Here is a 57,671-nt window from a genome sequence, read left to right as displayed (position 1 = left end):
CCGGCGTGCGGATCACCGGCGGACCCGATGCGCCGACGATGACCGACGGCCCGTTCGCGGAAAGCGCAGAGGTGGCCTGCGGCTACTACGTCTTCGAGGCCGAGAACCTCGACGACGCACTGGCATTGGCCCGCGACGTTCCTGCGGCCAAGCACGGGTCGGTTGAGGTTCGGCCGACCTTTCACGCTTTCGATCCCGACTGGTCGGGCGCGGGCGGCGCCCAATGGTTGGCGCTGCTGCTCGAGCCACCCACTTCCGCCCACACCCCAGGCACGCCGGAGTGGGAGGCCGAAGCGGCCCGGCACGGCGAGTTCGCCGCTGCGGCAGGTGACCATATCGTGAGCGGCGCGGCGCTGCATGAGCCGGCGTCGGCCACGACGGTGCGCGTTCGCGACAACAAGGTGCTGATGACCGACGGGCCGTACCCGGAGAGCGCGGAGGTCGCTACCGGCTTCTACCTGCTGGCGGCGGCTGACCGTGACGAGGCCACCAAACTGGCGTCGATGATTCCCGCCACGACTGTCGAGCTGCGGCAGCTGATGGGCGTCTCCGGGCTGTAACCGCGTCAATGACCAACCTGGACGGCGTCTTTCGGCGTGAATGGGGGCCCGCTGTCGCGGCGCTCGCGCGCTGGTCAGGCGACCTCACCGTCGCCGAGGACGCCGTCCAGGAGGCCTTCGCCGAAGCATTGCGTAGCTGGCCCCGCGACGGTGTGCCCGACAACGCGGGCGGATGGGTCGTTCGGGTCGCCCGCAACCGGGCACTGGACCGGTTGCGACGCGAATCCGTGCGCCCCGGAAAGGAACTCGCAGCCGTGGTGGACGACATCCGGGCCCGCACCGACCGCGTCGACGTGCATCCCGTTCGCGACGACGAGCTGAGGATGATGTTCACCTGTGCGCATCCCGCGCTCGACCCGACCTCGCAGTTGGCGCTCACGCTACGGCTGATCTCGGGGCTCAGCGTGCCCGAGATATCGCGTGCGCTGCTGCAGTCGCAGTCGGCCGTCGGACAGCGGATCACCCGCGCCAAGAACAAGATCCGGCACGCCAACATCCCGTTGCGTGTGCCGCCGGCCGAGTTGCTACCGGAACGCACTCCGCACGTGCTGGCATGCATCTACTCGGTGTTCACCGAGGGCTATTGGTCCACTGCAGGACCATCGGCAGTTCGCGACGAGCTGTGTGACGAAGGCGTGCGGCTGGCCGGTGAACTGTGCTCGTTGATGCCCGACGATCGCGATGCGCAAGCGTTGGCGGCCCTTGTCCTGCTACATGATTCGCGACGACAGACCCGCGTCGACGCCGATGGCGCGTTGCTGCCGCTCGAGGAGCAGGATCGGAGCCGTTGGGATCGCGGCCGGATCGCCAGGGGCCTCGACCGGCTCACGCGCGCGGCGGGCGCGACCGGCCCCTACTTGCCACAGGCGGTGATCGCGGCGCTGCATGCGACCGCACCGAGTTGGCAGGAGACGGACTGGACCACGATCTGCGCGGCCTATGACCGGTTGATCGACATCACCGGGTCACCGGTCGCCCGCGCGAATCGGGCAATGGCCATCGGCTTTCGCGACGGGTTCGCCGCCGGCCTTGCCGCGCTCGATGCCGTTGCCGACGATCCGCGGCTGGCAGCGTCGAACACCGTCATCACAATTCGCGCGGATCTGCTGCGGCGTGCGGGTCGGCGTGCCGAGGCCCACAGGTGGTATCGCGCCGCGCTCGACGGCAACGGTTCTGGTCCCGCTCAGGAGTTCCTGCGTCGCCGGCTCGCGGAGTGCGCCGGCTAGTGGTCGCTACGCTCGTGCCGTGACCGCAGTGATCGGAGTCGTCCTATTGGCCGTCGCGGCGGTCGCATTGGCCGTGCGCTACGTTCCGATCACCCACCTCGTCGTGCTCGCGGTGGCCGCGCTGGCGCCGTACCTGATGTTCGGCGCGCCGGCGTCGCTGATTGTGTTTGCGCTGCAACGTAACTGGATCTTGGCGTCGGTGGCAGCCGGAGTGACGGCTGCGGTGGTCGTCGTCCAGCTGCCGTGGCATGTGCGCCGCGGCGGGACTCGGGGAGTCAGGGTGCGCGTGATCTCGGCGAATCTGCGCTATGGCCGGGCCGACGCCGACGGGGTCGTGAAGATGGTTCGCGACGACGCCGATATCGTTGCGGTGCAAGAGCTTACGCCCGAGAAGGCCGAGCTTTTGTCGGCCGCCGGCCTCGATGAGGCCCTTCCTCACCGGACGCTACGTGCGCGTGAGGGCCCCGCGGGTGTCGGCATCTGGAGTCGCTACCCCATCGCAACCACCGAGATCGACGACGACTTCTGGCTCGGCCTGATCACCGCGAAGGTACGCATCCCCGACGTGTCCGCCGAAGCGACCGTTGTGGTGCTGCACCTGTCCGCACCTTGGCCCGATCCGATCGCGGGCTGGCGCGCCGACCTCGCTCGGCTGGCGGAGAAACTGCCGCGGCTAGCGGCGGCCAGCGAGGGGGCAGTCATCGTCGCAGGCGACTTCAACGCGACGCGTGACCTTCGCGAGTTCCGCCACCTGCTGCGCGATGGCTTTGGCGATGCGGCCGAGCAGGCGGGCGCGGGACTGACCCGCACCCACCCGGCCGACGTTCGAGCACTTCCCCCGCTGTTCGCCGTGGATCACGTGCTGACGCTGCGCTGCACGGCGACGGCTGTTCGCACACTCGCCATCGCAGGTTCCGACCACCGGGCCCTGGCCGGCGTGATCGAGATTCCTGTATGAGCAGAATTAAGCGGAAGCACCCATGTCGTCGACAGGCTGCCCGGCCGCGTCACGCCTGGGTTCAACGGCCGGCTTGCTGACAAGCCGCCGGAAGAAACTGCGGATGGGGGTCGCGGACCGGTACCGAGTGCACTTGCCGGGTGCGCACAAAGCGCACTCGGAGCCTGCCCGGTAATGCTGATGGGCGGCTCGCTGGTGGTCACAGCGGCAAAGGTCGTTCACAATACAAGTACGGTACCCGGTGGACAGCGTCCGAACCTGAGAGCACGTTTAGAAGTACCTGATCGTTACCTCGGCTTGACCCCGACCACAAGGGTGGATACGCCAAACCGTCGCAGCCCCGGCGTGCGGTCCCAGGTGCGGAAATGGCGCTGGTAATACGCAAGGGCCCGAGATGGCAGCCACGGATATGTCTCGAGCACCGGCCAGATGAAGCCGGTCTCGTCGATGGCGAAGCCGGCGTTGTTGACGTCTCGCACCAATTGCCTGGGCCAGTAGTTGCGCGCCGCGGTCCAATCGTGGGTGAGACGTTCTGGCAACCACGGGATCAGCGGGGCCGGGCACACCGTGACCGGGCCGATCGACACGTTGTGGCCTTCTATCGGAAACCACCGATTCGGGCTGATGAGCACGAGTACTCCGCCGGGCTTGAGCACCCGACGGGTCTCCGCCAACGCACGCGCCTCGTCGGCCACATGCTCGTACACCTCGTTCATGAAGACGCCGTCGAACGTCTCGTCGTCGAACGGAATCGTATGGCCGTCGAAAACCAGGAAATCGGCACGCGCGAGGTTTCGCCGTTTCGCCTCGGCGATCCGGTCCTCCTCGACATCGACTCCGCTGACCGCGTCGGCGCCGCGAGCCAGCATCGCTTCCACGTAACCGCCATCCGCACAACCGAAGTCGAGCCAGCGACCGGCCAGCCGTTTGGCGATGCGATCGATTCGGTATTCGACGTTCAGCGGCGTCGCGGTCGGGTCACCCCTGTCGGGTTCGCGGTTCACCACGGCGCACTCCGCTCTGCGCTGCTCGCCTCGCCGCCTGCCGCAGCTGTGCGCCGACGGCGACGGACGACCACTCGGGCGCCGTGGGCCGGGCCGAAGGCAACGCCCTTGCTCTGCCACCGCTCGCCGGGCGCGGATGTCGGCACCAACTCGAACTCCCGCAGAATTGTGCGCAGCACGACCTCCATCTCCATGTGCGCGAAAGCGGCGCCGGGGCATCGTCGGTTGCCGCCGCCGAATGGAATCCACGAGTACAAATCGACGGCCGCATCCAGGAACCGATCGGGATCGAATGCCTCGGCCTGCTGGTACAGCTGCTCGTTGAGGTGGGTGAGGTAGATGTTCACCGACACGGTGTAACCGCGCGGTATCACCCACGGCCCCAACGAAATCGAAGGCGCGATCACCTGGCGCGCAGTCGATGCGATCACCGGGCGTGTGCGCAGCACTTCGTAGATGGTCGCCTGCAACAGCCGCGATTCGCCTGCCTCGATCTCGTCGACAAGTCGTGCGACGACATCGGGATGGCGGCGCAACCGTTCCAGCGACCATGCCAGTGATGTCGCTGTGGTTTCGTGTCCGGCGACCACCAAGGTGAACAACTCGTCGGTGATGTCACTGCGCGACATCGGCGTTCCGTCGTCATAGCGGGCCAGCAACAACGCCGAAAGCACATCGGTGCGTTGCTCAATGGCCGGATCCGCCAGCGCTTTCGCGATCTGGGTCTCGATGATGCCGTCGAGTTCCTTGCGCATGGACTTGAAGCGCATCCATGGACTCCACGGACCGAAGTCATGCCGCAACCACGGGACGAAAGGCATCCGCTGGCCGACTTTCACCAACGGGGGCATCAGCTTGCGCAGCGCCTCGAGTTCGTCGCCCGCCGCGCCGAAAAGCGCACGGAGGATGGTGTTCAGCGTGATCGTCAGTGTCGAATCCAGCACCGAGAACTCTTGATCTTCAGGCCAATTGGCGATCTCTGCCAGCGTCTCCTGTTCGATGAGGCCTTCATAGGCGCGCATCCGCTTGCCGTGAAACTGCGGCAGCAGCAGCTTGCGATGTTGCCGGTGTTTGTCGCCCTCGAGCCCGAAGCTCGATCCCGGTCCCAGCATCACCCCGAGGTTCGCGTCCACACCGCGGACCGCGTCCGGCGGCTGCGCGAACAGCGCCTTGGCAAGTTCACGGTCGGTCACGGTCACGGTGGGCCCCACAACCGGCAGATGCATGGTGAAGGCAGAACCGTAGCGCTTGGTCATCGCCTTCATCACCGGGCCTGCGACGGTCAGGTATGCGATCGCCTGGATGAACTTCGGCCAGCGCGGCCCAGGCGGCACGCGCGCTGCCACCCCCATTTACCCTCCCCCACCGCGACGACCTTTGCGGTGCCAACACCTTACTCCGCGACAAACCCGCCTGTCGGGCGATCGGCGCGCCTGTCAGCAAACGGGGCGGCGGTTCATCCGAGCGCGTATTCGCGTGCCCAGTCGATGCGTTGGCGGCCCCCCGCGGCAATGTCGCCGCCGAAGTTGTCGAGCTGCATGCACAGATGCATGGGCCCCGGCGGGAAGTGCGCGGTGTCCCGGGTTTCCCACCATTGGGCTCCGTCGACGAAAAAGGCGATGCGCTCAGGCGTCCACTCGACGGCCCAGCTGTGCCACTGGGTGGCGTCGATCGGAATCGTGGTGCCCTGCCGTTGATCGTCGAACCCGAAGTGCAACCAGCCCTCCGCGGTCTGCCGCGTCGGGTCCGGGATCTCCATGAAGTCGATCTCCCCGCCCACGGGCCAGTTCTCCGCGTCGGGCCAGAGCAGCAGCACCGAGTGATATCCGGGCGCGGCGGGAAGCGACTTCATGCAGACCTCCCAGCGGCCGAACATCTGGCCAGGCCCCTTGAGCGCCACTCCGCCCGAGTTGCCTTCCGCATCGCCGAAGATGGTGAGGTAGCCGTCTGCAGCGCTGATCGCCCGTGGCGTGCGGCGTCCGTTGCCGGCATGCCCGGGCCCGTCGTACAGCCACCAGTTGTTCACGTCGGCGGGACTGTCGAATTCAGAACCATGCACCGGGGCGCCCCAACCCAACGAGGCCGCGGCAGTGGTCGGACACTTCGACTCCGCGGCGGGCTCCGCCTTCCCCTCGATCGAGCAGCCCACAGCCCCCGAAAACATGGCGGCCCCGGCGAACACCGCAAACGCGGCGCGCCACCCACCCATGCTGTTGCTGACCATGTCGACTACCCCGTTGTAGCTCGTAAGAGCAAACCCCGTTTCACGTTACATGGTGGACCGGGCTCAGCCGAGGCCCGCAATCCAGTCGAGTACTTCGGTGCCCTGGTAGCACTTCGTCGCCACATGGCCGCCCTTGCAGTCGACGAGCGTGATAGCCGCTACCGACCGGAACCGGTCGGCGAACGCCCCCGCCGACGCGGAGCCGGGAATGGTGTCATCGGTACTCGAGGCGTACAGCCGAAAACTACGTCCTGCGAACACGTTTGGCGGCCAGGACAGCGGGTCGGCGCTCTCCGGCACGACGCCACCCCATGGGCCTTCGACGTAGCTGACCTTGCGAATCTCGAGGGGCATCCCCATCAGCGGACTGACGCCGACCATGCCCTTGACCTGATGGGCGGTGTCGTCGCGGATCAAGGCGAGCGCCGCAAGCGCACCCATCGACTCGGCGACGAAGAACACCGGTCCGGCGATGTACTTCTTCTGCGCGGCCGCGATCAGCCCACGGTATGCCTCTTGCGACGCCGGGTTTCCGAACGCATTTCCGCCGGCGTCCGCGGCGACCACGGCATAACCGGCACGCAACAACGGGTCGAACAAGTCGGTGTGCTTGCGCTCGGTCTGGATCACGTGGGCATCCTGATCGCTGCCGTGGAAGTACACGACGAGGCCCTTGATCGGCACGCCGGTGGCTGTCAAACCCCACGTTCCCTCGCCGTTGACGAGCACCCCGTCGACGGGCATGCCGTAGCCGACGGCTTCCTTTTCCTTCGCGCAGCCCGTCAACCCCACGACGATCGCTGCGATCAATGCGACAACGGTTAGAGGTTTGATCATCCGGCCATCGCTCTTGAGACACCACACATTTCGGTCAGCACCTCGACGTTTCGCGCGGCCTGGGTTTGGAGTCGATGATGTGCCAGCACATGTGCGCGGGCGTTGCGCCCCATCTCGATGCGCACCGCTGAATCCGTGGTGACCCGGCGGAGCGCGCCACCGAGGGCTGCGACGTCGCCGGGCGGCGCCAGCAGGCCGGTGACCCCGTCGCGCACGGCCTCGGGAACACCGGCCACGGCGTATGCGACGACAGGTGTGCCACACGCTTGCGCTTCGAGCAGTCCCAACGGCATCCCTTCCACCACCCCGGCATGCAACACCACATCACTAGCACGAAACAGGTCCGGCATATCGTCGCGTTCGCCGCAGAAGATGACGCGTGACCCAAGCAGCTCTTCTCCGATGGCGCGCACCTCGCGTTCGTACCCGGCAAACGCGCTTGTCACGCCCGCCACCACCAGCATCAACCGCGGGTCGTCGACCGATCGGACGGCATTGATCAGGTCCTCGATCCGCTTGACGGGGTCGAGTCGGGTCGCGGCAAGCACCATCAGGTCTTCTGCACCGATGCCGAGAGTTGCGCGAAATGCATTGCGGTCTGCGCCTGAGTCCGGCGAAAACACCTCGGTGTCGACACCGTTCTGGATGACCGTCACCCGGTTGCGCGCGACCGCGGGAAGCGACCGGGCGACACCGCGACTCACCGCCACCGTGCGCGTCGCGAGCAGCATCGCCCCGGCGCGCAGCCACTGCCCCATCCCCGGCACGGCTTCCTCGTGCAGATGCAGGACGACAGGCTTTCGGCATATCCGGCCCGCGACACTTGCCTCGGCGTGTGTCCAATGGGCGTTGGCCCATATCGCGTCGTAATCTCCCGCGCGCGCCACGTCGGCGATCAGCCTCGCCATCCTGACGCCGTCCCGGCCCTCGTTGGCAAGCCCGGACGGAGTCGGACGTCCTTCGGTGCGGATATTGCGGTCCACCGTCAGGTCGAGGTCGACGGCGACGAATCCGGCCGCGCGCCACACGCCGTGCAGTTCCACCGAACGCGGACCGCCCAGCACCAGCTCGACACCGGCCTGCCGGAGCAGCGGCGCCAGTCGCAGGATGTAGCGCTGCGCGCCCCACACCCCCCGCGCCTGGTCGAGGACCAGCACCCTGAGTGTTCGCGGCGGCATGAACACGACCTCCTCGCGTTCGCGGGACCTCACCACCCTATCGGTGCTGGACGGAATATCGGTACAAGACACCTTTGCTACCGGTACAGTCCCGGTATCGCAACGCATGAAGAAACCAAGGAGAAGCGCAGCTCCCGACCCATTCGGATGCGTCGCACGCTGACCGTCCTGGGGGTGACGGCGTTAGCCGTCGGTGCCGTCGGGCTGCTCGCACGCTATCTACCCATCAGCAACCATGCGCTGCTGGGCGCCGCGGTGATCTCGCCCTATCTCGGGCTGGCTTCCTTCGCCGCAGTCGTGTTCCTGCTATTGGCACGTCGCAAGGTCATCTCGGCCATTGCGGTCGCGACTGCGATCGCGACCGTCGCCGTCCAACTGCCGCTGTACATGAGCGACCAATACGACCCCAGAAGCATCCGGATCCGGGTGATGACGGTGAATCTGTTTCTGGGACAGGCGGATCCGCAGGCGGTCGTGGACAGGGCCAAGGCAGGCGCCGACATCGTCGCGGTCCAAGAGCTCACCCGCAGAGCGGCGAGACTGCTCTCGGCGGCGGGGTTGGACCGCGCTTTTCCATTTCAGACCCTCGACGCACGACCGGAAGCCTCCGGCACCGGGCTGTGGAGCCGGTACCCGATCAGCGATGTCCAGTCGTACAAGGACTACACGCACGCGACGTTGAGCGCCCGGATCCATGTCGACGGCCTGGCAAGGGACCCGACGGTGTTCGTCGCGCACATTCAAGGTCCGTGGCCAGAATCCGTCGATGCGTGGAAACGCGAAATCGATGATGTACAACCGTTATTGCAACGCCTCGCCAATGATGCGGGAACGGCTTGCGTCATTGCCGCAGGCGATTTCAACGACACGCTCGACACTCGGAATTTCCGCCGGTTGCTCAGCGGCGGTTACCGGGATGCCGCCGAACAGTCAGGAGCCGGGATCACGGCCACTTACCCGGCCAACGTCCGGCTGCCTCCCCTGGTCGCCATCGACCACGTGTTGACCAACCGATGCTCTGCATCGTCGGCCAAGACGGCCAAGATCACCGGCTCCGACCACCGGGCGCTGCTGGTCAGAGTCGAGGCACCAGAGTCCTGACGGCGTGATCATCTCCTTCGACCGCAAGTTCGTGTTCGTGCACATCGCGAAGACGGCGGGGGACTCAGTGACGAAAGTCCTTGTCCCCCACCTCGGCACGGACTCAGTGGTGGTCTCCAACGATTTTCAAGCATGGCGGGACCGCATGCTCCGACCGCGTTATCGGTCGCTCTACCGGCTGGCCAAGCACAGCACGGCCGACGAGATTCGCGCGGCGTTGACTACCGATACCTGGCACGGTTTCTACAAGTTCGCTTTCGTACGCGACCCCATCGCCAGGGCGGTCTCGCTCTACACGTTCATCGAGCGCAAGGCCGAGGAGCGGGCGAGGCTGCTACCGCGCAACCTGTGGTACGCGGTCATGTCCAAAGAGGCTGACGATCCGTTGAACTGGCCGGCAATGATCGCTTACCGCGAGACAAGCGGCTTCTCGGAGTTCATCCGCCATCCCTGCGCGCTTGACGACCAGGCCATGCATCCACAATCCAGCTTCTTGTGCGATACGTCCGGTGCTTCGTTGGTCGACTTCGTCGGGCGCGTCGAGCGTATCGACGAGGACTTCGGCGAAATCTGCAGGCGCATCGGCATTGGCGACATCCGACTGGGCCGGGCGAACAAGTCCACGCGAACGCTCCCCGGCGACGAGATCACCAGGGATGATCGCGATTACCTACACCGGCTCTTTTCCGTCGACTACGAACGCTTCGGGTACGCGTGAGCATGGTCATGGCGGCACTCAGACATGGCCCACCTTCAGTGCTTCCCGCATCACCGGCGCCAAGGACTCGGCGAACGTCGACGTCAGATGAAATTGGTTCTGGTATGCCAGGTAATTGCCGATGATCGCAGGGCACACATCGGCGGTGCATAGCCACGGCGCGATGTTCACGTAACTGGCTCCGGCCTTACTCGACGCATCGAAGTCCGCGTGCTGCACGTGCGTCGCTTTGATCGCCTCGGTGGAGCACTTCAGCGCGCTCGAGCTGTTACCGGCCAGGCAGCGGGGTGGGTCTTGATCCATCAGCGGCACCGAGCCGACGACGGCGACCCGGCGGTCAGGTGCCTGCAGCCGTCTGATCGCTGCGGCGTAAGCGTCGGCATATTCCTCGTCGGTGACGTTTTTGATTCGGTGCCCACCGCTGGCAGCGATTACCACTGCGGGATGGTGCTGGGCTACCCAATTGATGGCGCCGTTCCTCCACGCGTCACATTGTTCGTCCGTGACGTTCTTCTCGGAGCGCCCCCACTTCAGCAGCGGGAGGTGACACCCTGCCTGGTAGACAAGGCCGAAGCTGTAACCCAAGCTCTGCGCGATCTCGGCGACGGACCGCGACCACATCCAGGCTTGCGAATCACCGATCAGCACAAGCATTTTCGGGCCCGTCCCGTACGTGCAAGTCATCGACGATTCGAGGCCACCGTCAGCAAGCTCACCGCAGTCACCGCCGTCGGGCAGTCGCAGATCCTTTACGGCCTCGGCGATAGAAGGAGTCAGGTTGCCCGGTACATCATCGGTCTTCGCTCCGGCGGCCACTTCGGCCAAGATGTCGGTACACGGCTGCGATGGGCAACCGGCCGCGCCATTCGGCTCGATCAGGTTCACGGTCGGTGCCGATTCCTTTGATCCGCTGGCGCCGGGCGATTCAGTAACGGGGTTCGGTTGCCCTCCACACGCGGTGAGCATCAATGTGATTGCCACGACAGCTACGACTGGTCGTCGAAACTTCCGTTCCGCCGCAAGCAAGCAATGTTTCAGTACCCTCATGAGTCCTCCGTGATTGTGGTGGCCTGCAACGGGTTCCACGTGCCGTGATGCGTAGCAATGAAGGTCTGCGCGATAGCTATCTGGCCGACGATCAGCGCAGCTCCGATCCCAAGGGTCAGACCCGTGCGCGACGCGAGGTAGCGCGATCGCCGCACCGGGTTCTCCAGAAGGCGGTACGTCAGCGCGGACGCCAACACGGCGCCCGCGAGCAACGCCGTTACCTGAAGCGAGGTCAGCTCATCACCGAGATACTGCGCGGCGATGATCAGCGGCGGCCAATGCCACAGGTACAGCGAATACGATCGCGCGCCCACCCATTGCATTGGCCGCAGAGACAACATCCGGCCAACGAGCGTGCATTCGTTGGCGCATCCGGCGGCGATCATCAACCCGGTGCCGACGACGGGCAGTGCAACCGCAGAACCGGGGAACGGTGTGGTGTCGTCGAACAGCAGGGCGCTCCCGCCGATGAAGACCATCCCCAAGGCGGCGACAGTCTCGGCCACCCATCGCGAGGTGAGACCGCCCAGTCCTGTTGCCCCGACGGCGATGAGCGCACCGAGGCCGAGTTCCCACGCGCGGGTCAGCGGCGAGAAATACGCCCATGTCGCGTTGGTTTCGGTTTGCAGAATCGACCATGACAGCGAGGACGCTATGACGGCGAGCAGCACCGCGCCCATCGCCCACCGGTGGCGAGCGCCGCGCACGAGCAACACCAGCAAGAGAAACAGGCCGGGCCACGCTACGTAGAACTGCTCCTCCACGCCGAGCGACCACATGTGCTGTAGCGGTGATGGCGGCAATTGCGAGCCGAGGTAGTTCGTTCCGAGAAGGCCGAAGTGAATATTCGCCGCGAACGCCGCGGTCCACTTCGCATCGTCGGCAACGTCATTGCCCGCGATGAATCCCAGCAGGTAATAAGTCGCGACAACTGTGCAAACAACGACAAGCGCCGACGCAGGCAGGATTCGGCGCACCCGCCGCGCATAGAAACCGAGTATCGAGATGCGGCCTTTCTTCAGCCGCTCACGCAACAACAGGCTGGTGATCAGGAAGCCGGAGATCACAAAGAAGACGTCCACGCCGATGAACCCGCCGGTGAAGGGTTCGGAGTAGCCGTGGAAGGCCAGCACGAGACCGACAGCGACCGCACGCAGGCCTTCTATGTCGGGGCGAAATTGCGGACGAACGCGCGGCGACGAACCGGCTTCGGCTACGGAATCGACCGCGTCAGTGGTCATATTCCCCCGTTGATTCAAAAGGGGCGCCCCACCGCCCCCTGTTGATGTTCACGATGATAAGTCCCGATCCAGGCGGTGTCCCGCAAACGGTCCAGGGCAGCCTGCCGTGTTTGCTGACGGTGTTCAGGCCGGTTTGCGGCGTTCCCAGCACATCTGCAGCCTGCCCACCGCATTGCCGATGCCCGCGAGGGCGATGCCGATGAGCGCGGCACCCAATTGCAGCACCTCCTCTGGCTTGCCGGTGAACACGCCTCGAGCTGCCGCGGCGGCGTGGCCCCGGATGGCGCGAAGGACGAAGCTGAACTCGGCGGCCAGGCTGGCGGCCTCGCCCATCTGCGCGAAGGCCGGCACCTTGTCCCGATTGACGAGGAAGTTTCGCGTCCAGAAGTACCGCCACGTAACACGTTTCGCCGGCACGAAGTGGTGGGCCACGGCCCTCGGCTCGTAGAGGAGCGCCGAATCGCGAAACTGGTACGCCAGCCGTGTGCACATGTCCAAGTCGTCGAAGTCCACGGCGCGGAACCCGCCGAGTTCGCGAAACGCACTCGCCCTGACCGACATGTTGGCGCCGATGAGGCGCGGGGTCGGTGCGAGAACCGTCGGCAGCCCCTCGTATGCGCAACCGAAGATCCAGTCGAACGTGCGGGGAAACCAACGGGGTCTTGCCGTTTCGAAATCGGGCACGGTCTTTCCGCCGACGGCGACCACCGCCGGATCGTCGTAGGGCGCAAGGAGGTAGGAGAGGCAATCCGGCTCGGGCCACGCATCGTCGTCAAAGGTGACGATGACGTCGCCCGTCGCGGCTGCGGCGCCTGCGTTGCGTGCACTGCCGCCGCCGTATCCCCGCGCGACCCCGTCGGAGCTGGCCTCGGTGGCCACCCGCGGCACCCACTCGTTGGCATTGGCCATCACCTTGACCGGTACGGGCAACGCCGCCGATCCCCAGCGCCGCTGGCAAGCGGCGAGCAGCTCAGGGTTGCGGTCGATGCACAGGATCAGCTCGACCGGCAACCGGGTCTGCGCGGCAACGGCGTCGACCGCCTTGGCGATGTTGTCCCAGCGATCGAACGTGAACGCCGGGATCACCACCGACGCCGTCACGCGGTTGTTCTGCCTCACGAGCCGTGTCCCCCACCATCGTGATCGCGGAGTCGCCCACGGGGCTCCGCGCTACGAGCCTAATCGTCGCCTTCGTGTTGTCACGCTGAACTCCGATAGCCGATATGCATTTCGCTGACGTGCACTCCTGACGAAACTCAGCGAGCTTGGCATTACCCGGATAACGGGCAGAATTGCCTCGTCACCGGTGAAAACACGTTTGAAGACAAAAACAGCAGGCTATCGTCAGGCCTATGGGCTCCTGTGTAGCTGCGCGAGTTCCGCGCTAGGGCGCCGCATAAGCAACGACCTGGCTCTGTCGCGGGGAACAGACTCTGGTCGTGAAGTCGATTTTGGGGGGTTGGTGACCAGAAACAGGGCGGGGATCACTGCGCGTCGCGTCCGTTTCACCTCGAGGCGGGGCGGGCATATGGTGGCTGGCTGGCCGGCCTCCGGAGTGCTCCGTGCGTGACATCGGACGCGACGAGTTGCGGCCACCGGCCGCCGTGTTCGACGTCGACCTGTCGACGACGTATGGCGTCGAGAGGATGGATGTGACGCACTACCAGACAGCATGGTGTCTCATCCGGCGGAACACCGTCGGCGTCGCGGTTCGGTTTCTGGACATCGCGGACCGGTCAGCGCTCACCCTTGCGGAATTGAGGGACCATTTCGCAGGCAAGGACCTGCCCGCGCCCGTCGCGGCGACCGACTCCGTCAACAGCAGCTTGACCGTGGTGATCTGCACGCGAGATCGCGCCGAGGGGCTGCACAGGACGCTCACCAGTCTTCGGAAACAGGCAGACAAGAGCTTCGATGTGGTCGTCATCGACAATTCGCGGGAGCGGGACATCGCCGACTCGCTTACCGATTTTCCCGGCTTGAGCCTTCGCTGTTATCACGAACCGCTTCCGGGGCTGTCGCGTGCCAGGAACCGAGCACTTGGTGAGGAGCTCGGTGATCTTGTCGCATGGATCGACGATGACGAGGTGGCTGACCCAGAATGGATCACCTGGCTGAAACGAGGATTCGCCTCGCCGCACCGCCCGGACGCTGTCGTCGGCGTGATGCTGCCTGCCGAGTTGGAAACGAGCGCGCAAGTGGATTGGGAACGCTACGGCGGTTTCAACAAGGGGCGCGGCATGGAGCCGACCATCCTGCGGGCGGGCGCGCCGCCTGTCGTCGACCCGTTGTATCCACGACCCATCTTCGGATCGGGCGGCAACATGGCAATGCGAACGGCAGCGTTGCGCGCCATCGGAGGTTTCGAGAACCGTTTGGGCGCAGGGACATTGACGAAGGGCGGCGAGGACACCCAGGCGTTCTCCCGGCTCCTGCAGGCAGGCTCGGCAATCCTGCATTGGCCGCCCGCGATCACATGGCACTATCACCGCCGCACCGACGCGGCTCTGGAGAGTCAGCTGTTCGGCAACTCGGCCGGACTCACCGCTTTCTACATGAGCTCGCTTCTCGCCTCGCCCCGAAATGCGTGGCGAATCCTCGGGTTCGTGCCTCGCGAGGTGCGCGCGATGCTGAAAAACGGGCGGCGACGCGGGCAGAACCCCCTTCCAGAACGATTGTTCCGCGCCAGCCACAAGGGGTTGTGGCGGGGTCCGTGGTTGTACGTCCGCGAAGCCTTCAGACAGCGCAACTCCTAGGTCACGACGCCACGCAGCAATGATCATCTCCGGCAACGACATTGAGCAGGGAGCGCACCTGCACGCGCAACTCGTCGTCATCGGCGCCGGCCCGGCGGGCATCGTGTCTGCCCTGGAGGCCAGCCGCAAAGGCATCGAGGTCATCGTCGTCGAAACCGGCAACCGCCGCAGGCGGCGCGTTTACCAACGACTCTCGAAGGCACGCAGGCCACAGCCAGATCTGCACGCGCCGGTCGAGTTCACCGTGAGCCGCGGAATCGGCGGAACAACGTCGATCTGGGGCGGTCGCTGCGTACCCTACGACGCGGTCGACTTCGTCCAGCGCGACCTCACGCGCGATGCCCGGTGGCCGGTTTCGTACCGGGACGCCGTGGCGTTTCTGGACCGCGCCTGCGAATGGATGCAATGCGGGCGCCCGGTCTTCGACGTCAGAGATATCGAGCATCTGCCCCGCCACCTGGTTCCCGGTCTCGAAGACGGCGATGTTCTGACGTCAACGCTCGAACGATGGTCGCTGCCAACGAATTTCGGGAAAGTGTACTTCAGCGACCTGCGTGATACCCCCGGCCTGAGGGTTGTCACGGATACCACCTGTGTGCGTATCAATCTCAACGACGATCAGAGCAGAGCGACTGGTGTCGAGTGCAGGACCTTGTCGGGCGGCTCGTTCACCATCGGCGGCGACGACATCATCGTGGCAACGGGCGGGTTGGAGAGCACCCGATTGCTCATGTGCTCACCGGGACCGGCGGGAAAGAGCATCGGCGATCACTCCGGCCATCTCGGCCATTGGTACATGGCGCATCTCGAGGGCGTGGTTGCCGACCTCGTCCTCACCACACCGGCGGATCAGACGATTTACTACTACGAGCACGACGTCGACGGGTCATATGTCAGGCGCCGCTTCACATTCGACCACGACTATCTGATCCAACACGAGCTGCCCAACATCTCCGGCTGGATCGCCAACCCCGAGCTAGCCGACGCGTCGCATCGAAATGCCTGGCTCTCTTTGACGTATCTCGTATTGCACTCACCGCTCGGCTCGCTCGTTGCCCCGCCGGCGCAGCGCCTCCCCCTCACTGGTCGCAGGGTCCCTGGCACTCCCTACGGGATGGCGAGCAGATCGTCGGTGTGGGCGCATATCCGCAACCTCGCGCGCGAACCCGTCGCCACGATCTGGTTCGGACTCGGCTTCGGCCTCAAACGGTTGTTCTCATCTGGGCGCAGGCCGCCTGGTTTCTTCGTCCTCAACCGGAACAATCGATACCCGTTCCAATACCACGCTGAGCACCTGCCGCAGTACGACAGCTGTGTCAGGCTTTCCGACAATGTGGACGAACTCGGAATGCCTCGCCTCGAGATCGATATCCGATGGACCGACAAGGACATCGACGGCGTCATAGCGGCTCACCGGCACTGGGACAAGTACCTGCGTGCCAACGGTGTTGGGCGGCTGGAGTACCTGGCCGACGACCTGCACGCCGCGGTGCGCGAGCGCACCGGCGGAGGGTTCCATCAGGTCGGCACCACCCGGATGTCGAAGGACCCCGACGACGGTGTGGTCGATGAAAACCTTGCGGTGCACGGTATTCCCAACCTGCATGTGGTCGCCAGCTCGGTGTTTCCGACATCGGGACAAGCCAATTCGACGCTGATGGTCGTCGTGTTCGCGATTCGACTCATCGAGCACCTTTATGGCGCGACCAGCGGTCTGAATTCGATGCCGCGCTCGGCGAGCAACTCCTGCCCGGGCAGGACCTTCGCAGATTCGACGAGCCCGAGTAGTGAGTCGGATCGAAACGGCAATTGAACGCCCATACTTTCGAGCCCGCGCAGCACGGCCATCACCAGCCGGGCCGGAACAGGAAGGGCCGGGCGACGGCGGCCGTGATCTGAAAGTCCGACCAGAATCGACGACAGGTCGAGAGGCGTCGGGTTGGCGAAACCGAGGACGTGGCCCGATAACTCGTCGGCGAACTCGACCGTCCGTGCCATCGCCGCTGCGACGTCGGCCTCGTGAGCCAAAAACAGCTGTGCCGACGGGAATCTGGGCCACAGCGGTAACCGCGAAATCCGCTTCAAGGTGCCCGCCATTCCGCCGGGCGACAGCCCATATACCAGCCCGGGACGGACCACAATGCCGCCGAGATCCAGGGCTGTGCGTTCGACGGCGAGCTTCATGAGCCCGTAGGCCTGCCTGGTCCCGAAGTAGGCGGACATCGATGAGACGAACACGACCGTGCCCACGCCCGAGGCCACCGCTGTCTCTATCAGCCGCCGTGAGCCGACGACGTTCTGGCGCCATAACGCAGAGGTGTCTTTGCCGCTCAACACCCAGGCGGCGTGAATCAACGCATCAACCCCGTCGAATGCGTTGGCGTCCAAGGGTTTACCAAGATCGAAGCGCCGCCACTCTGCGACATCGACCTCAGGGCGGCAGCGCGTCAGCGCGATCACCTCGTGGCCCTTGGCTGTCAGCTCGCTGGACAACACGGAGCCCAAGTATCCGGTGGCCCCGGTGAGCGCCAACGTTGGCATCAGGTGGCACCGACGGCGTCGGCAGCGATGCGGTGCGCATTGGCCATCACCGTCAACGTGAAGGTGGTGGCAGGCACTGTCGGGAAGACGGACCCGTCGATGAGATGGACGTTGCGCCACGGGCCTACCCGGCCGAGGAGGTCACTGCGGAACTCGCCTTCGCCGCCGCTGGTCATCGGGAACGACCCGCCGAAGTGATAGCTCTTCGCAGGCGCCGAGATACGCGTCTGGCCCGGTATCGGAAACAGATCGAGTGCCGGTCCGCAGCGCCGGAGCTGACGAATCACACGCTTCAGCATTGGAGTCGTCATTTCGTTCTCACCTGACGTCACACGGACCGGCGGCAATGTACCGTCCTCTTCCGCAACCCCGATTCGTAGGTCAACCGACGGCGATGCCCACGATGGCAGGTAACCGAGGCCGACCGTGAGATGACGCAAACCTCTTCTGCCAAGGGCACTTAGCGGGCCAGTCGCGACCACGGCGGGTAGCGCGTCCACCATGATGTCGTTGTACGGGTAGCAATGCACGAGCGCGGCGTCCTTGCCGTCGCTGTCGAAGCTGACGAACAGGTTGAACTGGTTCAGCGTGAACTCGCCCTGCTGCGACAGCCGCGTCTCGGGCTTGCGCGACAGAAACGGCACCATGTACTGCACCGACTCGGCCATCCTCACCGTGCGGTCGGTGAGCCCGAGAGAGTTGGCGACTATCCTGGTCGTCCCGATGGCGCCGGCACCGATGAAGACTTTGTCTGCCCGCAAGGTCACCGGCTGTCGCGTCGCAATTTCGATCGCGTGAACCGAGACACCGTCGTCGCGCTCCTCGATGCGATGAACCCGCACCCCCGACCGGTAAGCGACGCGCCGCCTCATTCTGAGCTCGTCAAACGTTTGAGAGGCGGAATAGATCAGCTCATAGGGGCAGCCCGTCATGCACAGCCCGCAGAGTCGGCACGCCGAAGCCCGCAGCGCCAGACGTGCGTGTCCGACGATCACCCCCTGAGCCCTGACCTTGATGCGGTGCTTCTCGTAGCGGCGCAGGACCCCGGCGGTACGGGCCGTCACCTTCGGCAGCCGGTCGGGGGCGCCCATCAGGGGAAACGTCTCCTCGAGATCGTCCGACTCTGCGGCGTACGGGATGCGCTCGAGGACGTCGCGGTAGTGCGGTTCGAGATCGCTGCGCGCGATAGGCCAGGTCCGGAAGGTGCCCGTCGAGTACGGCATCACCTGCGCGCCCCAGGTGTTGGAGAAGCCACCGTAGGCACCGGACACCACCAACCGGTTCGCATCGGCGTCGGCATCGATCCGGTCGAGTTGGCCGAAGTCCTGAAACGGAAAGTTCGATCCGTAGATCTGTTTCGTCGGTAATTCGCCAGGACTGCCGGACTCCGGCCGCGCCGACACGAGTTGCAGATCGTTGGGCCGCCATGAGTCCGGTGCCGTTCGCGCCATCGCCGAGCGCGCGGTCACTCGCTCACTTTCGAGTTCGCCGCCGAGGTCAAGAACGGTGACCGCGACATCCGGTGTCTCGTCGAGCGCCAGCGCCGCGGCGGCCGCGGATGGACCCGACCCGACGATCACAACTTCCATCGCTCCCCGCCCGCACGACGAATGTCCGGTCATCCTAACTGCGCTTACGCCGCAAATCTGGCTAACCCTGCAGACCATTCGCAAATGCCATTGTGCTGCGCGCAGCAACCAGACCCCCGTACCATGCGAAATTAACGGCGGCTGACGGGGCAGCGGGCCGGGAGTGGGGCGCTCGAAGTGTTTCTGTGGGGGATCTGTGACCGACTCGTTTGACGAACCAGCCGGCAAGAAGGGGTGCGGAGCGCCCGTCAAGTCTCGATCAGACCCGCCGCCGCCGCGGCAAGAAGCGCCCTCGCAGACCCTGTTTCGACGCGTCGGCGGCAAATTAGTCGGTCACCGCGACATCGTGGTTGGCTCGGTTTCGTTGATGGGCTCGACGCTCGTCACGTCCGTCGGCGGATTCTTCTTCTGGCTCGTCGTCGCGCGCACGTTCTCACCGACCGAGATGGGCCACGCGACAGCCATCGTCTCCTCGGTGACAGTGCTGAGCGTGCTTGGCGTGTTCGGACTCGGCACCATGCTGGTCGGGCAGTTGGCGCAGGACCGCACGCGGATCGATCCGCTACTACCGGCCGCGCTTGGCGTTTCGGCGGTGCTGTCGGCGGCCCTTGCCACGTGCTTTGCGCTCGTCGTCGCCTCGCTACCGAACATGGGCCTGCATCACGTTTTCGGAACTCACTGGCCGACGTATGTGTTGTTCATCGTCGGCGTTGCCGTTTCGAGCTGGGCGCTGGTCTTGGATCAGGCTTCGCTCGGCGTCACCGGCGGATATGTCCAGATGACCCGGATGGTGCGAAACACCGTGCTGGTCGCGCTACGCATCCCCGGCGTATTTCTGCTGGCCTTACTGGTCGGCAGGACGTCCGACACCGTCCTGATCGTGTGGGCCAGCACCGTCGTGCTCTCGGTCGCGATAACCGCTCGGCCGTTACGACGACGGGGCGTGCCAAGCATGCGACTGCGCTCTCCCCGTCACCTTCGTGGATTGGTAACGCAGATAGCGCATTACAACACGCTCAACATGGCCATCAGCATCCCTCGGCTCGCGATGCCGGTTGTTGTGGCGGCATTCGCCCCAGGCAAGTCCACCGCGGTCTTTTATGTCTCGTGGATGCTCGTCGGCTTCCTCTACCTGGTGCCGACGCACCTCTCCACGACCCTGTTCGCGGTCTCGACGCGCGATCCAGAAACCCTTCGCAGGAAGGTCCGCTTCACGCTCTCGGTCTCTGTCGTCGCGGGATGCGTCGGCATGCCGCTGCTGGCATTGCTTGCGCATCCGGTGCTGTCGATCTTCCGTCCGGAATACGCGGATTTCGGGGCAACCACCCTTGCGATCCTGACCCTCGCCTATGTCCCCATCGTGATCAAACAGCACTACGCGGCGATATCGCGGGTGCGTGACCGCGTTCGGACGGCAGGCATGGTCTGCATGATCGGCGCCATTGTCGAACTTGTCGCCGTGGCGACGGCCATGAAGCTCGGCGGCGGGATCGACAGGGCGGCCACCCTGCTGTGCGGAGTGCTGTTCATCGAAGGGCTGATCATGCTGCCCCCGGTCATCGGGATACTGCGCTCGAACCGTGTCAGCTTCGCTTGACGAAAATTCTTGGCACCGAACGCAATCGACGGGTGACGCCGCGACGAGTCGAGTCGAGCAAGGCGCCGACAGCAAGTCTGCGCGAATATCGCAGTGGCGGCGCTCCATCATCCGGGTACGCCCACGTTTGAAGGTAGCGACGCTGCGCCTGCTCGTCGCTTTTCGATCCCGAACCCGAATACGGCTCCGGGGACGGCACGTCACACGCGACCCCCAGCTTCGCGCCGATATCCGCGATCGTCTTGGACTGATCGGCCACGAAGTCCTCGTACGCCAGGTCGACTACGTCGATGTCGTTGGACTCAAAGAAGAACCGCCACATGCCGTTCCACGCGATGAGGCGGTATGCCAGGTGGTCAGTCTCCCGGTTCTCGGTCAGCCCTGGCAGCGCCCGCGGGGCAGCGCTGATCTCGTCTGCGACGTCCCAGATGCCGGTGTGCAGGGACGCCCTGAAAGACACGGCCTGAGAAAGCAGGCGGCGGCGGTGCAAGAACAGGCATACGGTGCCGGGTTGGCGTAGCCACGCGTTGATCACTTCTGGATGCTTCTCCATCTGTGGCCAGTGCAACTTGGCGGCGAACACGCCGTTCGGCGTCGTTCGGTTGTGCTCGACCCAGTCAAGATAGGAGCCCGAACTGCGGGCCGCGATGACCGAGATGTTGACGGGATTCAGATACTCGTGAGGAATCCCGATACCAGCGCGAATCAACTGTCGCGCAAGGAGATACGAGCCAGACCGAGGGGTGGTACAGATTATCAGCCGCCGGGTCGGCGCCGAAGGTGGCTGGTCGAACTCGATGCCGTTGACGGCTCTTTCGGTGATTACCACTTCTTCGTACACGAGCTCCCCCGGATCGACGTCTCGATTGTATGCTGCGAGTTGCCGGGCTAACTCGGTAACCGCCGCAGGGGGTGTGGTGAGGGATTCACTGAAGGCAGCGCTGAAAGCCATCCCGCTCAGCGACGATCGCAAATACGGTTTGGCGCGGCGGCTTCGAATCGATCGCACGATCGCGGTGTCTGTCGGCCGCTACACCGAGCCGGCATTCCTCATCTTGGGCGCCCAAAAAAGCGGAACGACATCGCTTTACCGATATTTGACAGCGCACCCTTCGGTGAAACCCGCCCTACGGAAGGAGATTCACTACTTCGATCTCAACTTCGAGAGAGGCCGGAATTGGTACCTGACTCATTTCCCATCCCGCGTGCCGCCCGGGTCGATCACCGGCGAGGCGACGCCCTACTATCTGTTTCACCCTGCTGTACCCCGGCGAGTCGCCGACATGCTGCCAGACGCCAGGCTCGTCGCGGTCCTGCGCAATCCAGTTGACCGCGCCTATTCGCACTATGCGCACTCCGTCAAACACGGACTTGAAACGTCATCCTTCGAAGATGCGCTGGCACGTGAATTGAAGCTGATCGGTGACGGCGCCAGGCTTGCCGAGGACGTCGGCGACGACTACTCACACCAGCATCACACGTACATGAGTCGCGGTTTGTACGCCCAACAGCTTGACCGGTGGTATTCGCTCTACCGACCCGAGCAGATTCTCGTATTGAAGAGCGAAGATCTGTCGAACCACCCTGCCGCGGTCGTACAGCGAACGGTGGAGTTCCTCCGGCTTTCCTCCAGCGAAGTCGCCGACCTCAATTACCCACGCCTGCATCAAGGCACCTACGGCAGCGCAATGAGTCCAAAGACCCGCGAGATGCTGCAGGAATTCTTCCGTCCGCACAATCAAGATCTCGCAGCCACCCTCGATTTCGACATATCCGACTGGGCGCAGAGTCGCTAAACCGGACCGGTACTGCTGATTGTCAGCAAACGCGCTTCGGCAGCGGCGGCGTGGCTAGAATCGGATGGGTGGCTACGCAGTCCGCCGAGTGGATCGCCGCCGCACGGTTGATGCGGCGCATCGGGTTCGGCGCCGCCGGTGCCGCGGTGGACGCCATCGCGGGCGAGGAACCGTCCGCGTATCTCGATCGCATTCTTGCCTCCGATCCGGATGCCGATCCCGGGGCGATCGCGACGCCACTGCCCGAGCTGACGCCGCCTGCGAAACCGGCCGGCGACCAAACCGATGACGCCATGGCGGCCTACGAGGAACAACGCGACGCACAGCTGCGGACGCTGACTTCATGGTGGCTCACCCGGATGGCGTCCGTCGAGGAGCCCGTCCACGAGAAGTTGACATTGTTGTGGCACAACCACTTTGCCACCTCGGCAAAGAAGGTTCGGTACGCGGCGTGGATGGCGGCCCAGAACCAGGCGCTGCGCACCTTGAAGCTCGGCGACTTTCGGACCTTGGCGTACGCGATGCTCACCGACGCGGCGATGTTGCGGTGGCTCGACGGCATACGCAACACCGCGGCTTCACCGAACGAGAACCTCTCGCGTGAGTTCATGGAGTTGTTCGCCCTTGGACACGGCAACGGATACAGCGAGGTCGACGTCCGCGAGGGTGCGCGGGCGCTGACCGGATGGACGGTCGGCCGCGGCGGCCAGCCCCATGTTGTCGCCAAGGACCGCGACCCCCAGTCGAAGACAGTGCTCGGCGTCTCCGGCGACCTCGACGCCGCGGCGTTCTGCGATATCGTCCTCGCGGCGCCCGAATCCGCTCATTTCGTAGCCGGTCGGCTGTGGCGCCAACTCGCCATCGATTCGGCTCCGCCGCCGAGCACGCTTGACCGGCTCGTCACCGCATACGGCCCCAACCGCGATCTGATGGCGCTGACCAAGGCGATCCTGACCGACCGGGAGTTCACCGAGCACCCGGGCGGGATGATCAACACCCCAACCGAATGGGCGGTCGGGCTGGTGCGGTCGCTGCGCGTTCCGTTCGACGCCCGGCTATTCGATCTCCCGCTCGCCAAGGGGCTCGCAGACACCCTCACAAACCTCGGGCACAAACCCTTTTATCCCCCCGACGTCGGCGGCTGGCCGAGCGGTCGTGCGTGGTTGTCGAACGCCAGCACCGACATCCGATTCGCCGCGGCGGTGTCGCTGGCCGGTTCGGCTGACCTGTCGACCGTCGAGCAGGCCGCTGCCGCTGACCGTTTGGATGCCGCCGGCTATCTCCTCGGCATCGGCGCCTGGACCGACCACAGCGCGCACGCATTGCGCAAGTTCGTCGACAACCCGCCTGCGCTCGTCGCGGCGGCGGCGAACACACCGGAGAATCTGACTTCGTAAGGGGCATAAGGCACAGACATGGTCGAACTCACCCGCCGACGATTCCTGTTGGCCAGCGCCGGTGCCGGTGCGGCAGGGCTGCTGGTCGGTACCGCCGCGGTGACGTGGCCCGACCTGCTGGACGCGGCGCGTACTCGACCCCTTGCCCACGGCAGCGGAATCCTGGTGCTCGTCACGCTGTACGGCGGTAACGACGGCGTCAACACCGTGGTGCCATACAGCGACAGCGCGTACTACAGCGCCAGGCCCGAATTGGCCTACGACGCAACCGAAGTGCTGCACCTCGATGACCAGCTCGGGCTGAACCCGGGCCTCAAGGGCATGTACGAGCTATGGCAGAGCCGCCACCTTGCGGTCGTCCGCGGCGTCGGGTATCCGAAACCCGACCGCAGCCACTTCCGGTCGATGGACATCTGGCAGACCGCCTCCCCGTCGGAGCCGGTGAACACCGGCTGGATCGGACGTTGGCTCGACGCGAACGGCGACGACCCGCTACGCGCGGTCAACATCGGAGCCGTGTTGCCTCCGCTGACCATCGGCGAAAAGTACACGGCCGCAGCACTCATCGTCGGCGACGAGGCGGGACACCCGTACCAGGACACCATCGCCGCACTGGGTGCCGACGATCGCGAAGACACCCCGGCGATGTCGACTGTGCGCGCCGCCTACCGGGCAGCGCAGCGTGCCGACAGCGCTCTGCAACCGCAACCGGCCGATGCCGGCGCCACCGCTGCCTACGACGGCTACGACAACCCGCTCGGCGACCAACTCGAAATGGTGGCCCGCGCGATCTCCGCCGGCGTCCCCACCCAGGTGTATACCGTTTCGCTGGGTGGGTTCGACACCCACGCCGACGAACGAGACACCCAACAGCAACTACTTTCGACGTTCGATACCGCCGTCAGCGGGTTCCTGCAACGGATGGCGCAGGACCGCTACGGTCGCAACGTGGTGGTGATGGCGTACTCGGAGTTCGGCAGGCGACTGGCGGCCAACGCATCGCTTGGCACTGATCACGGCACCGCAGGCCCCGTGTTCATCGCAGGCGCCCAAGTCAAGGGCGGGTTCTATGGTGACGAGCCCAGCCTGACCGATCTCGACGACGGTGACCTCAAGGTGACCACGGATTTTCGTGACGTCTACTCCGAGGTGCTCATGCACGGCCTCGGCACAGATCCAGAGCAGATCGTGGGAGCAGGCCGCAGGGAACTCGGATTTCTGTGAGATGCGCAGGCTACGAACGCTTCTCCTGCTCGGCGAACCATTTCACCAGGTCGTCACCTTGATAGCAGGCGGCGCTGCCGTCATTGCCCGCGCAATCGACGACGGAGATGTCTGAGACTGATCCGAATCGGGCCGCGAACGCGCGTGCATTCGCATCGCTACGCACGACCTGATCGTCAGGACTCACATAGAACCGCATGGCCTTGCCCTTGAACGCGTTGAAGGGCAGCCCCATCGGATTCACCTCATGAATCGAAGCGTCGGGGTACATCTTCGTGACCGCGGATTCATATTGTGGTGCAACGGCTTTCAAATCAAACACCGGGTTGATCGCCGCGAAGCCACGTACTCTTACCGTGGGCCCCGCTGCGAGCAGATTCGCAGCGGCGATGGCGCCCATCCCGTCGGCGAGAAAGAACACGTTTTCGGTCCTGTAGTGCTGTGCGGCCGTACCGCCCACATAGATGTAGTTGCGTTGCGATGCCGCGTTGCCCCACGCGTCCCCACTGGCCCTGCTCGCAACCACGGCGAATCCCGCGTTGACGAGCGCGCTTGTCAGCTTTGCGTGTGGCTCGTCAGCAGTCATTGCGAACTCATCGTCACCGGCGTCGTGAAAGTAGACGACCACCGCTCGGATGAGCTTGTCCTTGCCCGCGATGCCCAGCGTTTCCTGACCGTCGACCGTGAGCCTCAAATACTCGTATTCGACGCCCTTTTGCCGGTCGGCACATGCGGTTGCGCTGACCATGACCACGCACAGCACCAGGACGAGTAGTGAACGGATGGCCGAGGGCCGCCGGATCGAGGACTGCGTAGAAGCGGTCAACCTAGTCGTGCTCCTCGTGAGTCGGAAAGGAGGCCGATCGGGTCGGCCAATGCCAAGCCCATCGCCTCCCTCAACATGACCGGATCGACCGCGTTGTCATGAAACGTCGTATCCATGGCCATCACTCGGCGGTTGTCGCCGCAGAGAACCGTCATCCCGAGTGGACCCTCCGGCGGGACGCTTCCCGCATAGACGGGCGGTTCGTCGGGCAGGAAGGGCAGGCTGTCGATCTCGGGCGACCACCCGAGATTGCTGAATGTCATCCTCGGTCGCGCGGCGGTGTCGACGGACGTCGCCTCCGGCATCGAAACGCCGCCCAGCAGCGCAGCGAGCATCTGGCCGGCGAGCGGACGCCCAGAGGCGCTCGTCGACTTGATCCGCACCGAAATCTCCTCGGGTCCCATGGTCCAGTCGAGCAGCATCGGAACGCCTGCGACGAAATTCCCGTCGATGTACTTCCACCCGAGATACCGCCGAAGGTCGACGATGACCCGCACATCCGGGGCAATCTCGAGGCCCGCCTTGTGCAATGCCTTCAGATACAGAGAGACCTGAAGTGCGAACCGACTGGCGCGCGGAGTATTTCGCTTACCCCAGGCATACATTTCGTCCGCCTGCTCTCGCGGCATGTTGGTGTGCTGCACGCTGCGAGACGGTGACCAAGGGCGCTGCTCGCCAGGCGGATTCGTCGCACCGTCGTGATCCGGTCGATCAGCAATGGCAGCCAAGGCCAACGCGGGCCGACGGCCGAACGTGTTGAATGCCGCCGAGGCCAGTGGGAAACGACCGGCGCTCTGGACTGGCCATTGCACCACTTCTCCGGTGATGGCGGTTTGCAAGGCCGCGGCGATCACAGTGAGAAACAGCCGACCGTCGCCGACACCGTGCGACATCCTCAGTCCAATGTGCCGCGGATAGCGGATCAGGCTGAGCGGTGGTTCCAGCGTCGGGTCGCCTGCCAGGTCGGCGGCGCGGTCGCCGACATCGGTCGCGTCGTCCCAATCCCGTTCGACGACAATGGATTCGGCGGGCCGGTCGGTGATCCAGTACCGCCTGGTGTCGTCGGGTCGCCACGTCAGGCGGCTGGCCGGATATCGCTTCGCCAGTTCGGCGACCGCTGCCCTCAAGTCATCCGTCGAAGGCATCTCGAAGGAGCCGACCAGGACCGTGACGTAGGTGTCGAGCCAGGGCCGGTCGCGCCGCTGCAACGCAACGGTGCCGTCACTTCGGCCGCGGACCCTGTTCATCGGCGGCCTACCCGCGGCCTCGCTGGGCGGCGTTGCCCACCATGACCGGGTCCGGCGAGCCACTTGGCCGAATCTTGTGAACGAAGACCGTGACACCTTCGCCCTCGAAGAAGGGCTCCCACCGTTCGCGGTCTGCGTAGAGCCGTGCCTTCAGATTGGGCAGCGCATCCCACGGCAGGATTCCGAAATACCAGCAGTACACCTGCATCTGGTCGGTGATGATCAAGTACGTCGACGCGTCCTGACGCCCGTCGAGTGCCTTTATGACCCACTCGTAGTCTTCGTCGGTATTGAAATGCCGCTTGATCAACTCGTTCTTGAAAATCATCGGCTGGTCAAAACTGCTCTTGAAGCGCATGTAGTTCGCATACCGCCAGGTGCTGCGTTCCGGCCAGTTCGGTGCGGCTTCGGTGATGTATGCGGGTAGCTCCGCCTGAGCCAGCACCTGTTCTGACGTCTCGACCTGGTTCTTGGGCATGACGTTGGCGAACCACGAACCGGTGTTTCCCATGACCGACGCCGAGATCGCGATCAGCAACACGCACACCGCCGCGGTGTAGCCGCGCAGTCCGCCCTGCAGTATTGCCACCACTACCGGCGCGAGCACCAGAGAACACCCCATCAAGCAGTACAGGTAAACGCGGAAAATCGACTCGCCGCCGTAGTCGAGGCCGCCGACCAGACACATGCCAGTGAAGGACAGCACCGCAAGCGCGAAGAACGGCTGCTTCCTGCGCCAGCGGTACAGCAGCGTCAAAGCCGTTGCGCCCCAGAGGGCAACGGCCATCGCGCGGTTGCCCCAGCCGACAACACGCTGGCCGAATACCGGATCGAAATGGAAGCGGCCGAGATTTGTCTGCAGGTTTCTGAAGAAGTCCAGCGACAGGTGGTCTTTGAAGTCGCTGACCTGGTCCCAGTTCAGCCACAGCTGGCCGGCCAGCAGAGCGGCCAGCGGAAACAGGATCCACCACGGCCGCATGTTGCGCGAAATGACCAGCAGCCCGATGAGCAGCGCGACCCAGTAGGGAGTGAGCGGGTGGGTCAGGTTCACCGCTGCGAACAGAACGATGATCAGGCATACGCCCGTTCGGCGTTCCCGCGACAGCCCGAGGAGCGCGATGATCGCTGCGGACAGAAAGAGACCAACCGACTGGGGCGAAAAATAGTCCTGGGCAACCCAGTTGAGCGCTGCGACCATGAACATCGCCGTCACAGCGTGCAACGGAGCAAGACCCCATGCTCGCGCCACCCCGAACACCATGGCCACCAGCGCCAAATGGAAGCAGGGTGTCCACCAGTGCGCGATCACGATGGGCGGGACGCCGGTCAAATCCGAGAACCAGGCGGTCAGCGCGAACAAGCCGGGCCAACCGTTGTAAATGTCGAGGCCCCACGCCAACCCGCCGGAGTGCTGGATGTAGTCCACGACACCGAGGTGCTTGTACGTCCAGGAATACATCGGCATATCGGTTGCCGTTGCCCGCGGCAGTTGCAACACCAAGACGAGGCAGATCGTGGCGATCGCCGACGACACCACGTTGGCCTGCCGGATCGCGATCGTGAACGCAACGACGACGAGCGCGATGGCGATCGGATAGGCCGGTGACGTGGCGCCGATCAGTCCCCACTGCGATGGTCCGGCGTCGGGAATCGAGCGTTCGCCGATGACGTAGCAGACGGCGCTGACAGCCAGCAGCGCCCATGGCAACCACCGGCGGGGCGGCCGGGCGGGCTCGGCAATGTCGGCGGCAACCGTCTCGACTTCCTGGCCGGCGACGACCGTCGCGGTCATGCGGACGTCACCGCCTTCCGACGGGCTCGGGCGGCGAGGAATCCGAGTCGAAGCAGCCCGAAGGCAACGGTCGCTCCGGTCAGCCCGAACAGGACGACGGTTGGGTCATAGAAGCCGAGCATGATGAGGGCCGTCACCACCAGCAGGCAGATCGACACGCTGATCGCGGGCACAAGGGAAACCATCACGCCGGTGGGCAGGCGCGTGTACCAGGACATCACGAGGCTGCCGGGCCCACCAAACATAAAGAGCCCCACCGCAATCGCCAGCAGAAACGTGGGTAGAGCCGAAACCGCGCCCAGAGCGCCGACCAAGCCCAGCACGACAGCAAGTACTGCCAATCGTCCGGCGGCAATGGCATTGTCCGGATCACCGAACATCTGACCCTGGCGGTAGTCGAGTGCCCGAAACAGCGAAAATGAGGGCGTCGTCAATGGTTTCGCCTTTCGACCCGCGATTCGCGCTCGCGCCAATGCGAACGGTCCTGTGAGCACACCATGAAGTTCACGACGATCGAGCCGCACCAGGCGGGGATCATCTGCGATCGTGTCCGGCGGGTCGACAACGGTCACACCTCTGAGATGGTCGATGGCCTTGCGGCCACGCACCAACACCATCCGCAGCGTCCGCGGCTTGACCAGAAGCTTCGAGATCCACGCCCCAAGCCCGAGGCCGTAATTGTGAATCTGGTCCTCGAGTTCCTCTGGCGTACGGCGATGTTGATGCCAGACCACCGCCGACGGCTCGCGCACCAACAACCAACCGGCCAACAACAGGCGAACGAACATGTCGATGTCCTCGCCTCCTCCGGTCGGTGATCCGATTCCCATTCCTTCGTCAAACCCGCCGACCTCGACGGCGGCATCCGTGCGCACCGCGAAGTTCGCGCCTGTCCCGTATTGAGCCACCCGGAACGGAAAAAGCGCGTCGTCGGGCGGCGGATCGGCGAGGCTGAACACCGCGGCATCACACCGACGAGCCCATCCAACGCGTCGGTCGAAATACGACTGCGCGGGAGTAGCCAGCTCGGCGCTCGGCACCATGCCGCACACACACGCCACGCGCTCGTCGCGCCCGAAGCCGAATGCAAGATTGTCCAACCAGTTCGGGTCGACGATGACGTCGTCGTCGGTGAAGGCGACGATTTCGAAATGGGCGTGCTTCAACGCTGTGTTGCGAGCGATCGAGAGCCCGCTGCCCGCGGCGCTGACGAGACGGACGTTGGCGCCTGCGAATGCCTCCACCACCGGCGGTGTCAGTCCGCTGGCGGGGTTGTTGTCGACGACCAGCACCTCGTACTCCGGATAAGGCAGCTCCGTCAGGTTCTTTATGACGTCTCGCAATTGCTCGGGGCGGTCACGCGTGCACACCACCACCGAGATCGGTGGCAAATCTTTACGCTCCGGCTTCTCAACGATTGCAGGCAACTCGTCGATGCCGGCTCGCAGCACCGAGCCGTCGACTCCTCCGTCGACAATGGAAGCCTCAACGAAACCGCGCGGTTGGCCATTGCTCCACACCAGCAGCCGCGCCCTGGCGAAATCCTCGGCGCCGAAGAGCTGCATCCGCTGGCCATCGACGTGCTCCTCGTCGATCTGGCCCACCCACGTCGCGCCTGCCCATGTTTGCGCGGGAGCGGCACTGACGATCGGCCGAAGCGTCTCGGTCATTTCCTCGTCCCCCCACCGGACGGTAGCGCTCACCTGGCCCGCCTCCGCGTGGCCCCGTAATGGATGATGATTCCAGCAACGAGGACGACTTGGGCAAACAATAGCGCGATCGCTCCACCCCATGCCCCGCGCGCGGGCACCAGGACGGGTATGGCGGTGATCAACACGACTCCGGTGATGGCGTTCAGGACGAGCGGGGTCGTCATGTTGCGGCGCGCCTTCTGCAGCGCGGCCCACACCATGTAGATGCAGCGAACAACCGAGCCTGCGGCCAGGGCCGCGATCACGCCGGTGGCTCCCAGTGCGCCGTACTCCGGATTGAGTAGGCGCAAAGCCGTTGGGACGACGGCGATCAGAACGACCGCCCCGACGCTCGACAGCGCGACGGCGCGGATCATGATCTTGCGCGTCATCACCCCCGCTTCTTCGGGCGCACTCGATGCGTGAACCACAAGTGACATGGCAAGGGACCCGCCGACGAAATCGAGCGCCTGCGCTATCGAAAGGGATAGGGCGAACAACGCGCCCTGCTTCGGATCGGAATAGACCGTCACCAGAAACGGGGTGACCATCAGCAACCCCATGGTGAGCGCCGAGGACGTCACGGTCTGTCCGACGAACAAGCGGAACGTGCGGTTGAGCACACCCTCGGGGGCGGCGGCCGGGGGCAGGTCTCTACCTGATCGCACGACCCTGGCGATCATCGGTTGCAGAACGGCGATCACCACCGCCGCGGCCACGATGAAAGACAGTTCGACCGGGTGCCAGCTCTCGGTGTAGGCCAACAGGACGAGCAGCGCGATCTTCGTGAGATTGACCGCGACGGTGGTCGCAGGCAACCAACGGGCCCGGCCGAGCGCAACGAGCGCCGAGGTCTGCAATGTCAGGGTGGCCCAGGCGAATACGCCGATGATGACCAACATCGCGACCACGACGGAGCCGCGGACCTCATCGAGCCAGGCGACCGTCGCACCGGCAGCAGCGAAGCCGCTCACGAGCGCCAACACGACGAACACCCGCTGGCCACGGCGGTACAGCTGGAGTCGAGCCACCCCGGCGGCCGGAAGGAGTGCGGTGTACGCGTCGCCGACACCCGTCGCCACCACTATGGCGACCGACACGATGACCGCCAGCACGGCGGTCATCACGCCAAGTTGCGCGGGCGGGAACATCTTCGCGGCAAGCGCCCAGAAGGCTACGCCCAGTACAGCATTCGTGACAGACGACGACGCCAGTGACGCAGCATCTCGATACAGACGCTGCGCCCCGAACCGTGAGGCCGGCCCGTCGACGACCGCCTCAGGCTCCGCGGTCATCGGCGGGCTTGTCGACGAACGCTTGGACCTTCGCGCCATTGATCACGTGAGGCTCGAAACTGCGTTGTGATTCAACAACTTCCGGTAGCCCGCTCAGGATTTCCGGAATGATGACATCGGCGTCGAGCGTCGACACTATGTTGCCGTCTCCGCGTGGCGATTCGCCACACGCCCTGAGACGCGCGTATTCCTTTTGGATGGTCCGAAGCACCCTCATCCCGTCGCCGACCGCGTTGAGGTTGCTCAGGCCGTACATCCTTGCCTTCTCATAGCTGCACACTTCTGCGACGCTCAGCCCGGCAGCGGCCACGCGCAGATTGATCAGGGTTTCGATCTCGAAGCCGTCCCCCCACTGCGGCAGCGGCGCGTCGATGTCGGGCAGCCACATGTGAACCAGGCAGTGCCGCCAGAACGCATTGAAGCCGTAGCACAGATCGGTGTACTTAGTGGAGAACAGTCTGTTGACGATGCCGACGAGACCGTGATTCCCGAAACTGCGGAACCGCGTGATGTCTGCACTGCCGCCGCCTTGGACGAATCGAGACCCCTTCGCGAAATCTGCACCAGAGATCAGCGCGCCCAGGAATCGCGGTAGCTCTGTCGGGCACGTGCTGCCGTCGGCGTCCATCATCACGATGATGTCGCCGGACGCTTCAGCGAACCCACATGCCAATGCATTGCCTTTGCCGCGGCGGGTCTGCGACAGGTGGATACCGTCGGGCCAAAGCTGCCTGGCGACTTCGGCAGTTTGGTCGACCGACGGCCCGTTCACGAACACGATCTCGTCGATGTCGCGCGGCATCCGGGATGCCAGGTACGGCAGGTTTCGTTCTTCGTTCACCGCCGGGATGACAACGGACACCCTCGGACGATGGGTCTCGTGCGGTATTCCGTCCCAGATGCTGGCTAGTGCGGCCATTTCGATGGCACTCCCCCAGGTGGTACGTCAATCGGATCTACTCGGAACGCTGTTTGGCCAATCCCCCGACTGACCATGCGCTATCAATTCACAAACGGTGCGCTTCGACGTCCGACGATCACGGTGCGTGCGGAACCACTGCCCTCTAACCCCCTTCGTTCGCCTCCGCGCCGACGAGTCGGTCATGGCAACTTCTGCGAAGATTGCGAACGGGATCAGCCTTTCATAACCGCAGCGGGATTGCAGCAAATTGAGGAGATTTCCTCTTAGTTACCAATGCAACCATTTGGTCCCGGCTGTTTCGCTTAACGGACATCCCTACGCCAACCACGCCCGACGGCTTCCCGTGCACGGCAGCCCGAGCCCGAGTGAAGCGGCAGGCCAACCGGCCGTTCAACGTTGCCCGACACGACCCATATTCGGCCCTTTAGCTGCATAAATGGCCGCGCCGTCCACCCCGGCCTTGGCAGACCGTGCGCCGCTCGAATCCGGGCGCGGGCTGCAACGTCGCACTGAACTCGGCGACCCTCCGATTCGGCGGACGCGACGGCCGCACGGAGCCGACGGCAAGACCGAGAACCTCTCGTAATCGCACGGATCCTTCACGATGGCAAATATTATCGCTGCGGGAAATTGCGGTGCCCGGGCCAAAATGATCATGGCGCATAGAGCTAGTGGCGAATTCGACGGTCGAGCAGCGCGACGTCAACGCCCGAGTGGTCCAAGCCGATAGGCGAACGGATAGGGAAACACCCGATTCCAGCAGCACCGTTGCGCACTACCGTCCGATTCATGGATGCCCTCGCTGATGTGGCGTACTACCTCGCCGAGTGGTATCTGCCCGAGATGACCGCGACATCGGTCGATGAGATGGTGGCCAAGCTCGATGCCGCCGCCGTGGCCGTCAGTACCGAGGGCACGCCGGTTCGGTTGATCGTCACGCTTTCCGTGCCGACCGACGAAGTGCTGTACGGAGTCTTTGGGGCGCCGTCACCCGACATCGTCTCGCAGACATGTGTTCGTGCCGGCGTCCCGTTCCAGCGGATATCCGGTGACGTGGGTGCCCGGATTCAACCCCACCCCGTGGCTGAAGTTGCCGATAGCGCACCCGTCTGATCGCTAACTGATCAGCGAAACTGTGATCTAGCTGCCACGTGCGGCATCGCAATGCGCCACGAAGGCACCCTCGTTCGATGTACCCTCTGTTTGCTGGGGGCAATTTGGGGGTGATCGTTGATGCCGGGCGTGGTGAGCCGTCCGCTGGAGATCCGCGCGGTTTCGGAGTTCCTGGAGTCGGCAGCCCATCAGCCGTCTGCACTCGTCATCGAGGGTGAGCCGGGGATAGGCAAGACCACGCTGTGGTTGTCGGCCGTCGAACGGGCGCGCGACAACGGTTGTCTCGTGTTCAGCGCCCGCGTTGGCCAGGCGGAGTCCATGCTCGCCTATGCGGCGGTGGCGGACCTGCTCCGTGACGTCGACCCGGGAGTCCTTGCCGGCTTGCCGGACGTCCAGCGCCTCGCCGTCGACCGGGTGTTGCTGCGTGCCAGCGGCGAGGATCACGCCACCGACCAACGCATCGTTGCGGCCGCCTTCGCGGCGGTCTTCGAATGCCTCGCAGCGGACGCGCGAGTGTTGATTGCGATCGACGATGCGCAGTGGCTGGACCGGTCCAGCCAGGACGTGATCTCCTTCGCCGCCCGGCGATTGCGAAGCCCGGTCGGGTTGTTGCTCACCGAACGGTCCGATGCAGATGGTGCGAACACGGCGTCGTGGCTGCAGTTGTCCAGGCCCGACGGCATCGAAAGGTTGCATGTTGGGCCGCTGAGCCTTGGCGCGCTGCACGTGTTGATTTCCGGGCGCCTCGGCCATGCGTTCTCACGACCGACGATGGTGCGCATCGCCGAAATCTCTGGAGGCAACCCGTTTTTCGCGCTCGAGTTGGCGCGCGCCATCGATCTCGGCTCCACGGGCCCGCAGACAGCGCTACCCGGTTCGCTTGCCGAATTGATGCGACTGCGGATCGGGCGGCTGGACCGCGACGCCCGAAAACTGTTGCTGGCGGCGGCATCCGTCGCCGACCCGACGGTCGAACTACTCACGAAAGTCACCGGCGCTCCCATCGACTCGCTCGATGAAGCGGAAGCCAAGGGAATCGTCGGAATCGACGGCAATATGGTGCGTTTCACCCACCCGCTGCTGGCCCAGAGTGTCTATGCGGATGCGAGTGCGGCCGAGCGGCGTGCCATGCACAGGTCATTGGCGCGAACAGTGACGTTGCCCGAACTGAGGGCAAGGCACATGGCGCTGGCAGCGTCCAGCGCGGACCCGGACACATTGCATGCCCTGGACACCGCGGCGGAAGAAGCCGCGGCCCGTGGCGCGCCTGCCGCCGCCGCCGAGCTCGTGGAGCTCGCCATCGGCCTCGGCGGCGACAGTCCCGATCGCCGAATCAACGGTGCGGTACACCATTTCAACGCCGGGGATCCCGAAAGAGCGCGGGCGTCTCTCGAGCCGACGTTGGGTGTGCTGACGTCTGGCGAGCGGCGCGGGGCCGCACTCAACTTGCTGGCCGGGATACACCTGTACGACGACAACTGGAGCGAGGCCGTCGCAGTTCTCGAGCGCGCGCTGGGCGACGCAGAAGACAATCCGACATTGCTTGTCCAGACGCTGATCCTGCTGGCATTCGGTCAACGAATGATCTCGAGGTACGAAGAGTCGTTGGCCACCGCGCGTACCGCGCTGACCGAGGCCGAACGCTATGGCGATGCGGCGCTAATCAGCAGTGCGCTGGCGATGTCTGTCCAGCTGAACTTCATGTTCGGCAACGGCGTCGATGAAATCAGCCTTCGGCGCGCCGTAGAACTGGAGGACCCCGACGCCGATCTGCTTATTCCGTTCAGCGCCAGCATGATTGAAGGTTTGATCATGGCCTGGACGGGACGCCTGGACGCTGCCCACGCCAGAATGGAGGCGCTGCAACGCCGATGCACGGAACGCGGCGCGGAAAACGACCTCACCGCCGTCGAGAGCTGTGAGGCGATGATCGAGATTTGGCGAGGAAACCTTGACGCCGCCGATCGACTTGCCGAAGAGGCCGTGTTGCGCGCCGAACAGGGCAGCGGGTCGCTTGGCATCGCGCTTTCCATGCAAGCGATGGTGATGGCTTACCTTGGGCGCGTGCAGGTTTCGCGAGACGCAGCCCGGCACGCGCTGGAGATAGCGAGCCGCACTTCTTCATCACGCCTCGCGGAATGGCCCACGATGACCCTGGGATTTCTGGAGGTATCGCTCGGTCACTACGCCGAGGCGCTCGAAATGCTTGCCCCGATGCAGCGAACGCTCGAGGCGATCCCCGGCACGGAGATCATGACCGCGTCGTTCATGCCCGACGCGGTCGAAGCCATGATCGCACTTGGCCGCAGCGACGAGGCTGAGCCGTTGATCGAGGCGCTGGAAAGCAATGGCCGCAGGCTCGATCGGTCGTGGATGCTCGCTGCCGGTGGTCGTTGCCGGGCCATGTTGTCGGCGGCGCGGGGCGACGTCGAGGCCGCCTCGGCCGAGGCGCAGGAGGCGATGGCCCAGCACGACCGACTGCCGATGCCGTTCGAGCGGGCGCGAACTCAGCTGTTGCTGGGCCAGCTCCAGCGTCGACAACGACAGAAGGAGCGCGCCAGGGCGACGCTACGGGAGGCTCTGAAAACCTTCGAAGCGATCGGCGCACCGCTGTGGGCCGGGCGCGTGCAGTCCGAACTCGCCCGCGCAGAGGTGGTCCCGTCCCACGACCGATCGCTCACGCCGTCTGAGCGGCGGGTGGCCGAGCTGGCGGCGTCGGGCATGACCAACAAGGACGTCGCGACCGCGTTGTTCATCAGCCCGAAGACAGTCGAGGCGAACCTGGTGCGGATCTACCGCAAGCTGGGCATCAAGACGCGCGCGGAGCTGGGGCGGGTGATCGGTGACGCTTGAGCTCCGCGGCAAACTCCACAGAATCGGCCGCGGCCTGGTTGACTCAGGGGAGGCGAAATCGCGGACGGTACACTCCAGCAAACCGCGACGTTGGCTGCCGGGAGCGCCCACGGAGGGCATGCGCTAGAGACCGCCTTGTTGGGCCACAAGTCTTGGTCGTAAAACTCGACATTCAGTGTCGCCCGGAATGGTTCAGCCGCAGTGTTACCCAGAAGACCCCGGGGCGGCCGCCCGGCACGCTAGATTGTGCTTTCGGGCGAACCGCGCCAGCTGTGTGGAGGTGTACGGGCAGCCGCGGTCAGCGTGCAGATTCACCCGCTCGGCCGGCTGGTCGCGTATCGCGACGGACATCGACATCGCCGATTCGACCAGGTCGGTATGCAGGTGATCCTCGATCGCCGAGCCGAGCACTCCTCGTGAGCAGCCGGCGCGCACGGCGCACAGCCATCCGATGCGGACACCGGTGTCGAGTCGGCGCTCCCTAAGGCCTTTGGGCACCGCAGCGTCCTGGTCGACGGTCGTGGTGGCCGGCGCGAGGTGCGCGGACTGATCTGGGCCAACTCTGGCGTCGCATTGAGGCGCCACCGTCTTGCATGACACCGTTTCACCGGGCCTCGTGGGTCGGCCAGGATCCGCGTTGCGCCATACACGCACTTCTAAGGCCTCATAGAATGCGGCGACTTTAACGTCCAGCTCGGCAGGACGCTGCTGTGTCGGTGTGGAATGAGCCTGTGGATTCCGGACTCTAGTTCCGCCTTCGCCCATTCGAACGGATGCAGGACAGAATGGCCGACCGTGACCCTGGTGCAACTAGCAGCATCAAGAATGAGTCAATTTCACTGTAACCTTGACAATTATATTTCTAGATATTCGTGGAGCGCCTGTTTCCACTCCCGCGGCGCAAAACCTACGCTCTTTATTTTCGTAAGATCGAGCGTACTTTGCCGCGGGCGAGGGGCGATGCCATGTTTGCCTTCGTAGTACCTTTCGGTAGTGACCGGCGCGACATCGTCCGCTAACTTGCCACTAAGTTCGTACACTTGCTTGGCAATATCGGCCCAGCTAGCCGGATCACCGTCATTCGACAAATTGTAGGTGCCGTAGGCGGCTTTAGTGTCAAGTAGATGTTTTATGCCCGCTGCAAGATCGGCAGCAAATGTCAAGCGGCCGACTTGGTCGCAGACAACGCTCGGCTTAACGCCTTTATCCGCTAGCTCTTTCATCGTCCGGACAAAGTTTTTGCCCTCGCCAATTAGCCAGCTGGTGCGGACGATGTAGTGTTTTGGCGTGGTACTCACGATTAAATCGCCAGCGGCTTTGGATTGGCCGTAGACACCGAGCGGAGCCAAACCTTCAGTTTCGGTATGGATATCGATAGTACCGTCGAACACGTAATCGCTGGAAACGTGGACAATCGTAAGATTGTTTCCATTGGCGATTTTTACCAAATTAGCTAGAGCGCTGGCATTGCTGAGCCAGGCGTCACGACGGCCTTGTTCTGTTTCAGCTAGATCGACGGCCGTGTAGGCTCCGGCATTCAGAATAACCTCGTAATCGCTCCAGCGACGGACAGTGTCAATATCCGGGTCGCTCATATCAAAAGTATCACGGTCGACACCTTCAGCTTCCGGGAAGGTCGCCATCAGGGCCCGTCCAAGCTGGCCGTATGAACCGATAATTAGGACCCTCTTCGGCGGCAATGGCGTGACGTCAGCTAAGTTTTGGATAGGTTTATCCTTTCGGAACTTTGGAGATTGAGGTAATTTCTTAAGCGATTCATCGAGTGTTCCTGACATTGCAGGTTATGTGTAGACAATATCGTCTTTTACGTTGGGTAACCGTTTGCCAAGCCGCGCGGAACAAAGATTGCCTTGGAGGGACCCAGCTCGGTGCAAGAAATGGAGCTGGCTGCTGCGCACGCCATCACATGCAACGCCCATCCCCCTCAAGCCGACCAATATCCGATCGTTGACGTCGCGCGGATCGTACCGCCACCGGCGTCCATCAGTAGCGTCTCGGTGATTTGTCGGCACCTCCCTTCACGGTGCTACCTAGGCCCTGCAGCTGGCAAGGCAGAACCGACCCGTGCCGCCGATTTGTGCAGAACGGTGGCGTGGTCTGCAGCTGAATCGGGATCGTCTGCAACATGTGCGACCTGCACCCGAATTCCCTGAGATCGCGCGGTGGACGGGTTACCTTCCGTTGTGCTACACGGAACGGAGGTAGGGAGGCGTGTGCAGCGCGTGCTGATGCCAGGCACGGAGTTCGAGTCGTGGGCTGTGCTCGTTGATGCACGGGTATCGGCGCTGCCGATGGTGGAACCGTCCTGCTCGGCGGGCAGCATGAGTCGGAAGCTGTCGGCGTTGACGTCGTTCTGCGGGTTCCACGCCAGGCGCGGGATCGAGGGCTTGCTGATCACGATGCAGCCGACGGCTGGGCACAGGCCCACCGCCTTCGTATCGGCCGCTTCAGCACCATGTGTTCAGACGCTAGGTTGAGGTGGGACGGACAATCAAGTGCAGGCACCGCAAACTCTGCCGAAAGTCCTAACTGTCCAACATGTTCGGGCGACACTCGATGCCTCCGAGCACCGGCGAGACCGGCTACTTTGCCCTGATGCTTGACACAGACCTCCGGGCGGGGGAGGCCCTCGGAATGCGCCACGAAGACGTCGCCACAGCAGAGAAAACGATCAAATAGCACCGCACGACAACGACAGCCGCGCCGCGCGAACACGGGGTCGCGGACGATCCCGGCCGGCCCGGAGTAAATGCGTCTGTATGCCGACTACCTCGACCATGAGTACGGGACACTGGATTCGGACTACGTCTCCGTCGACCTGTGGTCAGCGTCACTGGCCAGGCCGCGGTCGAATTCGACGGTCTACGACCTGCTTCAGACAACTGCGAATGCGGACCGGAATCGAGTTCGGACCCATCTTCCTCGCACCTACGCCACTTAACTGGTGCGACGAGGCGCCGGTGAAGGGCTGTTGGGGCAACGCCTCGATCGCCAAACGGCAAGCGCCTCGGTTGCCCGTAGATCCTCGCGATCGAAGCGCGTCGCCGCGCCAATTGGTATGCCGCCCAGCGTGATATGGGGTTGGTGGAGCGCATGGCGCAGTGCGCGATGACCGAACTTGACTTGCTGCCGATGCCGTTGGAACGTGCACGCAGGCTGCTGTTGCTCGGTCAGTTGCAGCGCCGTCTTCTGCACAACGAGCGCACGGGCGACGCTGCGGGAGGCGCTGCAGTCGTTCGAAACGACCGCCACGTCGCTGTGGGCCTACCGCGTGCAAGGCCGAACTTGCCCGCGCGGAACGGGTGCCGACCCACGACTTGTCGCTTACGCCCCTCCGAGCGATGGGTGACCGCACTCGCGGCGTCAGGTATGACCAATAAGGACGTCGCGACCGCGCCTGTTCATCGGCCCGAAGACCGTCGAAGCGAACCTCGTGCGGATCTACCGCAAACGCAGGATCAAGACGCGCGCGGAGCTTGGCCGCAGTGTCAGCGACCTATGAGCGCGGCGGCACTAGGTTTGCTACCGGCGGCTATAGCTAATCGTCGACATTCCCTCCTGCACGGACTGTATGCTGCAGCAGCAAACGCGAGATCGTTTGAGGTGGGGCAGGCTACGAGGGGGGCCACATGACCATTCTGGACTTGTTGCGGGCAATGCGGGCTCGTTGGCTGATCATTGTCGCGACGACAGCTGTTGTCGTTGGTGCGGCGGTGGCATACAACTTGCACACCACTCCGCTGTACGAGTCGTCGACCAGGCTCTTCGTCTCCACGTCGGCCGCCCCCGGGGACGCCAGCCAGATCTATTCGGGCACCCTTTCTTCGCAACAGCGAGTCGTCTCCTATACGAAACTCCTGACGGGCGAGGCCCTAGCTCAACGTGTTGTCGACAAACTTCACCTCGATATGACCGCGGGCGCGCTACGAAATGAGGTCACGGCCACTGCCGCCAAGGATACGGTCCTGCTAGACGTATCGGTTCGCGACGCCTCCCCGAGCCGGGCTCGCGACATCGCGAACACCCTGTCCGATGAATTCGTCGTCTTGGTGCGGGAATTGGAGACTCCGCCGGATGGTGAGGCACCCGTTGCTCGCGTTGTCGTCGAGCAGCACGCATCACTTGCCGCCGAACCGGTCATTCCGAAAACGACGCGCAACATTGCAATCGGCTTGGCGATGGGTTTGCTGTTGGGAATTGGCCTCGCGCTCCTGCGCGACCGGCTTGACAATACCGTCAAAGACGAAAAGACCCTCGAAGACATCACCGGTGTGGGAGTTGCCGGTGCGATTCCGCTAGATAAGAACCGCAGGAAAGATCCGATCATCCTGTTCGATAGTGACAGGTCGGCAATTGCGGAAGCATTTCGCAAGCTTCGGACCAACCTGCAGTTCCTTGCCGTCGACAATCCGCCTCGCGTGATCCTGATCACCAGTTCGGTGCCGGACGAGGGAAAATCGAACGCGGCGATCAACATTGCGTTGGCCTTGGCTGAAGCCGAACACAACGTCGTGCTCGTCGACGGCGATCTACGCCGCCCGACGCTAGCCAAGCACCTCGGACTGATTCAGCAAGTCGGCTTCAGCACTGTACTGGCTAACCGCGCATCCCTTGATGAGGTGCTACAGAAAAGCCGGTTTCCCAGACTTACCGTTCTCGCTTCGGGTGCCATCCCACCGAACCCCAGCGAGCTGCTCGGCTCGTTAGCAGCCAAGAAGATCTTGGGCCAGCTGCGTGCAAATTTCGATTACGTCATCATCGACTCTTCCCCGCTCCTCGCTGTCACAGACGCTGCTGTATTGGCGGCCGATGCCGACGGCATCCTGATGATGGCGCGATACGGGGAGGTCAAACGTCAGCAACTCGCGCATGCGGTTCGACATCTTGAAGACGTCGGCGCTTCGCTACTCGCCACCGTATTGACACTGGCGCCCACGCGCGGAAATGCAGCATACAGCTACAACTACGGCTACTACGGCGATCGCAGTGCAGCGTCGGGTCGCCCTGACGCCCCAACGTCTAAGCACGAACGTCGAGCGAGCTGATTGGCGGAATGCGCACATGCCTCAAACTGCCAGCCGGTACTTCAGCTTTATCCGCCCTTTGGTCGACTTGATGCCGCCCCCGCTGGCGCGGTCCGTGTTCGCGCTGCGCAGCAGTAGCATCCATTTCGAAGGGCCATTCGAATCGTGGGAAGCCGCCGCAGCGAAATCCACGGGCTACGACGCCGACGACATTCTCTCGCGGGTGCTCAAGGCGACGCTGACAGTCAAGCGCGGAGAGGCGGCGTTCGAGCGCGACTCGGTGGTCTTCGATGACATCGACTACCGATGGCCTGTCACTGCCGGCCTAATGTGGGCGGCCGCGCGCTCCAACGGCAAGCTCGATGTCCTCGACTTTGGCGGTTCGCTCGGCACCGTCTACTTTCAGCACGCCAGGCTGCTGTCCGCGCTAGCCGACGTGCGCTGGAACATCGTCGAGCAGCCGCACTTCGCGCGAGCGGGTCGGGCTGAACTACAAGACGAGCGGCTACGGTTTTACGACTCCATCGGCGAGTGCCTGAAAGAAGCCAGCCCGAACGTCGTGCTGATCTCTGGCGTGCTGCACGTTCTCGCCGATTCCGCACCGGTGATCGCGGAGCTCCGTGCAGTGGGTGCGCCAGTGGTGATCGTGGACAAAACGTTTGTCAACACCTCAACGCGCCACCGCGTCTACGTGCAGCACGTGCCCGCCCGCATTTATCCCGCGAGCTATCCCGTCCAATCCCTATCCGAATCGGCGTTGATCGAGAACTTCAGCCCCACGTATCGGCTCGAGTGTGCCTTCGACAGCGCCGACGCTCCGCCACTCGTCCAGATCGGCTCACATTTCAAAGGTTTTCTTTTCATCAATAGCGAGGCGAATCTGGGGGTTTCGAATGGGTCCATACGGCGGTAGCCAAGTCCTGCTCACCGGGGCCTTGGGTTCATCGGCTCGAACTACTCAGAAGGGGTAAGTTTTGGAACGAACTACCAACCGGTACATCAGCTTCATCCGCCCTTTGGTCGACTTGATGCCGCCCCCGCTGGCGCGGTCGGTGTACGCGCTGCGCAGCAGTAGCATCCATTTCGAAGGGCCATTCGAATCGTGGGAAGCCGCCGCAGCGAAATCCACGGGCTACGACGCCGACGACATTCTCTCGCGGGTGCTCAAGGCGACGCTGACAGTCAAGCGCGGAGAGGCGGCGTTCGAGCGCGACTCGGTGGTCTTCGATGACATCGACTACCGATGGCCTGTCACTGCCGGCCTAATGTGGGCGGCCGCGCGCTCCAACGGCAAGCTCGATGTCCTCGACTTTGGCGGTTCGCTCGGCAGCACCTACTTTCAGCACGCCAGGCTGCTGTCCGCGCTAGCCGACGTGCGCTGGAACATCGTCGAGCAGCCGCACTTCGCGCGAGCGGGTCGGGCTGAACTACAAGACGAGCGGCTACGGTTTTACGACTCCATCGGCGAGTGCCTGAAAGAAGCCAGCCCGAACGTCGTGCTGATCTCTGCCGTACTGCAGTATCTCGCCGATTCCGCACCGGTGATCGCGGAGCTCCGTGCAGTGGGTGCGCCAGTGGTGATCGTGGACAAAACGTTTGTCAACACCTCAACGCGCCACCGCGTCTACGTGCAGCACGTGCCCGCCCGCATTTATCCCGCGAGCTATCGCTGCCAGTCGTTATCCGAATCGGCGTTGATCGAGAACTTCAGCCCCACGTATCGGCTCGAGTGTGCCTTCGACAGCGCCGACGCTCCGCCACTCGTCCAGATCGGCTCACATTTCAAAGGTTTTCTTTTCATCAATAGCGAGGCGAATCTGGGGGTTTCGAATGGGTCCATACGACGGTAGCCAAGTACTGATCACCGGGGGCCTTGGCTTCATCGGCTCGAACCTGGCCCGCGAATTGATCGCGCAGGGTGCGCACGTCACGCTTGTCGACAGCCTCATCCCGGAGTATGGCGGCAACTCATTCAACATCTCGGGCATCGAGTGTCGAGCTAACGTGAATGTCTGCGACGTGCGGGATCCGTTTGCGATGGCGTATTTGGTGCAGGGCAAAGATTACCTGTTCAACCTGGCCGGTCAGACCAGTCATCTCGATTCGATGAACAATCCACAGACGGACCTCGACATCAACACTTCGGCGCAATTGTCGATTCTCGAAGCCTGCCGCAACGCGAATCCAGGTATCAAGGTCGTGTTTGCGAGTACCCGGCAGCTCTACGGGAAGCCGCAGTATCTGCCGGTCGATGAGGACCATCCGATTCGACCGGTTGATGTCAACGGCATCAACAAGCTGGCCGGCGAGTGGTATCACCTGCTATACAACAACGTCTACGGCATACGCGCTTGTGCACTCCGGCTCACAAATACCTACGGCCCGCGGATGCGGGTAAAGGATGCCCGGCAGACCTTCCTCGGTATTTGGGTGCGCCTGCTCATTGAGGGCAAGCCGATCAAGGTCTTTGGTGACGGTCTGCAGCTGCGTGACTTCAACTACGTCGACGATTGCGTAGCCGCGATCCTGCTGGCCGGAGCCAGCGATATCGCCAACGGCCAGGTCTACAACCTCGGAAGCTCCGAGGTCGTGGGCCTCAAGGCGCTAGCCGAGATGATGGTCGAGTTGTGGGACGGCGGCAGCTACGAATTGATTGAGTTCCCGCCGGAGCGCAAGGCGATCGATATCGGCGATTACTACAGCAACTTCGACCTGATCGGTCGCGAACTCGGTTGGGCGCCGAAAGTCGACCTACGCACCGGCCTTGCCAGGACGCTCAAGTATTACGGCGCCACCTACCGCCACTACTGGGATACGCAGGATTCAGCTTCATGATCCTGATGAATGACTTCAAAGCCGAGCCTGTCGAGCTCCGCGAAAACATGGTCGCTGCCGCGCGCCGCGTCCTCGAAAGCGGCTGGTACGTGCTCGGCGGCGAGGTGAGTGCGTTTGAACGGCAGTGGGCCACCGCCTGCGGGGTTGGGCATGGAGTCGGGGTCGGCAACGGCATGGACGCCATCGAGATTGCCTTGCGTGCGTTGGATATCGGCCCGGGTGATGAGGTCATCACTACACCAATGACAGCTTTCGCGACGGTGCTGGCAGTTCTGCGCGCGGGTGCCACGCCAGTCCTGGCCGATATCGAACCCGGCACAGGGCTGATGTCTCCGGCAAGCGTCCAGCGCTGCTTGTCGGAACGGACCCGGGCTGTCTTGCTGGTGCACCTATACGGGCAGGTTCGCGACATGGACACCTGGCTACAGCTGTGTGCTGCCGAGCGAGTACATCTCATCGAGGACTGTGCGCAGGCACACCTGGCGACCTGGCATGGTGTCGCGGCCGGCGGTTTCGGCGCCGCCGGTGCGTTCAGCTTCTACCCCACCAAGAACCTGGGCGCCACCGGCGACGCCGGCATGCTGGTCACCAGCGACGAAAGTGTGGCTCAACGTGCGCAGCAGCTGCGTAACTACGGGCAAAGCGTCCGCTATCACCATCCGAACGTCGGGCTGAATAGCCGACTCGACGAGATCCACGCCGCGATACTCGCCGAACGACTCAGATGGCTGCCTGAGTTCACTGAGCGCCGACGTCAAATTGCGGAGCTCTATCAATCGGGGATCACCAATCCCCTCATCAGACAAGCAGAACGCCCGCAAGAAGAATCGGCGCATGTCCATCACCTGTATGTCATCACTTGCGTCGAGCGCGATCGGCTTACCAAGCACCTGGCAGCGTGCAACGTTCAATCGCTGATTCACTATCCAATTCCGGTCCACCAGCAGGAGCCCTGCCGAGACCTGCGCCGCGACCCAGAAGGCTTGTCGGTCAGCGAATCCCACGCTGAAACAGTGCTGTCGATTCCATGCCATCCACAGATGACTGACACAGATGTGGAGCAAGTCGTAATGGCCATCAACTCGTTCGAGCCCGTTTAATGGAGCACTACGTCACGCTTTTCGACGGCTTTTTCTTGCCGCAAGGCCTGGCGCTTCATGCCTCGCTGCAGCGGCATGCCGGCAGTTACACACTGTGGATCTTGTGCGTTGACGAACAGGCCTACTCGGTCCTGACTAGGTTGCGTCTGCCAAACGTACGACTGTTCCGCGCCAAGGACGTCGAGACACCGGAACTGCTCGCGGTTAAGCCCACGCGGACACGCGGGGAATACTGCTGGACCCTCACCCCGTTCGCGCCGCGCTTCGTATTCGAGGCGGACGACGATGTCCAACGCGTGACCTATCTCGACGCGGATCTGTGGTTCCTGCGCGATCCAGCGCCAATATTCCGCGAATTGGAGGCATCGGGTAAAAAAATACTGATAACCGAGCACGCCTACGCGCCCGAGCATGACCGAGCAGCGGAATCCGGACGATTTTGCGTTCAATTTCTGACTGTCACCCGCGATGGTGGCGAAATCGTCAGGAAGTGGTGGGAGGAGCGCTGCATCGAATGGTGCTATGCGCGTGCCGAGGATGGGAAATATGGCGACCAGAAGTACCTGGATGACTGGCCAGAACGTTTTGGAGAGTGGGTACACGTTCTTGCCGACAAGGAATTGGCACTAGCGCCGTGGAATGCCACACGGTTCCCCTGTGGCAATTCTGTCTTTTATCACTTTCATGGCCTGCGAATCATTTCCGCTCGCCATGTTGGACTCGGGCTGGGCAGGTATGTGGTGCCAGTGCCGGTAATGCAAAATATCTATAGGCCGTATCTGCGCGAACTCCGGACCGCGCGACGTATCCTCGCCGACACTGGATTGCCACTGCAACCGCAAGCTCGCCTATCGAACATCATCGCGCGCGGCCTGTTCCATGTATTGATCAGAACCCGCAGGCTGGCGGCACAGATGCCGCCGATGATCTCCCGCTGGTGACTATTGGCAGGACGTCGGCGTTGCTCACTCGATTGCTGATTTGATTCCGCTGAGGACACTGCAAACCATGCGATCAAGCGTGTATTTCTCGGCTTCAATCTCGCAGCGGTCGCTCATTTCTTTCTGTCGCGGTCGATCGTTCAGGAACGCGATAAGTCCGGCGGCGTAGGATTCTACGTCGTCCCTGGTAACGACAACAGTAATGCCATCTTCCAGATAATCGAATTCCGGGCCGTGATGCGGATAATCCGTGGTGACGATCGGCGTTCCGGCAGCCAAACTGTCCAGGGCCACCAGACCGATCGCCCCCGGGATTGACACCGCCTGCGCGGCCTTCAGCGCGCGGGCTTTTTCCCGCCCGTACAATCGACCGAGATAGATGGCCCACGAATTCCGCGCGACGAACTCTTCCACCAGAGGCCGGTCGGAGCCGTTCCCCGCAATCAGTAGACGGAAGTCGGAGCACTTCTGATGAGCGATCGCTGCCGAGTTGAGCAGAAATGAGATCCGTTTGTACGTGTCAAGACCGCCAAGGTAAAGAGCGGCACTCCCGCGCAGATCATGGTGGCGCGAGAAATCGGCGACCTCGGTGTCAGAGACAGCGGAAAGATCAGCTCGTAGTGCGACGATGTCAATCGTGTTGTTGAACACCGTCGTCCGGTCCCGAGGGAAACCGTGTTCGACGACTGTGTCGACGCCGCGCTGCGTGTAACCGAAGAACCACGTGCCTCGTCGTGTTAGCCAGTGCTTGAGCGCCTCCTGGCGCGAGGAGACGACTTTTGTGTAGGTGCGACCGTGACCCCAGAACGCTATGCGTCGGTGCCCGATGCGCGCGAGCAGCTCGTAGCTCTCGATGTTCTGGACCGCTTGATCGAGGATCACGAGGTCGTATCCGCCGCGCCGTACAGGGGTCGGAGATTTGTAGAAAAGCGCTTTGCCGTGAACGAGCCATTCACGAGTGCGGAGCGCGCGAATAAATGTTGCATCGCCGGAGTCCTCGCGGGCTCGCATCGCCGATGGAGTCTCGCCCCGGAACACATCGATGTGGATGCCTTCCTCCTCGGCGGCGGCGATCAGGCGCGTCAAGAAGGGAACGCTGTACTGCGGAACCGAATTGTGGACGAACGCCACGCGATGAGAGTGCCGACCGATCGCGACAGCATCGCCTGGCGGTTGAATTTCGTCAGGCACGCCGATTACCCCGATGACCGCAATCGGCCGCCTCTCCGCGGCTAGTTATGCGCAACACTTCCCCCGACTATTATTTTCGACCCTAACATCGGCCCTACCTCATTTTTCGGTCAATTCGGTGAAGTGTTCATCACGGAAGTTCCAGTCGCACTTCTTGCGCTTGTCCCGCGTCGAGCTCTCGTCATCGATGCCTCTACGGTTCAGGGGTGACTTCACCCTCTCTGTATCGCGCGAGGATTTTCACCGGAGGCAGGTGACGCCTTAGCGCAACGCCCAGCACGGCAACAGCAATGAGGATTACCGCTCCGGCAATCGCTGCGAGCGGGCCCATTCTGCCGAGCATCCCCGCGGACAGCAACGCCGCCGCTCCGCCCAGAACGGCCGAAGCCGCCAACGAACACGAGTACCCCTTGGCGAGGGACCACCCGTCTAGCGCCCCGAGCCGGGCAGTGAACACCACCTGGAGCAAATGCTGCAGAAGCGACGCGGCGATGAGCGCGGCCAGTGCCACTGCCCAGGATCCGGTCACTTTGGTCACGGCTGCACCCGCGGCAATCACCGCGACGGACGCCAGTGCCGTCCAGACCCGCAGGCGAAATTGGCCGACCGACTCGAGCGCGTTCGCGAGCACAGATTCGACAGCGAAAAGTCCGTACTGAATTGCGACTAACGGGGCGATCGCTGCCGCTAGCCCCCATCCGGGGCCGAACAGTATCGCAGTCGCGCTGGGTGCCACGCCGGCGAGAATCGCGGCGAGCGGAAATGCCGCCCATGCTACGAGAAGTAGATAGTCGGTCCATGCTTGCCTTGTCCTCGACTGGACCCCGATGTCGTGCCTCAACTCGGGATAAACCGCCCGGGTGATTGCGCGCGTGGCCTGGTCGATGGGTACCGCCGTGAGCACGTCGGCTCGGTTCCACTGTCCGAGCGCATCGGTCCCGACCCATCGAGATACCGACCACTTGCCTGCGTTCAGGCTGAGATAGGCGAGAATCGTTATGCCGAGGATCCGCCAGGCAAACCCGAGATCAGCCCGCGCCGCAACGGCGTCTGGTCTCGCCCACCAGTGTCGACGGGTCAGAAAGAGCAACACGATAGCTAGGAATACCGACGCCGCCACCGGCGAAACCAGCAACGTCATCGGGCCGGGGGCGAGAATGACGGCAACCACACCAATCGCCATGCCAGCAGCCGAAGTTGCCACCATCGAGACCGCGAGCGCCCGGAATCGGCCAAGCCGCCACTGGACGCCGAGCAGCAGTCCGGAGAGCGGCGCCAGGAATGCAGCCACACCGATCAGCCGGGCCGGACCGACGGCATCTGGCGCGTCCCACAGCAACGCCCACGGCTTAGCGAGCAGGACGAGTAACAACCCGGCCGCGACCCCAAGGCCGATCGCAACGAGCACGAGGAAGCTCAATTTGCCCCGGTGGAGTTCGGGGGTTCGCGCCGTGGCCTCGCCGAGTCCGCCCTGAGCGATGAGTGTCACCACTGCCAACAGGCTCATCGCGGCGGCGACTGCACCGAAGCCAGTGTCGGGCACTAGCCGACTCGTAACGCCGGCGTAGCCGAACTGGAATAACGCCGTAGCGATCTGCGCGCCGAGCATCCAGCCTGTGTACGAAGCCAGGGTCCGGAGTTTTGACCTGGAGGGTGCGGTCATTCCTTGGCTAGCATCCGCGAGTCCATGCAGAACGCTCCCTGCGCGGCAACTGGGTCAATCTCGGCACCTCCCGGGTTCAGCACGGTGTGCGGACCGGGGTTCATGCTGCACGAGGTCGCCAGTCTCAGTGGGAGGTAGAGGAGCCGGGCACGGCGACCCGTCATCGGAGTTGATCCGCTTCGATGAGCCGACGGTATTCGGTGAGATACGCCGCGGCAACTACGTCCGGGCGGTGCCTGTCGTTGATGGCTTGCGCGACGTCGAAGCCGGGGGCCACCGTCGATGATGGGTCTTCGAGCGCATCGGAGACGGCGGCGGCGATAGCAGCAGGGTCACGCACGTCGACAACTCTCCCTGCCTGTCCCTCGAACAGGGTCCACGGGACCCCGCCCGAACTCTTGCCCGCGATCACCGAGAGTCCGGCGTGGAGCGCCTCGATGATCGACACGCCGTGAGATTCTTCCAAGGACGGGTGGCAGAAGATGGAAGCCCGCGCATATTCGTTGGCGATGTCTGCGCGATTCACCGGACCAACGAATGTGATGTTCGCGTCAAGCCGGCGCGATCGCGCCCATTCGACAATCGGATCCTCTGCCGCTAGACCGGGTCCAACCAGTCGGAGTTGCGCATGTGGGTATTTCTCCACGACCGTTGCGAAAGCCCGGATCAGTGTACGCACATTCTTAAGACGCGAGTTGTCCGCAACATCGAGAATCACCCACCGACTACGCACATTCGACGGAGCAGCGGGGGGCAAGTCTGGGAGGATATTCGGAATGACCGAAATCGGGCGGCGATAAAGCATTTGTTTTCGCCAGCTATCCGCGAGATAGGGTGATACTGCTGTCAATTCACGAATCGCGAACCTAGTGCGAATCGCCATGGCTGCCCGGATAAGCCGATATGCGTCTAGCCTGTAACGAAGTATTGTGAGGGGCGCATCGTGGGCAGTGACCAGCAATGGCCGTTTTCCCGATTTGATTGCCGCGAACGCCAACTCGTAAGTCCAATGCACATGGACGACATCGGCCTCCGAATTCTTCAACTCCCTTTCCAGAGCACGACGCTCGTCCCTGAAGAAGTTGCGAGCGCGGTGCCTGTTCCGGTGAGGAACGAAAATGATATCGAGGTTCTCGCCACTTAACCGAACTGGGGTGCGAGATCCCAGTAGGGGCGTGTACACGGACACCCGATGCCCGAGTGCAAGGAGTCCGTCAGCCAGTTCGTTGACTGGCGTCGGCCCCCCGTCGGGGATGTTCGCCGTACTACCACTGAGATGGTGCGCGAGTGCTCGCGGGTCCATAGGCCCTACAAGCGCGACATGAATCCGGTCGCCGTTCATAGGAGACCTCGCCAATCTCCGTTGACGCACTCCCATACACCACGCGAATCAGCTCCCGTGATAGCCGCGCCCACCGGTTTACTCCCGTCGGGCCGAACCTCGAATCTCTTGTCTTGATCCCAACCGATGCAATCACTCTGCATCAGACCCCCGAGTGACGCTCATCGCTACCCCCCCGCCGTGGAGCCAGATATCAATCGACCGATATGCGAAACCGTATACTTTCTGCACCACCAGCAAGAACGTCCACTTGGTTTCCTAGAAGGCTAAGGCCATCCCGATCACGTTTTGGATGGATCATCCACCCGGTCCAGAGATGGCTTCCACGGCGAGTCGAAGTCGGCCGAAGGCAGGCGGCAATGCTCAAGGATGCGCGAAGTTTCCGGCCGCGCCGGGGGTGCGCCACGGTCGTTACCCTGATCGTCTTCTGCGCGGCGTGTGTTTCCCAGCTCAGCCCGTCTCGCCCAAGTGTGCAGCTGTATATTGTCGCGCACGAAGACGACACTCTGCTGTTCCAGAGCCCCAGCCTCCTGCACGACATGCAATCGCGTGACAGCGTGGTTACCACGGTCTACGTCACGGCGGGCGACGACGGTCAGGAACAGGCTTACTGGACGGGGCGTGAGGCCGCGGTCAACTCTGCGTACGCGTATATGGCTGGCGTCCCGGACAAGTGGATCGAGGGCGTCACGAACGCTGCTGGCCACGACATCGTGACCTACACGCTGTCAGGTGCGCCCGACGTCCGGCAGCTGTTTATCCGGTTGCCGGACGGCAATCTCGACGGATCGGGCTTCCACCGCTACGGGGAGGAAAGCCTGCAGAAACTCTGGACAACCCAGATCAGCACCATGCATCCGGTTGACGGGTCGCAGCCGTACACTTCCCAGGACCTAACCGCCACCTTGACGGCGCTCATGGCTGCGATCCAGCCGGACATCGTTAGAGTCCAGGACTACATCGGGACCTTCGGAGACCGCGACCACAGCGATCACCATGCGAGCGCGTACTACGCTCGTGCTGCGCATCAGAAGTACACAAGACAACATGAGTTCTTGGGGTATCAGGACTACCCCACCCAAGACTTGCCGGCGAATGTCTCTGGTGCCGATCTCGTGGCGAAGCGGTACGCATTCTATGCCTACGCGCAGCACGACAGTGCCGTGTGCGGATCCACAGCAGCCTGCGCAGGCAGCGAGTACGAGTCCTGGCTGCGCCGGGAGTACCTAGTGCAGTCGGAAGCAAATCGCCCTGGAAATCCCGGAGGCTCTTGACCCTCGAACCGAGGGTCCGTGAGCTGCGGCCCGCCCGTGTGCCGCCGATTCCGGCGGCCAGTATGTCGTATGACGTTCGGGTTATCGCGCAGTGACTTGTGGTTTCCCCCTGGGCATCATGAACTAAGCTGGGCAAGGGACCTTCAGATGCTCGTGTTTTGGGCCGGAGCTGCAGAAATGGTCGTCTTTTATTAACAAATAACGCACAGGCCCTGTGGGGCTGCGGGGGATCAGGGGAGTGTGCATACACAATGGCGACAGTCGATGCTGTAATAACCGGAGCCGGTGGTTTCATCGGGGAACATCTCGTTCCATCCTCTTGGGAGAGGAACGCAGCGTTCGTGCGGTGGATATGAATTCCGTGGACGACTGGTACCAAGTCCACGATACGGCGGAGAATTCAGTGCATGCCGACGATTGCGTGAAGGGCAGCATACTGCTCACCCGAGGCGAATTTGTGGAGCCAATTAACATCGGCAGTTCAGAGATGGTCACCATCAACGAGCTTGTCGATATTGCTGAGCAAATCGCCGGCATCACTGTAAAACGCGAGTACAACCTCGACGCGCCAAAAGGTGTCCGGGGCCGAAATAGCGACAATAACCTGATCCAAAAGGAATTCGGCTGGGAGCCCTCGACTCGCCTGCGAGATGGACTTGAGCTGACCTATCGGTGGATCTGCGATCAAGTCGCCACCGAGTTCAATAAGTAATGAATCCGAGTATCCGTCGAGTGGATGTGCTCGGCGTTGGTATCAGCGCCATTAACATGGCGATGGCATGCGACGAGATTACCCGCTGGATCGACTGCCGTGAGCAGCACTATGTATGTGTTACCGGTGTTCACGGAGTGATGGAATCACAACGGGATCCCGAACTGCTTGCCATCCACAATGCCTCGGGGCTAACCGTTCCCGACGGAATGCCGATGGTTTGGGCGGGCCGCCGGGCAGGTGCCGACTGGATGAGTCGGGTTTATGGTCCGGATCTTATGCTCACAGTGCTGGAGCGTGCCGCCGACAGAGGCTGGTCCTCCTTCCTATACGGGGGAAATGAGGGTGTTGGCGACTTGTTGGCGACCCGATTGCGCGCGAGATTTCCGGGTCTCAAGATTGCGGGTACGTTTTCCCCGCCATTCCGCCCCCTGAACCCTGCGGAGGACGATGACGTTGTCCACCGGATCGATGATTCCGGCGCCGACATCGTATGGGTCGGGTTGTCGACACCCAAGCAGGAACGATGGATGGCAGCACACGTCGGACGCTTGGCGGCGCCGGCAATGGTCGGGGTGGGCGCGGCGTTCGACTTCCACGCCGGACTGGTCTCCCAGGCTCCGCCCTGGATACAACAACGCGGGTTGGAGTGGCTCTTCCGGTTCGCCAAGGAGCCACGTCGACTGTGGAAACGCTATCTGCGGAATAATCCCGAATTCGTGGCGAAAATTCTTCGTCATCCACCCCAGCTCCGAGATCAATGACTGTACCGATCCGGGATTAGGGCAGCGCACCTTCGATGAACTCTGGCGCAAGCTCCTTACCACTCTCGGCTTCGAACCCGGACTGAGCAAACTGTCCCAGCTCGGGGTATAACCGGCTCATCGAGAAAATCAAAGGCGTCGGCCGCGGCTTCCGAAATAGAGACAACTCGGCTCGCCGGATACGATTCCACTGTATCCGCAAACAGCGGGCCGCAACCCACCCATGCTGATTGCCCGGTCTACGTCGAAGAGCCGATTTGACTACTCACCGCTCACGTGACAGATCCGGCGATACGAGTCGATTTATCGGTCACAACAGTTTCACTCTGCCGTCCGCCATGGGCGCTGACGATGGCGAGAACGATCACCGACAAGAGGAGCATGCCGCTAAAAATTGCCGGACGTAGTGGCGACTCGATCATCATGTCTATGAACAGAACAGCGAACGCCGCGATGGCGATTCGTCGCTGCGGCCCAGGCCGTGACGCCCATGCAGCACAGACGACAACCAACACCACCAAGGGCGCTAATGCGAGAATGCCTCCGGTGAAAAAGGAGTCCAGGAACTGATTGTGCCCGTGGGCCCAACCAGCTAACCCGTCGGCAGATGTGTTTGTGGCGCTAAACGCGCCATTGCCATTGCCGAACAACCACCATTGCCCTGCTCCGTCAATTATCGCGCTCCAGAGCCGAATCCGCCCATTCGTGATGTCGCCCGAGTCGGGCTCTGAGACAACCCAAAAGAAGACCAGCGCCACACCGATCACGCATTGGAGCATTAGCAAAGTGCGATGCGCACCGATACGCCCCCCCGGGATCAGCACGAAAATAAGAAGAACAAGAACTCCCGCCGCCCAGCCCGCACGTGATTGGGTCGACACCAGTGCAGCTAAGGATAGCGCCCCGAACGTCCAGCGCACATATCGCCGCCCTCGGGATGCCAATTCGAGCAGAAACGCAAGCGCAGCCATCGGCCCCAGCGCATTCGGATGCGACGCGATGCCCACGAATTGAGGAAGTCCGAGCCATTGTCTCCCCGTGGAGGGAAACCAGGCATATGCAGGGGCCACCAGAAGAGTGGCGAGACACAGCACGAGGTAGATCCGAAGAATTATCTTCGCGTGCCAGAGCAGGCTGGGAAATTCGATTCTGCACAGGCTCAACGCAATTGCTACCAGCAATAGCACAAAAGAGCGCACCAGATCGACGTCACTATCACCCACGAAAAAAGAGACCAGCAAGAGAACGCCCCACATCGAGGCAAGCGCACCGAAGACCGGCGAAAGCCGTGGCCCTGCGATCCTCGACAGGATGGTGAACGCCGCAACGAGGCCGAGAGCTGCAAACGTCGCGCGCCCGACCAGGGAGTCAAGTCGCGACGCGGTGGCAACCTCCCCTCGGAGGAACGGCAGGTCAAGTGCCCCTGGCAGCACCGCGGCGGCGGCGATTAGCCACAGCAGCAATACAAATGTCGAGTCGCCCACGCCATGGGTTGAAGGGCCAGGCCGCCTGTCAGACGTGGCGATGGTGTGCGTTTTCATCGGCGACATCGGCCCGCGGCTAACGGAAGTTATCCGGTCAGAATTGCGCTCCACCTTGGTACCGACCTCACGACGCTACGTACGTTGACGGCTCAGCAAAGAATACTGCATCCGCTTGCAGGAGCCGCCCCGAATGCGGATCCGAGAATCCAGGCACAAGACCCATCAGGGACATGCCAAGCCGTTCGGCCCGATCGAGCCCCTCCGCGTACGTGATCGCGCCGGCGTAAAGCGGGACGAGTGAAAGTTCCATCTGGAGCCCTTTGATCGCCGCTGCGCCGAAGAGTTCGACCGCGCCGTCGAGAACCGCTGCCTCATAACCCTGGACATCGAGCTTCAGAAAGGCCGGCTGCGCGGACCCGATCCCAAACTTGGGAAGCAGCCCGTCCAGTCGCCGCTGCGGCACGATCTCGGTTCCGACGTAACGAGACTCCGGGGCGGCGTCCGCATGGGTGTCGAGCATCGCAAGGACCGAACTGCTATGGCCCGCGTTGCCGGCTACGTTGATCTCGATCTCGCAATCCGCATCCCCGGCAGCAACGCGTAAGACCTCCCAGTCGGGGTCCTTCGCGGCCCGTGCTGCCAGCAGCTCGAAGGGACCGGACAACGGCTCGAGCGATACGATCCGACCTGAATAACCGAGGCTGCGGATTGTCGACGCGAAGCCCCCGCTGTTCGCCCCGACATCGACGACGCAATCGATCCCGAAGTGCGCCAGAAGTAGAACGACGGTGAACATCGGATCACTCGACGGATAGCGTGCCAGGTCAATGCCCACACGACGAAGACCTAGCCGTAGCCTGTGTTGGAAACTCATGCTCTGCCTTAAAGGCGGATGGCGGCTGGGTGGGTTGTGGCTCCGCGGGTGTCGAAGAACAACTGGGATCGTGCCACGAGTTCATCGGCGTCGTATTCGCGGTGCGCCTGGAGGAGAAGAACCGCGTCTGACTGCGAAACAGCGGCTAGCAGGTCGTCGGCACGTGGAATGGGCGGCCCGCCGGTACTCCAATGGTTGACTCGAGGATCATGAAACATCAGGATTGCTCCCTTGCGCGCGAGCAGAGTGGCGATGGGCTTCGCGGGTGACTCTCGCTGATCGGCAATATTCGGTTTATACGTGACCCCCAGAACGAGGACGCGAGAACCCCGCACTGGCTTGCCTGCGTCGTTGAGCGCATCTTGTAGCCGTTCGACGACGTAATGGGGCATGTCCGCGTTGATTTCCTGAGCCAGTTCGACGAAACGGAACGGCCGGTCGAGTTGGCGTTTGACCTCGTAGCTCAGATAGTTGGGATCGATCGGGATGCAGTGTCCACCAACGCCCGGACCCGGGTAAAACGGCTCGAAGCCGAACGGCTTCGTGGAGGCTGCACTGATGACCTCCCAGAGATCGATATCGAGTTCCTGGCAGAAGCGCACCATCTCGTTGACCAGTGCGATGTTGACGTGCCGATAAGTGTTCTCGAGGAGCTTCGCTGACTCAGCCTCTTTAGCGCCCTTGACCGACACCACGGTGTCCACAAAGCCTTGGTAGAACTGGCTGGCACGTCGCGTCGACTCTGGCGTGACTCCGCCGACGATCTTCGGAGTGTTACGAATGGTGAACTGCTGATTGCCGGGATCGATCCGCTCAGGCGAGAACGCGAGGAAGAAGTCTCGATCGATCTGACGGCCTGACGCCTCCAGAGCGGGCCGTACGAGATTATCGGTGGTTCCGGGATATGTCGTCGATTCGAGAATCACGAGCACGCCGGGCTTTGCGAATCGAGCGACGTCCGCCAAGGCGTGCTGCACCGCCGACATATCAGGGCTGCCGTCCGCGCTCAGCGGTGTCGGAACGCAGATGACGATGACGTCCGCTTCAGCCAGCACTGCAGATTCCGTGGACGCACGGTAACCCCCGTCCAGTGCGGCACGAATTTCGTCATCGCTGATGTCATCGATATGGCTTATCCCTTTTGAGAGGCGAGCGACCACCTGGGGATCGAGATCCAAGCCTGTCGCGGTGTGGCCAGCCCTAGCGGTCTCGATGGCCAACGGAAGGCCCACATAACCTTGTCCGACGATGACGACGTTTTGTATCGAAAGAGCTGACACGCGGCAACTCCGCCTCTGAGTCTTCATGCGCTCATCGGCATCCGCGAGCAGTCGCCGAGCATACTGGACGTCACCCCTGTCGCCGACGTCTCTGAGCGGGGACGTCTGTTGCGTGGGACGTCATGTGCGCCAGGCGCCGAGCCCACCAGAGCGAATACGTCACAACGATGTACCCCAGCCAAGTATGCCGGTGCCGTTTCTGCAGAATCCGCTTCATTGTGTTGAAGTTGCCACCGCCCTTCACACCGACAAACATGCGCCAATCGTCCATCACATGGCCAACAGGGGGGACCGGGTTGAACGCGCAGGAGCCGACAATGCGGGGCAACAGGAGGAGTTCGAAACCCCGTTCGCGGACCCGCATTCCATAGTCGGTGTCGGCACCGGAGTGCGACAGCGAGCCGTCGATGCCACCCAACGCGCGGGCGACATT

49 protein-coding genes (2 of these 49 running past the window's edge) are annotated in these 57,671 nt (G+C 63.1%); 23 read left to right on the top strand and 26 right to left on the bottom strand.

Translation table 11 applies throughout. The features are described 5' to 3' along the window. The 3 genes from J3E61_RS15260 to J3E61_RS15250 all read left to right on the top strand — a co-directional run. Nucleotides 1-560: the 3' portion of a transcription initiation protein gene (locus tag J3E61_RS15260; RefSeq protein WP_210084127.1), read on the top strand. It extends 148 nt beyond the left edge of the window; the window shows 560 of its 708 coding nt (coding positions 149-708); its start codon lies off the left edge, out of view; it ends in the stop codon at nucleotides 558-560. Nucleotides 561-568: 8 nt separating this feature from the next. Then, on the top strand, nucleotides 569-1,786 hold the full coding sequence (locus tag J3E61_RS15255) for a sigma-70 family RNA polymerase sigma factor (protein ID WP_192722141.1): 1,218 nt from the start codon (nucleotides 569-571) through the stop codon (nucleotides 1,784-1,786). Nucleotides 1,787-1,922: 136 nt separating this feature from the next. After that, on the top strand, nucleotides 1,923-2,744 hold the full coding sequence (locus J3E61_RS15250) for an endonuclease/exonuclease/phosphatase family protein (protein WP_210085576.1): 822 nt from the start codon (nucleotides 1,923-1,925) through the stop codon (nucleotides 2,742-2,744). A gap of 287 nt (nucleotides 2,745-3,031) precedes the next feature. Here J3E61_RS15250 and J3E61_RS15245 read toward each other — a convergent pair whose 3' ends face one another. The 5 genes from J3E61_RS15245 to J3E61_RS15225 all read right to left on the bottom strand — a co-directional run bounded on the left by J3E61_RS15245 (nucleotide 3,032) and on the right by J3E61_RS15225 (nucleotide 8,020). Continuing rightward, nucleotides 3,032-3,706: a class I SAM-dependent methyltransferase gene (locus J3E61_RS15245; protein WP_210085575.1), complete on the bottom strand. Its 675-nt coding sequence runs from the start codon at nucleotides 3,704-3,706 to the stop codon at nucleotides 3,032-3,034. 38 nt (nucleotides 3,707-3,744) lie between these two features. Beyond that, on the bottom strand, nucleotides 3,745-5,100 hold the full coding sequence (locus J3E61_RS15240; RefSeq protein WP_210084126.1) for a cytochrome P450: 1,356 nt from the start codon (nucleotides 5,098-5,100) through the stop codon (nucleotides 3,745-3,747). 104 nt (nucleotides 5,101-5,204) lie between these two features. Next, nucleotides 5,205-5,972, bottom strand: coding sequence for a glycoside hydrolase family 16 protein (locus J3E61_RS15235; RefSeq protein WP_210084125.1), 768 nt, complete (start codon nucleotides 5,970-5,972; stop codon nucleotides 5,205-5,207). A 63-nt stretch (nucleotides 5,973-6,035) separates the two neighbouring features. Then, nucleotides 6,036-6,809 (bottom strand): alpha/beta fold hydrolase, encoded by a 774-nt coding sequence (locus tag J3E61_RS15230; protein ID WP_210084124.1) that lies wholly within the window; start codon nucleotides 6,807-6,809, stop codon nucleotides 6,036-6,038. Then, a complete protein-coding gene (locus tag J3E61_RS15225) occupies nucleotides 6,806-8,020 on the bottom strand; it encodes a glycosyltransferase family 4 protein (protein WP_210084123.1) in 1,215 nt (404 codons plus the stop codon). Before J3E61_RS15225 ends, J3E61_RS15230 begins: the two co-directional genes overlap by 4 nt. A gap of 141 nt (nucleotides 8,021-8,161) precedes the next feature. Between J3E61_RS15225 and J3E61_RS15220 the strand changes: the two genes are divergently transcribed. Both J3E61_RS15220 and J3E61_RS15215 read left to right on the top strand, forming a co-directional pair. Beyond that, nucleotides 8,162-9,088: an endonuclease/exonuclease/phosphatase family protein gene (locus J3E61_RS15220; protein WP_210084122.1), complete on the top strand. Its 927-nt coding sequence runs from the start codon at nucleotides 8,162-8,164 to the stop codon at nucleotides 9,086-9,088. A gap of 4 nt (nucleotides 9,089-9,092) precedes the next feature. Then, entirely contained in the window at nucleotides 9,093-9,806 is a 714-nt protein-coding gene (locus tag J3E61_RS15215; RefSeq protein ID WP_210084121.1) for a sulfotransferase family 2 domain-containing protein, read from the top strand. An 18-nt stretch (nucleotides 9,807-9,824) separates the two neighbouring features. Here J3E61_RS15215 and J3E61_RS15210 read toward each other — a convergent pair whose 3' ends face one another. The 3 genes from J3E61_RS15210 to J3E61_RS15200 all read right to left on the bottom strand — a co-directional run bounded on the left by J3E61_RS15210 (nucleotide 9,825) and on the right by J3E61_RS15200 (nucleotide 13,213). Further along, nucleotides 9,825-10,691 carry a hypothetical protein gene (locus tag J3E61_RS15210; protein WP_210084120.1) on the bottom strand — a complete coding sequence of 289 codons (867 nt, stop codon included), beginning with the start codon at nucleotides 10,689-10,691 and terminating at the stop codon, nucleotides 9,825-9,827. A gap of 158 nt (nucleotides 10,692-10,849) precedes the next feature. Next, complete coding sequence (locus tag J3E61_RS15205) at nucleotides 10,850-12,094, bottom strand: acyltransferase (protein WP_210084119.1); 1,245 nt, start codon at nucleotides 12,092-12,094, stop codon at nucleotides 10,850-10,852. Between the two features lie 123 nt (nucleotides 12,095-12,217). Then, entirely contained in the window at nucleotides 12,218-13,213 is a 996-nt protein-coding gene (locus J3E61_RS15200; protein ID WP_210084118.1) for a glycosyltransferase family 2 protein, read from the bottom strand. Nucleotides 13,214-13,656: 443 nt separating this feature from the next. On the opposite strand from J3E61_RS15200, the gene J3E61_RS15195 reads away from it, so the two are divergent. Together J3E61_RS15195 and J3E61_RS15190 are read left to right on the top strand one after the other, a co-directional pair. Then, complete coding sequence (locus tag J3E61_RS15195) at nucleotides 13,657-14,850, top strand: glycosyltransferase (protein WP_210084117.1); 1,194 nt, start codon at nucleotides 13,657-13,659, stop codon at nucleotides 14,848-14,850. A 19-nt stretch (nucleotides 14,851-14,869) separates the two neighbouring features. After that, nucleotides 14,870-16,663, top strand: coding sequence for a GMC family oxidoreductase (locus J3E61_RS15190; protein WP_210084116.1), 1,794 nt, complete (start codon nucleotides 14,870-14,872; stop codon nucleotides 16,661-16,663). Here the strand turns inward: J3E61_RS15190 and J3E61_RS15185 are convergent. Both J3E61_RS15185 and J3E61_RS15180 read right to left on the bottom strand, forming a co-directional pair. Beyond that, nucleotides 16,546-17,391 (bottom strand): NAD-dependent epimerase/dehydratase family protein, encoded by an 846-nt coding sequence (locus tag J3E61_RS15185; protein WP_210084115.1) that lies wholly within the window; start codon nucleotides 17,389-17,391, stop codon nucleotides 16,546-16,548. The genes J3E61_RS15190 and J3E61_RS15185 overlap by 118 nt on opposite strands. After that, on the bottom strand, nucleotides 17,391-18,980 hold the full coding sequence (locus tag J3E61_RS15180) for a hypothetical protein (protein ID WP_210084114.1): 1,590 nt from the start codon (nucleotides 18,978-18,980) through the stop codon (nucleotides 17,391-17,393). Before J3E61_RS15180 ends, J3E61_RS15185 begins: the two co-directional genes overlap by 1 nt. A gap of 367 nt (nucleotides 18,981-19,347) precedes the next feature. Between J3E61_RS15180 and J3E61_RS15175 the strand changes: the two genes are divergently transcribed. After that, the gene (locus J3E61_RS15175; RefSeq protein WP_192722485.1) at nucleotides 19,348-20,577 is read left to right on the top strand and encodes a teichoic acid transporter; all 1,230 of its coding nucleotides are present in this window, start codon (nucleotides 19,348-19,350) and stop codon (nucleotides 20,575-20,577) included. Here the strand turns inward: J3E61_RS15175 and J3E61_RS15170 are convergent. Continuing rightward, complete coding sequence (locus tag J3E61_RS15170) at nucleotides 20,564-21,418, bottom strand: hypothetical protein (protein ID WP_210084113.1); 855 nt, start codon at nucleotides 21,416-21,418, stop codon at nucleotides 20,564-20,566. The genes J3E61_RS15175 and J3E61_RS15170 overlap by 14 nt on opposite strands. Here J3E61_RS15170 and J3E61_RS15165 point away from each other — a divergent pair. The 3 genes from J3E61_RS15165 to J3E61_RS15155 all read left to right on the top strand — a co-directional run bounded on the left by J3E61_RS15165 (nucleotide 21,375) and on the right by J3E61_RS15155 (nucleotide 24,994). After that, nucleotides 21,375-22,373, top strand: coding sequence for a sulfotransferase domain-containing protein (locus J3E61_RS15165; protein WP_210084112.1), 999 nt, complete (start codon nucleotides 21,375-21,377; stop codon nucleotides 22,371-22,373). The two genes, J3E61_RS15170 and J3E61_RS15165, sit on opposite strands and share 44 nt — an antisense overlap. Before the next feature lie 110 nt (nucleotides 22,374-22,483). After that, nucleotides 22,484-23,770: a DUF1800 domain-containing protein gene (locus tag J3E61_RS15160; RefSeq protein WP_210085574.1), complete on the top strand. Its 1,287-nt coding sequence runs from the start codon at nucleotides 22,484-22,486 to the stop codon at nucleotides 23,768-23,770. Between the two features lie 18 nt (nucleotides 23,771-23,788). Further along, nucleotides 23,789-24,994: a DUF1501 domain-containing protein gene (locus J3E61_RS15155; protein WP_210084111.1), complete on the top strand. Its 1,206-nt coding sequence runs from the start codon at nucleotides 23,789-23,791 to the stop codon at nucleotides 24,992-24,994. Between the two features lie 10 nt (nucleotides 24,995-25,004). Here J3E61_RS15155 and J3E61_RS15150 read toward each other — a convergent pair whose 3' ends face one another. From J3E61_RS15150 to J3E61_RS15125, 6 genes are read right to left on the bottom strand one after another with little or no spacing between them, the layout of a single operon-like run. Further along, nucleotides 25,005-25,820, bottom strand: coding sequence for an alpha/beta hydrolase (locus J3E61_RS15150; protein ID WP_210084110.1), 816 nt, complete (start codon nucleotides 25,818-25,820; stop codon nucleotides 25,005-25,007). Further along, the gene (locus J3E61_RS15145) at nucleotides 25,817-27,067 is read right to left on the bottom strand and encodes a hypothetical protein (protein ID WP_210084109.1); all 1,251 of its coding nucleotides are present in this window, start codon (nucleotides 27,065-27,067) and stop codon (nucleotides 25,817-25,819) included. The genes J3E61_RS15150 and J3E61_RS15145 overlap by 4 nt, the downstream gene beginning before the upstream one ends. Before the next feature lie 7 nt (nucleotides 27,068-27,074). After that, the gene (locus J3E61_RS15140) at nucleotides 27,075-28,859 is read right to left on the bottom strand and encodes a hypothetical protein (RefSeq protein ID WP_210084108.1); all 1,785 of its coding nucleotides are present in this window, start codon (nucleotides 28,857-28,859) and stop codon (nucleotides 27,075-27,077) included. Then, a complete protein-coding gene (locus J3E61_RS15135) occupies nucleotides 28,856-30,529 on the bottom strand; it encodes a glycosyltransferase (RefSeq protein ID WP_210085573.1) in 1,674 nt (557 codons plus the stop codon). The genes J3E61_RS15140 and J3E61_RS15135 overlap by 4 nt, the downstream gene beginning before the upstream one ends. 29 nt (nucleotides 30,530-30,558) lie before the next feature. Then, complete coding sequence (locus J3E61_RS15130; protein ID WP_192722161.1) at nucleotides 30,559-31,845, bottom strand: hypothetical protein; 1,287 nt, start codon at nucleotides 31,843-31,845, stop codon at nucleotides 30,559-30,561. Then, complete coding sequence (locus J3E61_RS15125) at nucleotides 31,829-32,764, bottom strand: glycosyltransferase (protein ID WP_192722162.1); 936 nt, start codon at nucleotides 32,762-32,764, stop codon at nucleotides 31,829-31,831. The genes J3E61_RS15130 and J3E61_RS15125 overlap by 17 nt, the downstream gene beginning before the upstream one ends. A 439-nt stretch (nucleotides 32,765-33,203) precedes the next feature. Between J3E61_RS15125 and J3E61_RS15120 the strand changes: the two genes are divergently transcribed. The 3 genes from J3E61_RS15120 (at nucleotide 33,204) to J3E61_RS15110 (ending at nucleotide 36,733) form a co-directional block, all read left to right on the top strand. Next, a complete protein-coding gene (locus tag J3E61_RS15120) occupies nucleotides 33,204-33,353 on the top strand; it encodes a hypothetical protein (protein ID WP_210084107.1) in 150 nt (49 codons plus the stop codon). A 203-nt stretch (nucleotides 33,354-33,556) separates the two neighbouring features. After that, a complete protein-coding gene (locus J3E61_RS15115; protein WP_192722163.1) occupies nucleotides 33,557-33,880 on the top strand; it encodes a hypothetical protein in 324 nt (107 codons plus the stop codon). 120 nt (nucleotides 33,881-34,000) lie between these two features. After that, the gene (locus J3E61_RS15110) at nucleotides 34,001-36,733 is read left to right on the top strand and encodes an AAA family ATPase (RefSeq protein ID WP_210084106.1); all 2,733 of its coding nucleotides are present in this window, start codon (nucleotides 34,001-34,003) and stop codon (nucleotides 36,731-36,733) included. Between the two features lie 204 nt (nucleotides 36,734-36,937). On the opposite strand, the gene J3E61_RS15105 is transcribed toward J3E61_RS15110, so the two are convergent. Beyond that, nucleotides 36,938-37,333, bottom strand: a complete 396-nt coding sequence (locus J3E61_RS15105; protein ID WP_210084105.1) for a hypothetical protein — start codon at nucleotides 37,331-37,333, stop codon at nucleotides 36,938-36,940. Nucleotides 37,334-37,587: 254 nt separating this feature from the next. After that, nucleotides 37,588-38,529, bottom strand: coding sequence for an NAD(P)-dependent oxidoreductase (locus J3E61_RS15100; RefSeq protein ID WP_210084104.1), 942 nt, complete (start codon nucleotides 38,527-38,529; stop codon nucleotides 37,588-37,590). A 1,854-nt stretch (nucleotides 38,530-40,383) separates the two neighbouring features. Here J3E61_RS15100 and J3E61_RS15095 point away from each other — a divergent pair. The 6 genes from J3E61_RS15095 (at nucleotide 40,384) to J3E61_RS15070 (ending at nucleotide 46,654) form a co-directional block, all read left to right on the top strand. Further along, nucleotides 40,384-41,799 carry a polysaccharide biosynthesis tyrosine autokinase gene (locus tag J3E61_RS15095; protein WP_210084103.1) on the top strand — a complete coding sequence of 472 codons (1,416 nt, stop codon included), beginning with the start codon at nucleotides 40,384-40,386 and terminating at the stop codon, nucleotides 41,797-41,799. A gap of 16 nt (nucleotides 41,800-41,815) precedes the next feature. Beyond that, nucleotides 41,816-42,691, top strand: coding sequence for a methyltransferase, TIGR04325 family (locus J3E61_RS15090; RefSeq protein WP_210084102.1), 876 nt, complete (start codon nucleotides 41,816-41,818; stop codon nucleotides 42,689-42,691). Nucleotides 42,692-42,752: 61 nt separating this feature from the next. After that, on the top strand, nucleotides 42,753-43,628 hold the full coding sequence (locus J3E61_RS15085) for a methyltransferase, TIGR04325 family (protein WP_210084101.1): 876 nt from the start codon (nucleotides 42,753-42,755) through the stop codon (nucleotides 43,626-43,628). Beyond that, a complete protein-coding gene (locus J3E61_RS15080) occupies nucleotides 43,609-44,613 on the top strand; it encodes an NAD-dependent epimerase/dehydratase family protein (RefSeq protein WP_210084100.1) in 1,005 nt (334 codons plus the stop codon). Before J3E61_RS15085 ends, J3E61_RS15080 begins: the two co-directional genes overlap by 20 nt. After that, nucleotides 44,511-45,713, top strand: a complete 1,203-nt coding sequence (locus J3E61_RS15075; RefSeq protein WP_210084099.1) for a DegT/DnrJ/EryC1/StrS family aminotransferase — start codon at nucleotides 44,511-44,513, stop codon at nucleotides 45,711-45,713. The genes J3E61_RS15080 and J3E61_RS15075 overlap by 103 nt, the downstream gene beginning before the upstream one ends. After that, nucleotides 45,713-46,654, top strand: a complete 942-nt coding sequence (locus tag J3E61_RS15070) for a hypothetical protein (protein ID WP_210084098.1) — start codon at nucleotides 45,713-45,715, stop codon at nucleotides 46,652-46,654. Before J3E61_RS15075 ends, J3E61_RS15070 begins: the two co-directional genes overlap by 1 nt. Nucleotides 46,655-46,678: 24 nt before the next feature. Here J3E61_RS15070 and J3E61_RS15065 read toward each other — a convergent pair whose 3' ends face one another. The 3 genes from J3E61_RS15065 to J3E61_RS15055 form a co-directional block, all read right to left on the bottom strand. Continuing rightward, nucleotides 46,679-47,785, bottom strand: a complete 1,107-nt coding sequence (locus J3E61_RS15065; protein ID WP_210084097.1) for a glycosyltransferase family 4 protein — start codon at nucleotides 47,783-47,785, stop codon at nucleotides 46,679-46,681. A 253-nt stretch (nucleotides 47,786-48,038) separates the two neighbouring features. After that, entirely contained in the window at nucleotides 48,039-49,454 is a 1,416-nt protein-coding gene (locus tag J3E61_RS15060; protein ID WP_210084096.1) for an oligosaccharide flippase family protein, read from the bottom strand. Nucleotides 49,455-49,668: 214 nt separating this feature from the next. After that, a complete protein-coding gene (locus J3E61_RS15055; RefSeq protein ID WP_210084095.1) occupies nucleotides 49,669-50,850 on the bottom strand; it encodes a glycosyltransferase family 4 protein in 1,182 nt (393 codons plus the stop codon). Between the two features lie 359 nt (nucleotides 50,851-51,209). Here J3E61_RS15055 and J3E61_RS15050 point away from each other — a divergent pair, with 359 nt between their 5' ends. The 3 genes from J3E61_RS15050 (at nucleotide 51,210) to J3E61_RS15040 (ending at nucleotide 53,600) form a co-directional block, all read left to right on the top strand. Beyond that, the gene (locus tag J3E61_RS15050; protein ID WP_210084094.1) at nucleotides 51,210-52,124 is read left to right on the top strand and encodes a PIG-L family deacetylase; all 915 of its coding nucleotides are present in this window, start codon (nucleotides 51,210-51,212) and stop codon (nucleotides 52,122-52,124) included. A 361-nt stretch (nucleotides 52,125-52,485) separates the two neighbouring features. Beyond that, nucleotides 52,486-52,836 carry a hypothetical protein gene (locus J3E61_RS15045; RefSeq protein WP_210084093.1) on the top strand — a complete coding sequence of 117 codons (351 nt, stop codon included), beginning with the start codon at nucleotides 52,486-52,488 and terminating at the stop codon, nucleotides 52,834-52,836. 20 nt (nucleotides 52,837-52,856) lie between these two features. Continuing rightward, nucleotides 52,857-53,600 carry a WecB/TagA/CpsF family glycosyltransferase gene (locus tag J3E61_RS15040; protein ID WP_210084092.1) on the top strand — a complete coding sequence of 248 codons (744 nt, stop codon included), beginning with the start codon at nucleotides 52,857-52,859 and terminating at the stop codon, nucleotides 53,598-53,600. A gap of 272 nt (nucleotides 53,601-53,872) precedes the next feature. Here J3E61_RS15040 and J3E61_RS15035 read toward each other — a convergent pair whose 3' ends face one another. The 4 genes from J3E61_RS15035 to J3E61_RS15020 form a co-directional block, all read right to left on the bottom strand. Beyond that, on the bottom strand, nucleotides 53,873-55,084 hold the full coding sequence (locus J3E61_RS15035) for a hypothetical protein (RefSeq protein WP_210084091.1): 1,212 nt from the start codon (nucleotides 55,082-55,084) through the stop codon (nucleotides 53,873-53,875). Nucleotides 55,085-55,208: 124 nt separating this feature from the next. After that, entirely contained in the window at nucleotides 55,209-55,919 is a 711-nt protein-coding gene (locus J3E61_RS15030) for an FkbM family methyltransferase (protein ID WP_210084090.1), read from the bottom strand. A gap of 47 nt (nucleotides 55,920-55,966) precedes the next feature. Continuing rightward, on the bottom strand, nucleotides 55,967-57,238 hold the full coding sequence (locus J3E61_RS15025) for a nucleotide sugar dehydrogenase (RefSeq protein ID WP_210084089.1): 1,272 nt from the start codon (nucleotides 57,236-57,238) through the stop codon (nucleotides 55,967-55,969). A gap of 70 nt (nucleotides 57,239-57,308) precedes the next feature. Beyond that, a protein-coding gene (locus J3E61_RS15020) for a glycosyltransferase family 2 protein (RefSeq protein WP_210084088.1) crosses the window boundary here: on the bottom strand, nucleotides 57,309-57,671 show its 3' portion. The gene runs 495 nt beyond the window's last position; 363 of the gene's 858 nt are visible here — the last part of the coding sequence; the start codon falls outside the window, past its right edge; it ends in the stop codon at nucleotides 57,309-57,311.

It is taken from the genome of Mycobacterium sp. OAE908 (genome assembly GCF_017872775.1).
Classification (GTDB): domain Bacteria; phylum Actinomycetota; class Actinomycetes; order Mycobacteriales; family Mycobacteriaceae; genus Mycobacterium.
This window is presented reverse-complemented; position numbering and strand designations above follow the sequence as displayed.

Excerpts from the sequence above, each read along its gene's own strand:
- J3E61_RS15050 (WP_210084094.1), top strand. The coding sequence starts at position 51,210 with ATGCTCAAGGATGCGCGAAGTTTCCGGCCGCGCCGGGGGTGCGCCACG.
- J3E61_RS15100 (WP_210084104.1), bottom strand. The coding sequence starts at position 38,529 with ATGTCAGGAACACTCGATGAATCGCTTAAGAAATTACCTCAATCTCCA.
- J3E61_RS15190 (WP_210084116.1), top strand. The coding sequence starts at position 14,870 with ATGATCATCTCCGGCAACGACATTGAGCAGGGAGCGCACCTGCACGCG.
- J3E61_RS15090 (WP_210084102.1), top strand. The coding sequence starts at position 41,816 with ATGCCTCAAACTGCCAGCCGGTACTTCAGCTTTATCCGCCCTTTGGTC.
- J3E61_RS15115 (WP_192722163.1), top strand. The coding sequence starts at position 33,557 with ATGGATGCCCTCGCTGATGTGGCGTACTACCTCGCCGAGTGGTATCTG.
- J3E61_RS15250 (WP_210085576.1), top strand. The coding sequence starts at position 1,923 with ATGTTCGGCGCGCCGGCGTCGCTGATTGTGTTTGCGCTGCAACGTAAC.
- J3E61_RS15060 (WP_210084096.1), bottom strand. The coding sequence starts at position 49,454 with ATGCTCGGCGCGCAGATCGCTACGGCGTTATTCCAGTTCGGCTACGCC.
- J3E61_RS15160 (WP_210085574.1), top strand. The coding sequence starts at position 22,484 with ATGCGGCGCATCGGGTTCGGCGCCGCCGGTGCCGCGGTGGACGCCATC.
- J3E61_RS15235 (WP_210084125.1), bottom strand. The coding sequence starts at position 5,972 with ATGGTCAGCAACAGCATGGGTGGGTGGCGCGCCGCGTTTGCGGTGTTC.
- J3E61_RS15230 (WP_210084124.1), bottom strand. The coding sequence starts at position 6,809 with ATGATCAAACCTCTAACCGTTGTCGCATTGATCGCAGCGATCGTCGTG.
- J3E61_RS15180 (WP_210084114.1), bottom strand. The coding sequence starts at position 18,980 with ATGGAAGTTGTGATCGTCGGGTCGGGTCCATCCGCGGCCGCCGCGGCG.
- J3E61_RS15095 (WP_210084103.1), top strand. The coding sequence starts at position 40,384 with ATGACCATTCTGGACTTGTTGCGGGCAATGCGGGCTCGTTGGCTGATC.
- J3E61_RS15130 (WP_192722161.1), bottom strand. The coding sequence starts at position 31,845 with ATGACCGCGGAGCCTGAGGCGGTCGTCGACGGGCCGGCCTCACGGTTC.
- J3E61_RS15155 (WP_210084111.1), top strand. The coding sequence starts at position 23,789 with ATGGTCGAACTCACCCGCCGACGATTCCTGTTGGCCAGCGCCGGTGCC.
- J3E61_RS15140 (WP_210084108.1), bottom strand. The coding sequence starts at position 28,859 with ATGACCGCGACGGTCGTCGCCGGCCAGGAAGTCGAGACGGTTGCCGCC.
- J3E61_RS15255 (WP_192722141.1), top strand. The coding sequence starts at position 569 with ATGACCAACCTGGACGGCGTCTTTCGGCGTGAATGGGGGCCCGCTGTC.
- J3E61_RS15175 (WP_192722485.1), top strand. The coding sequence starts at position 19,348 with ATGGGCTCGACGCTCGTCACGTCCGTCGGCGGATTCTTCTTCTGGCTC.
- J3E61_RS15080 (WP_210084100.1), top strand. The coding sequence starts at position 43,609 with ATGGGTCCATACGACGGTAGCCAAGTACTGATCACCGGGGGCCTTGGC.
- J3E61_RS15110 (WP_210084106.1), top strand. The coding sequence starts at position 34,001 with ATGCCGGGCGTGGTGAGCCGTCCGCTGGAGATCCGCGCGGTTTCGGAG.
- J3E61_RS15165 (WP_210084112.1), top strand. The coding sequence starts at position 21,375 with ATGCCGTTGACGGCTCTTTCGGTGATTACCACTTCTTCGTACACGAGC.
- J3E61_RS15145 (WP_210084109.1), bottom strand. The coding sequence starts at position 27,067 with ATGAACAGGGTCCGCGGCCGAAGTGACGGCACCGTTGCGTTGCAGCGG.
- J3E61_RS15125 (WP_192722162.1), bottom strand. The coding sequence starts at position 32,764 with ATGGCCGCACTAGCCAGCATCTGGGACGGAATACCGCACGAGACCCAT.
- J3E61_RS15185 (WP_210084115.1), bottom strand. The coding sequence starts at position 17,391 with ATGCCAACGTTGGCGCTCACCGGGGCCACCGGATACTTGGGCTCCGTG.
- J3E61_RS15205 (WP_210084119.1), bottom strand. The coding sequence starts at position 12,094 with ATGACCACTGACGCGGTCGATTCCGTAGCCGAAGCCGGTTCGTCGCCG.
- J3E61_RS15135 (WP_210085573.1), bottom strand. The coding sequence starts at position 30,529 with ATGACCGAGACGCTTCGGCCGATCGTCAGTGCCGCTCCCGCGCAAACA.
- J3E61_RS15070 (WP_210084098.1), top strand. The coding sequence starts at position 45,713 with ATGGAGCACTACGTCACGCTTTTCGACGGCTTTTTCTTGCCGCAAGGC.
- J3E61_RS15055 (WP_210084095.1), bottom strand. The coding sequence starts at position 50,850 with ATGAACGGCGACCGGATTCATGTCGCGCTTGTAGGGCCTATGGACCCG.
- J3E61_RS15120 (WP_210084107.1), top strand. The coding sequence starts at position 33,204 with ATGGCCGCGCCGTCCACCCCGGCCTTGGCAGACCGTGCGCCGCTCGAA.
- J3E61_RS15240 (WP_210084126.1), bottom strand. The coding sequence starts at position 5,100 with ATGGGGGTGGCAGCGCGCGTGCCGCCTGGGCCGCGCTGGCCGAAGTTC.